Below are 56,279 nucleotides of genomic sequence, written 5' to 3'. Positions count from 1 at the left end.
ATCTGCCTGTGGAAAACGGCTCCTGACCTGGTGCTTTGTCGGTGGGCCCTGAGATACTTCACTCATGGCCACCACCGCGGCGCACCCCATCAACGGGGCGCTCGCGCGCATGCACTCGCTGCTTGACGAGCTCGCCGAGGTGTCGACCTGGTCGATGAGCCAGGCAGCGACGGCGGAGGCGTTGGTCGACTTCTCGCAGCTCGAGGCGAGGGTGGTCGAGCTGAAGTCGCGGACCCTCGCCCACGCCGAGACGGTGGCGGTGGCGGAGACGAACGCGTCGCCGTCGGTGGCGGTGTGGCACTCCAACGCGACACGGTCGACGAAGCGGGAGTCGTTCCGCCAGGTCCGCCTGGCTGAGGGGCTCGTCCGCTACGACGTGGTGCGGGAAGCGCTCGGTCGTGGCGAGGTGGTCGCGGAGCAGGCGTCGGTGATCTGCACGGCGCTCGATGAGCTGCCCGACGACCTCGACCCGTCGGTCTTGGAGCAGGCGACGAAGGCGCTGGTCGCGTTCGCGGAGGTCCACGACGCGAAGGCGCTGCGGGTGCTGGGCCGTCGGATCCTCGAGGTGGTCGCACCGGAGGTGGCGGAGGCGTGGGAGGCCGAACAGCTCGACCGCGAGGAGCGCGAGGCGGAGAAGTCGGCGGTGTTCCGGATGCGCGAGGACGGCCACGGCCGGATCAAGGGATCGTTCACGGTGCCGCTGCTGGCCGGCCAGATGTTGGAGCGGGCGCTGCTCGCGTTCGCCGCACCCAAGCACCAGATCGCGAACCGCGCCGCTGCAGATGAAGGCGAGCACGATGAGCAGGCACCGGTGCCGGTACGCCGCCCGACGGCGCAGCGGTTGGGTGCGGCGTTCGTGGAGCTCGTCGAGCGCCTCGACCCCCACGACTTGCCGAAGGCCGGTGGGGTGAACGCCACGGTTGTGGTGACGATGACCCTCGACTCGCTCAAGGACGGCCTGGTGGCCGCCACCCTCGACACCGGTGACCGGATCAGCGCCGCCACCGCGAGGCGGCTGGCCTGTGAGGCCGGTGTCGTGCCGGTGGTGCTGGGTGGGAAGAGCCAGCCGCTCGATGTGGGCCGTGCGAAGCGGTACTTCACCCCGGCCCAGCGGGTCGCGATGGGTATCCGTGACGGCGGCTGCACCACGAAGGGCTGTGACGCCCCGCCGGCGATGTGCCATGCCCACCACGACGACCCGTGGTCGTGCCACGGCCACACCGACCTCGACCGCGGACGACTCCTGTGTCCGTTCCACCACCGCCGCATCCATGACCCGGAGTACGAGGCCGACGTCGGGGCTGACAACCAGGTCACCTTCCACCGACGAACCTAGGAGCACTCCGCTCCCGGCCCCGCTGCTCGATCACCGGCGCTGCCGCGCGCCCGTTGGTTGAGGAGGTTGCGCAGCAACCGTCTGATACGGAAGTACGACACTCCTGAGACGCCGTTGGCCTGGAGTGACCGATGTGTCGACTTCCCCGCGCCATGGCGCGGCCCGGGGTTGGCCGCTGGGTTGCTCGAAACCCGGCGAGCCCACGGCGTACGGCGAGTGGGCACCTCACGGGGTCTCGGCGTCGCTCGTCGCTGGCGCTCCTCGCTGCTCGACCAACGGCGGTCCTCGCCGCCGTTGGCGCTCCTACCTGCTCGACCAACGGCGCGATTCAGGCGGCGACGCCGCGGCGGCGTACGAGGCCGACGAGCACCTGCTGCTGCTCGGGGGCGAAGCGGCGCACCAGGAGCAGCCAGGCGCCGAGGTAGACCACCGCACCGGCGACCAGCTCGACCAGCACCGGCAGGTGCAGCAGCACCAGCAGCGCGACCAGCACCACCGACGCGGCGCCCGAGCTCAGCAGCGGGCTCAGCACCCGCGGCCGCTCCCCCACCCGCTGCAGGAAGCCCAGCACCACCACCGCCTGCACCAGGTAGGACAGAGTCGTGGCCAGGGCTGCGCCGGTCGCTCCGAGGACCGGGATCAGGATCAGGTTGAGCGCCACGTTGACGCCCAGCGCCGCGCTGGAGGAGGCCAGCAGCGCACGGTGGCGGCCCAGCACGTGCAGCAGCGAGTCGCTGAAGCTGGCCAGCGCCAGCAGCATCGCGGCGGGTGCGAGCCAGGCCAGCACCGGCGCGGCGGAGGCGGCGTACGTCGCCCCGAAGAGCAGGTCGATGACGTCGCGGCCCTCGGTGAGCGAGACGGCGACGAAGGGCAGGTAGACGAAGCCGCCGACGGCGATCGCGCGCTCGCAGCCCAGCAGGCGCGTCTCGCGGCTGCGGGTGGCGCTGAGCACCGGCAGCACGGCCGCGTTGATCGCGTAGGTCACGAAGAGCACGGTCTCGAGCAGCCGGTAGGCCACCGTGTAGACGGCCACCGACCCGGCTCCCTCGAGGTGGCCCAGGATCAGCACGTCGACGCGGAAGAGCAGCATCAGCACCAGCCCGCTGACACCCACCAGGACCGTCTCGCGCACCGCGGCGGCCAGGTCGGCGCGCTCGAGCTCGCGCAGCGGCTGGCGCACGTCGAGACGGCGGGCGGCGAGCACGTGGGCCAGCCACCCCACGACGGTGCCGGCCAGGAACCCGGCTGCGACCCCCTCGGACCCCGTGCCGGCACCGAGCGCCGCCAGCACCGCGGCGGCGGTGGCCACCCGCTGCACCACCAGGGCCGTCGACACCCCGGCGGAGACCTGCCGGCAGGCCGCGGCCGTGCGGATCGTCTGGCTCCACAGCTCGGGGAGCCCGGCGGCCAGCATCAGCGCCAGCACCGTCCACGACCCGACGGCCGGCACCCCGGCCAGCAGCAGCCCCGCGGCCACCAGGAGCGGCACCGACAGCGCCGACTTCCACACCTGGGTGGCGCGGAAGAGCCGCGGCAGCGACTCGGGCACGGCGCTGCCGCGACGGGTCAGCCCGCTGTCGAAGCCCCACGCGGCCAGCGAGGTCAGCACCAGCATGATCGTGAGCGCGTAGAAGACCGCGCCGAAGTCGTCGGCCGGCAGCATCCGGGCGGCGGCGACGGTCCACGCCAGGGTGGCGACCTTGCCGAGCACCTCGGCGACCGCGCGCACCACGGCGTTGCGGGCAGCCCGCTGGGTGGTGTCGCTGATGACCTGCTCAGCCACCGGCGTCCCCGGTCGCGCGCCCCAGCAGCCCCCGCAGGCAGCCGGCGGCCTTGGCGACGTCCTTGAGGGCGACCACCACCGGCACCCGCACCCAGGTGCCGGGCACGACGTCGACGTCGCGGGCGCGCAGCGCCGGCAGCGCGAGGTAGCCGGCGGCCCCGGCGAGCACTGCGGCGCGGGTGCGAGCCCCGCCGGTCGCGAGCAGCAGCGGCCCCACGGCGTACGCCGAGGCGCGCACCAGGTCGCGGCTCACCAGCTGCCAGGAGCCGGCGCGGCCACCCCACTCGCCGTACTTGGCGTACATCCGCGCCATGTCGGCCAGGTCGCCGGTCTGCGCCCAGGTGACCCGGGCGTCGAGGGCCAGCGCGCTGCGGGCACCGGTGGCCAGCACGGCGTCGCCGAAGACGGCGTCCTCCGAGCTGCGCAGCCGCGCGTCGAAGCCGCCGGCGGCCTCCCAGGCCGGCACCGCGCAGGCCATGGAGCGTCCGTCGAGGCGGCGCGCCGAGAAGCTGCGCCCGCTCACCCGACCGGCCAGCCGGGTCAGGGCGCCGGGGCGCCGGGCCTCCTCGATCGAGGGGAAGAGCGCGACGCGGGCGGCGTCGCGCACCGGGTCGCCGCCGTCGACGTCGTAGACCCCGACGACCAGGTCGACGGGGTCGGGCTCGGCGAAGGCGGCGCGCAGACCGGTGAGCCACTGCGGCCCGGGCGCGCAGCCGGCGTCGGTGCAGGCCACCCGCGGGTGCCGGGCCTCGGCGAAGCCGGTGTTGCGCGCGACCGACAGGTTGACCCCGGGACCCTCCAGCAGCCGGATGCGGTCGTCGCGGGCCGCCCAGGCCGCCAGCTCGGCGCCCGTCGCGTCGGTGGAGCGGTCGTCGAGCAGCAGGTACTCGTCGTCGGGACCGAGCTGCGCCACGACCGCGCCGACGACCTCGTCGACGTGGCCCGTCTCGTTGCGGAAGCAGGTCAGCACGCTCATCGGGGGTCCGACCAGGCCGGCCCCGGGCCGGCGGGCCACGTGGGCCAGCAGCTGCACGGCGCGCTCGGCGCAGGCGCTCGCGTCGGGGTGGTCGGCGAGCACCGCCCGCCCGGCGCGACCGCACGCCTCGCGGGCCTCGGGATCCTGGAGGTCGGCCAGCGCGTGCGCGACCGCCCGGGGGTCGCTCACGGGCACGACACGACCGGCGGCGCGCGCCATCCGCTCGACCTCCGGGTTGCCGGTCGCACCGACCAGCGGCACCCCGGCGCCCAGCGCCTCGAGCGCGACCAGGGAGTAGCCCTCGCGCCCGAAGCGGTCGCCGTCGCCACGGGTCAGCACGGCCACGGCGTCGAAGGCCGCCAGGTGCCGGCCCGCGTCGGGCACCGGCCCGCTCAGCTGCACCCGGTCGGCCACGCCGTGCCGGAGGGCGAGCGCCTCGAGCCGGGTGCGCTCCCCCGGCTCCGACGGGTCGTCGGGGCCGACCACGACCAGGCGCCACGCCCGCGCGGCGTCGTCGGCCAGCGCCTCGATCGCGGTGTCGACGTCCTTGTAGCCGACCAGCCGGCCGAGCACGGCCAGCACCGGGCCCTCGCTGCTCGCCACCCCGTGATCCACCCCGTGCTCCGCCCAGTACGCCGCCGCCTCGGCGCGCGACGCCGGCGCGGGCGGGCGCGGGGGCGGCACGATCGTGGCGTCGGAGCGACGGGTGGCGGCGGCGACCGAGGCGGAGGTGGCCAGCACCGCGTCGCTCATCCGCCCCAGCCGGGGTGCGAGCTCGCGGTCCCAGGAGAAGTCGTGCTTGGCCCAGACCACCGGCACCCCGACCGCGCGGGCGGCGGGCACCACGGCGGCCGCGGCCTTGACCCCGTTGGCCAGCAGCACCTCGGCGTCGCTGTCGTGCAGGCGGTGGCCCAGGTCGAGGTTGCGCAGCGCCAGGTCGCGGGCGCGCGGCCCGGTCGGCAGCACCGTGACCGGCACGCCGTCGGCCTCCAGCGCCGCCCGCAGGGGGCCGTCCTCGAGCATCCAGACCTCGGGGCGCAGCCGTGCCCGGCTGGTGCGCAGCAGGTCGAGCAGCCAGGTCTCCGACCCGCCCAGGGTGCCGGTGGGGGTGACCACCAGGGCCCGCAGCGGGGCCAGTCGCTCCGGACCGTCCGGGGCACCGGCGCGGTCGTCGGTGGTGCTGGAGGTCAACGGGTCTCCTGGGTCGGGGTGGGGGCCGTCGCGCGAGCATGCTCGCACGCGGCCACGAGGGCAGCCAGCACCAGCCACACCGTGGTGAGCACGACAGGGTTGCGCAGGGGGTAGTCGAGCATGCCGTGCGCCAGCACCGGCACCAGCGCGGCTGCGAGCACGCCCGGCAGCAGGCGCACCTCGGCGGCGGGCGGCAGCGTGGCCGTGGCCCGGCGCGCCCGGAGGAGGCCCGCCCCCAGGCCGGCGACCAGGACCAGCAGCGCGCCGAGCCCGACGAGGCCGAACTCGACCGCGGTGTTGAGCAGCAGGTGGTGGGCGTGCTCGACCTCGAGGACCACGCCGGAGCGCAGGGAGTCGCTGGCGGCCTCGAGGAAGTAGCCGCCGGGGCCGTGGCCCAGCAGCGGCGCCTCGGCGACCAGGCGCAGGCCCTCGGCCCAGATCAGCGGCCGCTGGTCGTAGGGGTTGGCGCCGGCCTCACCGACCGAGGCGACCCGGTCGAGCACCTGGCCCAGCGGACCGACCCCGAGCAGGCCCAGGGCGCCGACCACGACGACGAGCCCAGCCCCCAGGCGCAGCAGCGAGCGCCGGGTCGGCGCCACCAGGACGGCCAGCGCGACCACGCCGGCGAGCGCGCCGAACCAGGCACCGCGCGACAGCGAGACACCGAGCGCGGCGACCAGCAGGCCGGCGGCGACCAGCCCGGTCGCGCGCAGGCGCGGTGACGCCGAGCCCAGCCCCACGCCCAGGGCCAGCACGAGCAGCACCGCGCTGAAGAGCCCGAGCTCGTTGGGCTGGGAGAAGACACCGACGGCGCGGCCGGTGACGACGCCACCGCCGTAGAAGCTCTCGGTGGGCCCCGACGCCACCAGCGCCCACGCCGACGAGGCGGCGCCGGCCACCAGCAGCCCCACCACGACCCGCGTGAGCTGAGTAGTGGTGCGCACCCCCGTCAGCACGGCCACGACCAGCAGCACGAGCAGCAGCAGCTGCACGTCGAGGCGGAAGGCCAGGTCGGCGTCGCGGGCACGGGGCGTGGCGAGCGCGGCGACGACGAGGAAGAGACCCAGGGGCACGGCAACCGGCCAGGGGGGCAGCCGCCAGTCGAGCCGGGCCGCCGCCGGCGCCAGCACCGCCACGGCACCGAGCGCCGTCACGAGCTGCACCAGGTCGACCGGGCCTGCGCCGACGTGGCCCAGCGGCAGGGTGAGCGCGACGATGGGCACCACCAGGTCGCTGCGCCGCCAGGCCAGCACGACCAGCACCGGGGCCAGCACGAGCAGCAGCGGGGCGAGCGGACCGGCGACGAGGCCAGCACCCGCCAGCAGGAGCCCCAGCCCCGAGCCGGCCAGCGCCAGCCCGGCCAGCCCGGCGGCCAGCCCGGCGACCCGCCGGGCGCGGGCACCCGTGCGGGCGGGCGGCCGGGCACCGTGCGGCGTACGACGCGGGCGGCGGCGGGGCACGTCGCCCCAGGCCCGCGCCCGGGGGCGGGGCGGGGTCACCGTGGGTGCGCTCACCGACCGCCTCGCTGCCCGCCGAGGGAGGTCAGCGCGGCGCGCACGGTGCGACGCACCACCGGTGCCCGGTCGAGCGCCGCCCACCACTGCCGGTAGCCGGGCAGCTGTGTCTTGAGCCGGAAGGAGGCCAGGGTGTCGGTGGCGTTGACGTCGACCCGGCTGACCGCGTGGGGACCGGCGTCGTCGAAGACCGAGAACGCGACGTCGAAGCCCTCGGCGGCGACCGCCTGTCGCGCGGCCGCGTCGTGGGCGCCGAAGGGGTAGGCGAAGGAGCGCAGCGGGTCGCCGACCAGCTCGGCGAGGCGCCCGTGCGCGCGACGGACCTGGTGGTCGAGGACGTCGGCGCCGAGCCCGCGCAGGTCGAGGTGGTCGGCGCCGTGGACGCCGAGCTCGAGCCACGGCAGCGCATGCAGGTGGCGCAGCTCGTCGGGGTCGAGCAGCGGCTCGTCGGCGGGCCGCGGCAGCCAGGTGGCCGTGCTGCCGGCCAGGTCGGAGGGCACGTAGAGCAGGGCCGGGACACCGAGCCGTTCGAGCACCGGCACGGCCAGCTCCAGCACCGAGGTGAAGCCGTCGTCGATGGTCACCACGAAGGAGCGCCGGGGCCGGTGGGCCCGGTCGGCTCGCGCGGCCAGGTAGCCGTCGAGGTCGAGGGCCTGCCACCCCTGGTCGAGGAGCCAGCGCAGCTGCTGCTCGAAGCGCTCGACCTCGACGAAGAGGTTCTCGGGGTCGTCGTCGCGCCGGTGCGTGCAGAACCCGTGGTACATCAGCACCACGGGCGGTCGACCGCGCGACGCCGGACGCCCGGCGCCGGGCCCCGGCTCAGCCACCGCGCCCGGTCTCGCGCAGGCCGGGTGCCTCCGCCTGGGCCCGGGTGGCGTGGTTGAGCACCACGCCGCGCACCGGGACGCCCAGGCGCTGCAGCCGGGTCGCGGTGCGCGCGACGGCCGCCGTCGACGTGCCCGCACGCACCACCACGACCGCCGAGGCGGCGTGCCCGGCGACGACCTCGCTCAGCTCGCCGGCGCCCAGGGGCGCGCTGTCGCAGAGCACGACGTCGTAGCGGTCGGCGCTGCGCTTGAGCAGGTCGGGCAGGCGGCGGTCGACGAGGTCGTCGACGCCGCTGAGCGGCTCGGTGGTCAGCACCGCCACGGCCCCCTCGCGGTGGACCGTCTCGGCGAGCGGGGCGCTCTCGGTGAGCGCGTCGTGCAGGGCGAAGCGGCTGGGGGTGCCCATCGTGGCGCTCAGACCGGCGTGGTCCAGATCGAGGTCGACCACCAGGGTGGACTGCCCCCGGTCCGCCAGCGTGCGCGCGAGCAGGAAGGACACGGTGCTGGCGCCGGCGCCGGCCTCGGCGCCCACCACCACGACCGGGCCGTCGGGGACGCTGGAGGCGGAGGCCAGGAACCCCGAGCGCAGGGAGCGCGCCGAGGCCAGGATCTCGCTGTCGGGGGCGACCGCGCGCCGCGGCCAGGCGGAGGTGAAGGCGGGCAGGCTGCCGAGCACCGGGCCGCCGGCCGCGCCGGCCGCGTCGCCGCCGGTGCGGGTGCGCGGACGCACCGCCTCGAGGGCGTAGGCGACCACCAGCGCGGCGAGGAGCGCGGCGAGCACCAGCAGCGCCTGCAGCGCCCGGGTGGACGAGAGCAGGCCGGGGGCCTCGGTGCGGGCGCCGGAGAGCACCGTCGCGTCGGCGAGGGGATCCTCCTCGCCCAGCGTCACGGTCTGCTCGGCCACGGCCCGGGCCACCAGCAGCGCGTCGTCGGTGCTGGGCAGGGTGGCTCGCACGGCCAGGTTGCCGGCCTCCTGCGAGGCGGTGACGTCGACGGCGGCGTCGAGCACGTCGACGGAGATGCCGGTCTCGGAGGCGACCTCGCGCAGCACCTCCGGGGAGGTCAGGACCACCGAGTAGCGGCCCAGGGCCAGCTGCACCGCGTCGGTGCTGAGCACGTCGGCCGACTCGGGGGCCACGCCCACCACCGCGACCGCGGTGGTGTCGTCGGCGCGCGTCTCGACGGCCAGGACCCCGACGGCCGCGGCGGGGACCAGCACCGCGAGCAGCACCGCCCAGCGGAAGCGCAGCGCCCTGGCCAGCACGCCCAGGAACGGTGCCCCGGTCACCGGGTCACCCCGTAGAGGTCGCGGAAGGCCTGCCAGACCGGGCGTGGGCGGCGCTCCTCGTCGAGCATGGCGTAGCCCTCCTGGTGCTCGTCGGTGCTCTCGTCGTTGGCCGCGTCCTTGTACCAGAACGCTGCGCCGACGTAGGGGAAGTCCTCGGCGAGCAGCGTCAGGGCCTCCGCGGCGTAGCGGGCCTGGGTGGCCTCGTCGACCCCACGTCGCCACGGCTCGGTCTCGGCATCGTTGTCGTGCACGCTCCAGCCGAACTCGGTGATCCACACCGGGAGCCGGTCGCCGTTCTCGATCATCGTCTCGCGCACCTCGTCGAGGTTGCGCAGGTTCCAGACCTCTCCGTCGTCCTCGACGCTGGGCGCCGAGTCGGCCGGGGCCTGGTAGGAGTGCACCGACATCACGTCGAAGCAGCCGCCCGCCCCGGCGTCGTAGGCGCGCTGGAGCCAGTCGTCGTCGTTGTACATCAGCCCGCCGAAGACCACCCGTGACCCGGGGTCCTCACGGCGCACGACGGGGTACGCCGCGCAGAGCAGCTCGGCGTACGTCTCGGGGTCGGTGCCGTGGTAGAAGACCTCGAGGTTGGGCTCGTTCCAGATCTCGTAGGCGTCGACGACGTCGCCCCAGCGCTGTGCCACCTCGCCCAGCGCGTCGGCGTAGTCGCCGGCGTCGTCGGGACTGGTGTACTGCGCGGTGAAGTCGTCGGGCTCCGACGAGGCCCACGACGGGGTCAGCCAGAACATCACGAGGACCTTGAGGTCGCGCTCGCGCAGCTGGTCCATCACCTCGTCGACCAGGGGCACCGCCCAGCCCTCGTCGAAGCCGCCGGGCCGCGGCTGGAGCATCGCCCAGCCGACGTCGAGGCGCACCCACGAGGCGCCGGACGCCTCGATGCGGTCGAGCACCTCGTCGCGCTCCGCGGCGTCGTAGTGGGTCCAGGTGCCGTGGAACTGCAGGCCCAGGGACGGCAGGGTGGAGGGGTCGGGCGGGTCCTCGACCGTCGCCGCCTGCGTCGTGGCCGTGTCGGAAACCTGGGAGCTCGAGGGGTCGAGCGCCTCGGACCCGCCGGCGCCGTCCTCGGCGCGCAGCAGCAGCACACCGCTGAGGGCCACCGCGGTCGAGACCGCGGCGGCTACGAGCACAGCGAAACGGCCCCCCATGTCGACGAGGCTACCCGGTGCGGCCCGCGCCGAAACACTCGTGCACTGGTGAGGCCGCCCACTCGGGGCGGCGCTGCACCGGCGTCAGTAGGTCGTGACGTGCACGTGGTCGTAGTGGTTGGCGGTGGTCGAACCACGGTCCGACATGCCCCGCCAGCCCTCGCTGCCGCGCTCGACCGACCAGATGCTCTGCGAGTAGATCGCGTAGGAGACACCGAGGCTGCCGGCGTTGGCGCGCACGAACTCCGCGACCTGCCAGCCGCGCGAGCCGCTGACCATGATGTCGACCGCGATGCCCTGGGCGTGCTCGCCGTCGCCGCGGAAGGTGCCGTAGGTGGTGATCTCGGGGAAGGCCGCGCAGACCGCCCGGTGCACCTTGACGATGTTGGGGCTGACGCCGGACGGGACCGACGTGCCGTTGCTGCAGGTGGCGTTCGAGGAGGCAGCCGCGGCAGCCGGCTCGGACTCCTGCTCGTCGACCGGCTTCTCGTCGCTCAGGTAGCCGGCGCTGACCCAGCGCGACGTGCCGCCGACCACGACCTCGTCGCGGCCGTAGAGCGAGCGCCCGGTGACCAGCACCTTCTTCTCGGCACCCAGGACACCGTCCTTGCCGGCCTTCTTCGCCGGGGAGACCCACAGGTTGAGGTCGGCGGTGGTCCACAGCTTGGCGTCGGCGCCGGCGACGGCGGCCTGGACCGCCGCGGGGGCCATCATCTTGTCGAGGGCGGACTTCTTCTCCAGCCGCACGCCCTGGCGCACCGGTGCGGTCGCCAGCGAGCGGTCGGAGGAGCGCGAGACCACGGATCCGCGGTCGTCGAGCTCGGCGGCGGTGATGCCGGCGCTCAGCTCGGAGACCGAGGCGGCGACGGGCACCTCGGTGGCCGTGGGCTCGGAGGAGGCGATGCCGACGGTGACCGCAGAGGCGGTCGCCAGCACGGCGAGGGTCCCGGCCACGACGGTGGCGCGAGGGCGGAGGCGGGCATTGGCGTCCCGCTTGTGGCGTAGGTCTGCCACAGCGCTGATCCTTTGCTGTTGATGACACAGGCGACGCCGGTCCGCTGTGGCGGGCCGGCGAAGTTCCCTACTGAAGCACACCGCAGCGCCGCATCCGGCATCATCGCGGGCAAAATCGTGCGTGTGCTCGCTCACCAGCGCTCAGCCGCCGGTGGTCTCCACGGCGTCCTCGGGGGTGGCCTGCCCGCGCCCGTCGGTGTCGTCGAGCCAGCCCTCGGGCAGCGCGACCCTCGCCCGTGGCGAGCCCTGGCGACCGCGCGGCGCACCCAGCGCGGCCGTCGGGAACTGCTCGTCGGGGTCGAGGTCGGCGAGCAGCGCGTCGAGGTCGGCGAGCGAGGAGACCAGGCCGAGCGAGCGGCGCGCGTCGCTGCCGGCGGCGAAGCCCTTGAGGTACCACGAGACGTGCTTGCGGAACTCCTTGCAGCCGCGCTCCTCGCCCATGTGGCGGCACAGCAGCTCGGCGTGGCGGCGCATCATGTCGCGCACCTCGCCGAGCGTCGGCAGGGTCGCCACCTGCTCCCCGGCGAAGGCAGCGGCCAGGTCGCGGAAGAGCCACGGCCGCCCGAGGCAGCCGCGGCCCACGACGACGCCGGCGGCCCCGGTCTGCTCGACCATCCGCACCGCGTCGGCGGCCTCCCAGATGTCCCCGTTGCCGAGCACCGGGATGTCGACGTGGGCCACCAGCTCGCCGATCGCCTCCCAGTCGGCGCGGCCCGAGTAGGCCTGCGAGACGGTGCGCCCGTGCAGGGCGATCGCAGCGCAACCGGCCTCCTGGGCGATGCGCCCGGCGTCGAGGTAGGTCAGGTGGTCGTCGTCGATGCCCTTGCGGGTCTTCATCGTCACCGGCACCCCGTGGCGCGACGCCGCGCCGACGGCGGCCTCGAGGATCTCGCCCAGCAGCCCGCGCTTCCAGGGCAGCGCGCCTCCCCCGCCCTTGCGGGTCACCTTGGGCACCGGGCACCCGAAGTTGAGGTCGATGTGGTCGACGCCGTGCTCGGTGCACAGGATCTCGGCGGCCTTGCCGACGTGCACCGGGTCGCTGCCGTAGAGCTGCACCGACCGCGTGGTCTCGGCCTCGTCGAAGACGAGCATGTCGAGGGTGTGCTTGTCGCCCTCGACCAGGCCGCGGCTGGTGATCATCTCGCAGACGTAGAGGCCGGCACCCTGCTCGGCACACAGGCGGCGGTACGCCGCGTTGGTGATGCCGGCCATCGGCGCGAGCACCACCGGCGTCGCCACCTCGAGGTCGCCCAGGCGCAGGCCGGGGAAGACGGCGGACGGGGCGGGGCTGGGCATGGGCTCATTCTCGCGGGCCGCCCGGCCCCGCCCAAATCAGGTGGGGAGGCCGACTAACCGTTGCCGTTGCCGTCGCCGTTGTTGTTCTTCTTCTTGCCCTGCTGCTTCTTCTCCTTGGCGGCCTGCTTCTGCTCGGCCGTCTTCTCGCCGATCTTGAGGACCTCGCCGGTCCAGGTGATCGGGTTGAACTCCTGGGCCGGGCGGAAGCTGATCGCCTCGAGGTCGCCCTTGGCGGGCGCCAGGTAGACCAGGCAGGTGGTGACCTTCTTGCCCGGGCCGAACTTCTTGGGCAGCGCCTTCGACGGGCAGGGCTTGAAGGTGCTCACGAACGTGGAGGACTCCACGAGCGTGTTCTCCCCGTCCACGAGGTAGAGCGGCACCCGCTTGCCCCCGAGGTTGTCCTCGCCGACGTTCTTGACCTTCGCGCGCACGAAGTAGGGCTGCGACTTCTTGACGTTCTTGTCGAGCTTCCAGCCCTGGAAGGACTCCTTGAAGGAGGTCTTGCGCAGGTCGGTGACGGTGATGTCGAGGACACCCACGTCCTTCTGGTTGGGCTGGTAGGCCACCGTCGCGGAGTCGCCGACCTCGAGGGCGCTGCCCTGCTCGGTCAGCTCGACCCCGTCGGGCACCGGCAGGTAGGGCGTCTCCTCGGCACCGGCGGTGGGGTCGATCGTGGTGTCCTCACCCGGGGTCGGGCTCGACGACGACGACGCCTCGTCGGCGTCGTCGCCCGAGCAGGCGCCCAGGGCGCCGACCGTGAGGACCAGGGCGGCCAGGGGCGCGACCACGCGGGTGGCGCTCCCCCGGAGGGGGTGGCTGCTCAGCATCCGACCATTGTGCATGCGGCGCCTCACGCACCGAGGAACTTCTCGGCGAAGTACGCCGAGATCCGGTCCAGGCCGATGCGCTCCTGGGCCATCGTGTCGCGCTCGCGCACGGTCACGGCGTGGTCGTCGAGGGTGTCGAAGTCGACGGTGACGCAGAACGGGGTGCCGATCTCGTCCTGGCGGCGGTAGCGCTTGCCGATCGCGCCGGCGTCGTCGAAGTCGACGTACCAGTTGCGGCGCAGCTCGGTGGCCAGGTCGCGGGCCTTGGGCGAGAGGTCGGCGTTGCGGCTCAGCGGGAGCACCGCCACCTTGACCGGCGCCAGGCGCGGGTCGAGGCGCAGCACGGTGCGCTTGTCGACGCCGCCCTTGGTGTTGGGCGCCTCGTCCTCGGAGTAGGCGTCGACGAGGAAGGTCATCAGCGAGCGCGACAGACCGGCCGCGGGCTCGATGACGTAGGGCGTGTAGCGCTCCCCGGCGGCCTGGTCGTAGTACGACAGGTCCTTGCCGGAGTGCTTGGCGTGCGTCGAGAGGTCGAAGTCGGTGCGGTTGGCGATGCCCTCGAGCTCGCCCCACTCCGAGCCCGCGAAGCGGAAGCGGTACTCGATGTCGACGGTGCGCTTGGAGTAGTGCGACAGCTTCTCCTGCGCGTGCTCGTAGTGGCGCAGGTTGTCGGGGTCGATGCCCAGCTCGACGTACCACTTGGTGCGCTCGTCGATCCAGTGCTGGTGCCACTCCTCGTCCTCGCCGGGCTTGACGAAGAACTCCATCTCCATCTGCTCGAACTCGCGGGTGCGGAAGATGAAGTTGCCGGGCGTGATCTCGTTGCGGAACGACTTGCCGATCTGGGCGATGCCGAAGGGCGGCTTCATCCGCTGGCTGGTCACCACGTTGGCGAAGTTGAGGAAGATGCCCTGCGCGGTCTCGGGGCGCAGGTAGTGCAGGCCCGACTCGTCGTCGTGGACGCCGAGGTAGGTCTTGAGCAGGCCGGAGAACTGGCGCGGCTCGGTCCAGGCGCCGCGGGTGCCGCAGTTGGGGCAGGCCAGGTCGTCGAAGACGACGGTGTCGGGGTCGTCGATCCCCTTCTTCTCGGCCACCGCCTCCTGGAGGTGGTCGGCGCGGAAGCGCTTGTGGCACGACTGGCACTCGGTCAGCGGGTCGCTGAAGGTGTCGACGTGGCCGCTGGCCTCCCAGGTGCGGGTCGGCAGGATGACGCTGGAGTCGAGCCCCACGACGTCGTCGCGCATCTGCACCATGGACTTCCACCACTGGCGCTTGATGTTGTCCTTGAGCTCCACGCCGAGCGGGCCGTAGTCCCATGCCGAGCGGGTGCCGCCGTAGATCTCGCCGCAGGGGTAGACGAAGCCCCGGCGCTTGGCGAGGGAGACGACGCTGTCGACGACGGAGGGAGGCGGCTTGGCCACGGAGGGGCTCACTTTCGCGTGCAGGCGCACCGGCTGGCTGCCGGCGGGCGGGAGGACGTGCGGGAAGAGCTCAGCCTAACGACCGGGCGGCCGCCACGTTGAGGTCGGTCCCGGGCTCGACGAGCTCGTAGGCGCTGGCCTCGTCGATCGCCCTCGCGAGCAGGCGCACCGCGCCCATCTTGACGTCGTACGACGACAGCGCGCGGCGGTAGGCGCCCACGTGCTCCCAGCGCGTGGTCAGCACCCACAGCGTGGGCTCGTCGAGGTTGCGCCCCACGGTGCCGTCGACGTAGCCGGGTCGGGCGGCGAGCACCGCGTGCGCGCTCTCGAGGTCGGCGCGGAACTGCACCGCCTCGTCCTCGGGGACGCGGAACCTGTTGACGACGAGCACGAGCCGACCCTAGCCCGGGAGCTCCAGGTAAAGGATATGGTCACCGCGTGCGGCAGCGCCTTCTCGAGACGGTGAGCTGGCGCGCGACGTCGGTCCACCTCCCCGGGGCTACCCCGGGGGCCACCGGTACGTCCGGGCACCGCACCGCGCGCGAGACGCTGCGCTCCGCTGCAGGTCCTCGCGCGCACGACGGGACAGGTCGGGCAGCGCTGCCGCACACCAGGCTCGAGGCTCCCGGACCGCTCGGGTGCCCGGAGGGGGCACGGTGAGGGACGACCTCGCGCACGCGCTGGCCGCGGGACTCCTCGCCGGGAGCTGGACGCAGCGCGGCCTGGTGGCCAGCGGCGCGGAGGTCCTGGGCAGTCGACGCCGGTGGCTGGACCGGCTGGCCCGGCACACGCTCGAGCTGTACCCGCGACCGCCGCTGGACCGCCCGCGGGAGCTGGCGCGCATCGTCGCCGCCTTCGTCGACGCCGACGCCGCGGCGCGACCCGCGACCCGACCGGTCGTGGGCACCCGGATGCTCACCAACCGGTGGGGGCTGCCGACCCTGCACGACCTCAACGACCTCGCGGGGTGGCTCGGTCTCACCAGCAGCGAGCTGGAGTGGTACGCCGATCCGCGGCGCCTGGCCCGCACGACGAGCCAGGGGCGCCTGCAGCACTACCGCGTCAGCCACCGCGTCGCGTCGAGCGGGGCGATCCGGGTGCTGGAGGCCCCCAAGCTCGAGCTGAAAGGCATCCAGCGCCGCCTGCTCGACGAGGTGCTGTCCTCGGTCCCGCCGCACGAGGCGGCGCGGGGCTTCCGGCCGGGTGGCTCGGTGCGGACCTACGCGCTGCCGCACGCCGGGCGGCCGGTGGTGCTGCGCCTGGACCTGGAGTCGTTCTTCGCCAGCGTCACCGTCGCCCGCGTGTACGGGATCTGGCGCAGCGCCGGCTACCCAGAGCCGGTGGCGCACCGCCTGTCGGGGCTGGTGACCAGCGTCCTGCCCCTGTCGCTGTGGCGCAGCGTGCCCAGGCCCGCCGACGACGCCCTCCTCGATGCGCACTGGCGGCTCGGGCGCCGGCTCGCCGCACCCCACCTGCCCCAGGGCGCCCCCACCTCGCCGGCCCTGGCCAACCTCGCCGCCTTCCGGCTCGACGTGCGACTGAGCGCCCTGGCCGCGTCGTGGGGCGGGCGCTACACGCGCTACGCCGACGACCTCGCCTTCTCCGGAGGCCGGTCCTGGGGCACGGGCACCTCGCGGCTGCTCGACGCGATCGAGGGGGTCGTGCGCGACGAGGGCTTCCGCCTCAACCAGCGCAAGACCGGCGTGATGCCGCGCGGAGGGCGCCAGGTCCTCGGGGGTCTCGTGGTCAACGAGCGGCCCCGGGTCTCCCGCGCCGAGGTCGACCGGCTGCGGGCGATCCTGCACAACTGCCTCACCCACGGCCCCAGCACCCAGAACCGCGAGCGGCACCCGGCCTTCGCCCAGCACCTGCGGGGCAGGATCACGTGGGTCGCCCAGCACGACCCCGTGCGGGGCGCCCGGCTGCTGGCCCAGCACGACGCCGTCGACTGGAGCCGCTGACCAGCGCCGTCCGCACCCCTCCACCTCGAGTTGACAACGATTCTCAACTGGCTGAGAATCGTTCTCATGAACCCCCGTCGCGCCCTGCTGCCCGCCACCGCCGCACTGGCTCTCGCCCTGAGCGGGTGCGGCGCCCTGACCTCGGACAGCACGTCCGGGTCGGAGGGCTCCGAGACGGTGGTGGCCGGCCTCTACCCGCTGCAGTACGTCGCGCAGCGCGTGGCCGGTGACGCCTTCGAGGTCGAGAACCTCACCCAGCCCGGCGGCGAGCCGCACGACCTCGAGCTCGGCATCGGCCAGACCGCCGCCCTCTCCGACGCCGCCCTGCTGGTCTACGTCGACTCCCTGCAGCCGGCCGTGGACGAGGCGGCCGAGGAGGTCAGCGGGACCGAGGTGCTCGACGCCGCGACCGTCGTCGACCTGATCCCCTTCGAGGACGAGCACTCCGACGAGGAGCACGAGGGCGAGGAGCACGAGGGCGAGGAGCACGAGGGCGAGGACGAGGACGACCACAGCGGCCACGACCACGGCGAGCTCGACCCGCACTTCTGGCTCGACCCGCTGCGGATGGCCGACCTCGGCGACGCGGTGGCCGAGCGGCTCGCCGAGATCGACCCCGACGAGGCGGACTCGTTCGAGGAGCGCGCCGCCGAGCTGCGCAGCGACCTCGAGACGCTGGACGGCGAGTACACCGAGGGCCTGGCGGGCTGCGAGATCCGCACCGTGGTGACCAACCACGACGCCTTCGGCTACCTCGAGGGCTACGACCTCGAGCTGGCCTCGATCAACGGCTTCTCCCCCGACGCCGAGCCGACGCCCGCCGCGCTCGCCGAGCTGCAGGACCTCATCGAGGACACCGGCATCACCACGGTCTTCTCCGAGAGCCTGGTCAGCCCCCAGGCCGCCGAGGTCCTGGCCGCCGACGCTGGCGTCGACACCGCGGTCCTGGACACCATCGAGGGCCTGACCGACGACACGGCCGACGAGGACTACCTTTCCCTCATGCGCTCCAACCTCGCCGCCCTTGAGGAGGCGAACCGTTGCTGAACCCCGATGCGGACCCGGTGGTCGAGCTGCGCGACGGCGCGGTGGTGCTCGGCGGTCGCCCCGTCGTGCGCCAGGTCGACCTCACCGTCCGGGCCGGGGAGTTCGTGACCCTGCTGGGCCCCAACGGCTCGGGCAAGTCGACACTGGTGCGCGCGCTGACCGGGCTCCGACCGCTGGAGCGCGGCTCGTTGGAGCTGTTCGGCATCCCGATGGGCTCCTTCCGCGACTGGCACCGCCTCGGCTACGTCCCGCAGCGGGCGAGCGCGGCCAGCGGCGTACCGGTCTCGGTGCGTGAGGTGGTCGCCTCCGGGCGGCTCACCCGTCGACGCGTGCTGTCGCTGCCCAGCCGCGCCGACCGGGCGGCCGTCACCGAGGCGCTCGAGGTCGTCGGGCTCGCCGACCGCGCGAAGGACAGCGTCGCCACGCTGTCCGGCGGCCAGCAGCAGCGGGTGCTCATCGCCCGCGCGCTGGCCGGGGGTCCCGACCTGTTCTTCCTCGACGAGCCGACCGCCGGGGTCGACCTGCCCAACCAGGAGGCGCTGGCCGAGGCGCTGGCCACCCTCTCGCGCTCGGGCAGCACGATCGTGCTGGTGACCCACGAGCTGGGGCCGCTCGCGCCGCTCGTCGACCGCACCGTGGTGCTGCGCGACGGCCGCCTCGTCTACGACGGCCCGCCGCTCGACCTCAGCGACGCCCACGGGCACCACCACCACGACCTCGACGCGGGTCGCCACGACCACCACCCCGACGTGGTGGCCCCCTGGGACCGGGAGGACCACCGGCTGTGATCGATCTCCTCGGCTACGAGTTCATGCAGCGCGCGCTGCTCGCGGCGCTGGTCACCGGCCTGGCCGCCCCGGTCATCGGCACCTACCTGGTGCAGCGCCGGCTGGCGCTGCTCGGCGACGGGCTGGGCCACGTCGCGGTCACCGGCGTGGCGCTGGGCCTGCTCACCGGGATCGCCCCGACCTGGACGGCCGTCGTGGTCGCCATCCTGGGTGCGGTGGCCATCGAGGTGATCCGCGACCGCGGCCACACCAGCGGCGACCTGGCGCTGGCCCTGCTCTTCTACGGCGGCCTGGCCGGCGGCGTGATGATCACCGGGCTCGCCGGGCAGACCGGCGCCACGCTGCAGCAGTACCTCTTCGGGTCGATCACCTCGATCTCCCTGACCGACATCTGGTTCACCCTCGCCCTGGCCGTGGTGATCCTCGGTCTCGGCCTGGGCCTGATGCCCCAGCTGTTCACCGTCGCCCAGGACCAGGACTTCGCCAAGGTGGCCGGGCTCAACGTGCGCGCCTACAACCTGCTGGTCGCCGTCCTGGCCGCGGTCACGGTCACGGTGGCGATGCGCACCGTGGGGCTGCTGCTCGTCTCGGCGCTGATGATCGTGCCGGTCGCCACGTCGCAGCAGCTGGCGCGCTCGTTCCGGGCCACGGTCGCCGGGGCCGTGGTGGTCGGCGCGGGTGCCGGCGTCGGCGGCCTGCTCGCGTCGGCGTACCTCTCGCAGTCCTACGGCCTCACGGTGCCGCCCGGGCCCGCGATCGTGCTGCTCGCGCTGGCCTGCTTCGTCGCGACCTGGCCGCTGGGCGTGCTGCTGCGCCGCCGCCAGCGACGTCGGGCGCCGTTCCCCGACGTGGCACCCGACGAGCACGAGGTCACCGCCCACCACGACCACGAGCACGGCCCCGACTGCGGCCACCTCGCGGTCCCCCACGGCGACCACGTCGACTACGTCCACGACGGCCACCGGCACGCACCCCACGGGAAGCACTATGACGAGCACTGAGCGCCCCACACCGCCGTCGCCGGGCCTGCGTCCGACCCGCCAGCGGGTGGCGGTCGCCGAGGCGATGGCCAGCTTCGACGACTTCCGCTCGGCCCAGGAGATCCACGACCTGCTGGGCAGGCGGGGCGAGACCGTCGGGCTGGCCACGGTCTACCGCACCCTGCAGCGCCTGGCCGACGCGGGTGAGATCGACCGGCTGCTCACCGAGGGTGGCGAGGCCATCTACCGCGCCTGCTCGGCGACCCACCACCACCACCTGGTGTGCCGCTCCTGCGGACGCACGGTCGAGGTCGAGGGCCCGGCGGTGGAGAGCTGGACCCGGTCGATCGCGGCCGAGCACGGCTACGACGAGGTCAGCCACACCCTCGAGATCTTCGGCACCTGCCCCGCCTGCCGGGCCTGAGCACCCGGGCGTCGCCTAGGGTCGACGGCGTGCAGGTCGTGGTGATGGGTGTCTCCGCCACCGGCAAGTCGAGCGTCGCCGAGCGCGTGGCCGAGTCGCTGGGGTGGGGCTTCACCGAGGGTGACGACCTGCACCCGCGCGCCAACGTGGCCAAGATGGAGGCCGGCGACCCGCTCACCGACGCCGACCGGTGGCCCTGGCTGACCCGGGTGGGCGAGGCGATGGCCGCCAACGAGCGCGACGGCCACCACGGCGTCGTCACCTGCTCGGCGCTCAAGCGTACCTACCGCGACCGGCTGCGCGAGCACGTGCCCGACCTCTGGTTCCTGCACCTGCACGCGCCGACCGAGGTGCTGGCGGAGCGGATGGCCCAGCGCACCCGCCACTTCATGCCCACCTCCCTGCTCACCTCCCAGATCGACACCCTCGAGCCGCTCGGCGACGACGAGGCCGGCCGCGTCGTCGACGTCACCCCGCCCCTCGACGAGGTCGTGGCGGCCGCGCTCGACGCGCTCGCCGCGCACCGCGACGACGTACGCCGCTCCTAGGGCCGGCGCCGGTCGGCGGCACCCTGACACCCGACGAGCACCAGCTTCGCCCTCGGGGGCCGAGACGTCCCGCAGGGACGGTCCACAGGTGTCCCGAAACCCTTGACTCGAACACGTGTTCTAGTAGAATGGGTTCATGACCACCCAGGAGCTGGAGCGCTGCGACACCGCCGACGCGGTGCTCGCCTACGCCCGCTCCCAGCGCGCGGCCCGTGATGCCGCCGAGGTCGCGATGTACGAGGCGACCTGCACCTGGGCGGCGATGCACACCACCTTCGACCCGGCCCGCGCCGCGGTGCTGCCCGGCACCGACCTGCAGGTCAGCATCGCCGGGCCGGGTGCCCCGTCGGTCTCGGAGTTCGCGATCGTCGAGTACGGCACCGCCATCGGGCTCTCCGCCGACACCGCGGTGGGCTACGTCGCCCACGTGGTCGAGATCCGCTACCGCCTCCCCCACCTCCACGGCGCGGTCACCGCCGGCCGGGTGCCGGTGTGGCGGGCCCGTCGCATCGCCGAGGCCACCCTCGCCCTGCCCGCCGAGGCCGCCGAGTGGGTCGACCGGCACCTCGCCGGTGTCGCCGCCACCTGCTCCTACGCCGCCCTGGCCCGCCTCGTCGAGGAAGCCCTGTGCCGCTTCGACCCCGAGGCCGCCGAGGACAACCGCGCCAAGGCCGCAGAGCACCGCAGGCTCGACATCCACCTCGACACCGCCACCCGCGGCGGCGCCTGCATCGACGGCACCGCCGACATCACCGGCTGCCTCGACCTCGCCGACGCCCTCGACCTCGAGAACGCCGTGGCCCGCGAGGCCCGCAACCTCGCCCTAGCCGGCTCCGACCAACCACTCGACGTACGCCGCAGCCAGGCCCTCGGCGTCCTCGCCCGCACCCAGACCACCCTCGACCTCACCAGCACAGAGGCTCGAGACGGCGACGAAGACCCCGCGCCGCGGGTGCCAGCGCGGCAGGTCGTGCTCAACATCCACCTCACCGACACCGCCCTGGCCGGCACCGACCCCACCACCTGCCGGATGAGTGCAGACCCCTTCGCGCCCTCCGCCGGGCTGCACCTGGCCCGCATCGAGGAGACCCGCAGCTTCCTCACCACTGACCAGCTCTGCGAGTGGCTCCGCGTCCCCGGCACCCACGTCTCCTACCGCACCATCACCGGTGGCGGCCTCGACCCCGAGGCCTACGAGCACCCCTTCCGCGCCACCCAGCCGGGCAACACCGAGCACCTCAACACCAAGCCCACCGGTGAGGTCACCGCCGAGGACATCCGCCGCTTCGCCAGCGCACCCGACCTACGACCCCACCCCCGCCGGCCCCTCGACCTGGCCCAGGAGATCACCACCCCCGGCTACAGCCCCACCGACCGGCTCGCCGAGCAGACGCGGCAACGCCACCCCCGCTGTGTCTTCCCGCACTGCACCCGCCGCGCCCGACGCCGCCGACCCGACGAGGCCCACGCCGACCTCGACCACATCACCACCTACGACCCCGACGGCCCACCCGGCCAGACCACGACCGCGAACCTGGCCACCCTCTGCAGGCGCCACCACCGCGCCAAGACCCACACCGCCTGGACCTACCGCCCCACCCCCACCGGGTTCATCTGGACCAGCCCGCACCGCTACCAGTACCTCGTCGAACCACGAGGCACCACCGACCTCGGCCGACCACCACCACTCACCAGACCGCCGACCCGGCCCGTCTGACCAGCCGACTCGCCGCACCCCCGCCGCAGCAGCACCGCGACGGGGGGCGCCGGCGCGCCCGGACCGTTGATGCGTACGCGTGAGCCCAGGCCGCGGACTTGTCAGGGAAGTCCGGCGCTTGATGGGTGTTGCAACCCCTGACAAGCGCATGAGTCCCCGGCCGGCCGGGGACTCATGCGGCGCACCGGCCGGCTAGGCGTTCGGCAGCGCGCCGCCGTAGCGGCGGTCGCGGGAGGCATAGGTCTCGATGGCCGACCACAGCGCGCGGCGGTCGACGTCGGGCCAGAGCACGTCGGTGAAGACCATCTCGGCGTAGGCGGCCTGCCAGAGCATGAAGTTGGACAGCCGCTGCTCGCCGGAGGTGCGCCAGACCATGTCGGCGTCGGCGAGGTCGGGCAGGTAGAGGTGGCGCGCCAGCGTCTTCTCGGTGATCTTCTCGGGGTCCAGCCGGCCCGCCGCGACCTCGCGGCCGATCGCCCGGGCCGCGTCGGCCAGCTCGGCGCGACCGCCGTAGTTGACGCACATCGTCAGCGTCAGCACGTCGTTGTCGCGGGTCATCTCCTCGGCCGCCTGCAGCTCCTTGACCACCGAGCGCCACAGCCGCGGAGTGCGCCCGGCCCAGCGCACCCGCACCCCCAGCTCGTGCATCTCGTCGCGTCGGCGCCGGATGACGTCGCGGTTGAAGCCCATCAGGAAGCGCACCTCGTCGGGCGAGCGCGACCAGTTCTCGGTCGAGAACGCGTAGGCCGACACGGCCTTGACCCCGATCTCGATGGCGCCCTCGACCACGTCGAAGAGCGAGCTCTCCCCCATCTCGTGCCCGCGCGTGCGGGGCAGCCCCCGCTGCTTGGCCCACCGGCCGTTGCCGTCCATGACGATGGCCACGTGCTCGGGCACGAGCTCGCGCGGCAGCACGGGCGCGGTGGCGCCCGAGGGGTGCGGGGTGGGCGTTCGTACGGCGCGTCTCACGCCCCGGAGCCTACGGCGCCACCGCCGCGCGGCAGCAGCACCCGCGCCCGCAGGCCGCCGCCCGGGGCGTCGTCGAGCTCGATGCGCCCGTCGTGGGCGGCCACGATGTCGCGGGTGATCGCCAGGCCCAGCCCGACCCCGGGCAGCACCTGGTCGCGGGCCGCACGGGTGCGGAAGAACCGCCCGAAGACCTGGTCACGCTCGGCGGGGTCGATCCCGGGGCCGGTGTCGCTGACGCAGACCTCGAGCTCGTCGTCGCCGGGCACGAGCTCGACCCGCACCCGCCCACCGGCCGGGGTGTGCTTGAGCGCGTTGGAGAGCAGGTTGTCGACCACCTGCCGCACCCGCTGGGAGTCGACGTACGCCGCCACCTCCCCGGCGGCGCAGCCCACCAGCTCGACCTGCCGCGCGGCCGCGACGGGGCGGGCGGCCTCGACCTGCTCGCGCACCAGCGCCGCGAGGTCCACCGTCGCCCGCTGCACCGCGGTCGGGCTCGCGTCGGCCACGGCGGTCGAGAGGAGGTCGGCCACCAGCCGCTCGAGGCGGTGGGCGTTGCGCTCGGCGATCTCGAGGTGGCGCACCGCCTGCGCAGGCAGGTCCGCACGCTCGAGCAGCACGTCGAGGTAGCCCGCGATCGAGGTCAGCGGCGTGCGCAGCTCGTGGGAGACGGAGGCCACGAAGGCGTCCTTGACCTCCATCGCCTCCATGAAGTCGGTGACGTCCTTGTAGGCCAGCGCCGAACCCGTCTGTCGGCCGCTCTCGTCACGGATCGAGCGCGCCGAGACCGACAGCGCACGCCGCTCGGCCCCCTGCCCGACCCAGATCCGGATGTCGTCGAACTCCTCGCCGAGCCGAGCCCGGTGGGTCGGCATCTCGTCGCGGGCCATCGCGGTGACCGCGTCGGCGTGGCGCACCTGTCCCAGCTGTCCGGCGGTGCCGTCGTGGCCGTCGGGGAAGGCCAGCGCCATGAAGTCCTCGTGCCGCTTGTTGCGGCCCACGTAGCGACCCTGCTCGTCGAGCAGCAGCAGCCCCACGTCGACGGTGTCGAGGATCGCCTCGGCCGTGCGCCGCTGGTGCTCGATCGTGTCGAGCGCGGCGGCCAGGTCGTGCCCGCGCCTGGTGGCCTCGGCCCGCTCGAGCTGCGCACGACGCACCCCCGAGGCGATCACCAGACCCGCGGTCACCGCCACCGCCGGCGGCAGCACCGCCCGGGCCAGCCCCGCGCCGTCGACGCCGGCGTACGCGATGCCCGGCGCGGAGACGAGCAGCAGCGCGGCCGCGCCCCCCGCCCAGGCGCCGCGCCGGCCGAGGTGCCGGGCCAGCCAGAGCACCGGCAGCACCGAGAGGATCGCGGCGGCGCTGCCCTCGGGGGTCAGCCGGGTCAGGCCCACCACGGCCAGGTCGGCGCCCGCGACCCACACGTAGGGACCGGGCGTGCCCGGCCGGGGCGCGAGCACGGTCGCCAGCGTCACGACGACCAGCAGCGACAACCCGCTGGCGGGCCACGACGGCCAGGCGGGCAGGCCTGCCGGCACGCGCAGCGCGGTCTCGAGGAGCACCAGCAGCGCGAAGCCGCACTGCAGCAGCCGCGGGTCGTCCTGCACAGCGCCTCCTCTCGACGGAGGCTTTACCTTGGCAGACCGGCGGTCGCTCGGCGCGTCTTCGGCCATGCTCGTGGCGAGTCGTGCCACCTCAACGCTCGCCTCAGCGCACGGCTCAGCGCTCGACGTAGGCCAGCGACCTCAGCCCGCGCTCGACGTGCCAGGCCAGGTAGGCCGCCACCAGTCCGCTGGCCTCCTTGCGGGTGCGCTGGTCGGCCTGGGCCACGACGGGCCAGTCGCCGGCCAGCAGGGCGCCGAGCAGCTCGACGGTCGCCGCGGCCGGCCCGGCGGAGCCCGGCAGCCGGCAGGTGCTGCAGAGCATCCCGCCCATCGAGGGGTTGAACCACCGGTGCGGGCCCTCGACCCCGCAGCGTGCGCAGTGGTCGAAGGACGGCGCGTAGCCGGCCACCGACAGCGACCGCAGCAGGTAGGAGTCGAGCACCTGGCCGGGACCCTTGTCGCCGGCCATCATCGCGCGCAGCCCGCCGACCAGCAGCAGGAAGTGCTGGGTGGCCGGCTCCTTCTCCTCGGTGACCAGTCGCTCGGCGGTCTCGAGCATCACCGTGCCCGCGGTGTAGCGCTCGTAGTCGGCGCCCAGCCCGCTCGCGAAGGGTGTCAGCGTCTCGGCCTGCGTGATGGTGTCGAGGTTGCGCCCGTCGGCGAGCTGCAGGTCGACGTGGGTGAAGGGCTCCAGGCGCGAGCCGAACCGCGATGTCGTGCGTCGTACGCCGCGCGCGACGGCGCGCACCCGCCCGTGCTGGCGGGTCAGCAGGGTGATGATGCGGTCGGCCTCGCCCAGCTTGTGGGTGCGCAGCACGACCGCCTCGTCGCGGTAGAGAGGCACTCCCCCATTCTGCCTGGTGGGTGCCCGCGGGTGGGGCCACCCGCCGCTCAGGCGCGGCGCGAGCGCCTCGTGCTCGAGCGCCAGGTGGCCTGGCAGAAGTCGACCGCGACCTGGTCGAGGCGCTGCGGCGAGCGGCGCCACTCCACGATCGAGCGCGCCCGCACGAACTCGGCGGCCGGCATCTCCTCGGCCAGCAGGGCGGCGTCGGCGGCTGGGTGCACGGGGTCGCGGGGGTGGCCCACCACGAGGGTCGGCACGGTGATGGCGCGCCGCTCGGCGGCCGACGGGGCGACCCGTCCGAAGAAGAGCCCGTGCACCACCGCGGCCACGACGTCGGCGCGCTGGTCGAGGGTGTCGAGGCCGATCCCGGCCCAGAACGGCACCAGCCCGCGCGGCACCGGCCGGGTCAGGCGGCGCAGCGTGTTGATCGTGAACGGCGCGAAGCGCGCCGTCATCAGCAGCGGCCCGAAGGCCACGATCGCGGCCTCCAGCGCGTTGTCGAGCACCGGCATCTCGAGCAGCAGCCCGCGCACCCGCTCGGGCGCGGTGGCGGCGACCTCGAGCGAGACGTTCGCACCCAGCGACGTGCCGCCGACCACGGCCTGCGCGACGCCCAGGTGGTCGAGCAGGGCGACGACCTGGTCGGCGAAGGCGCTGACCGAGTAGGCCTGCGGGTCGGCGGGCCGGTCGGAGCGGCCGTGCCCGAGCAGGTCGAGGGTCACGACGTGGAAGCCGTCGGCGGCCAGGCGCCGCGCCAGGGGCTCGTGCATCCGCCGCGGCATCAGCTGGCCGTGCAGCAGCACCACCCACGAGTCGCCGCCGCCGTACTCGGTGAACTCGAGACGGTCGCGAGAACCCTCGGAGTCGAGGAAGAACTGACCGATGTGCTCGGAGACCAGCATGGGCCCAACCTAGGGCAAAGACTGCCGGCCGGCGCCGGTTGTCCGCCGCCACGCCGGGCGTTCGCCGGACCGCACCGCCCGCACGGGTGATGATGACGTCATGCCGACGACGCGCCGAGCGCACCTCAGCGCGCCCTGGAGCGCGGTGGTCCTCGTCGCGGTGTACGCCGTCGGGCTGGGCTCGGTGGTGCTGCGCCCCGACGACAACCCGGTCGCGGTGTGGTGGCCGGCCGCCGGCCTCTCGGTGGTCCTGGTGGCGCTGACCCGCCCCGGGCGCCGCGAGCTGCTGCTCGTGGCGCTCGCGCTCGTGGTGGCCACGGGCCTCTCCAACCTCACCGGAGGGCGGTCGTGGCAGGTCTCCGCGTTCTTCGGTGTCGCCAACACCGCCGAGGCGCTGGTGGCCGGGCTGCTGCTGCGCGCCAGCACCGCCGCCGGGGCCCCACGGGTCGGCGACCTGCGTGACCTGCTGCGCCTGGTGGTCGCCACCGTGCTCGGTGCCGCCACCATCGCCGTGATGCTCCTGGTCGCTGCCGGCCCCCTCGACCTCGGCGTGCCCGTCGAGGTGGCCCGCACCGTGTTCACCTCGCACGCCGCGGCCGTGCTGCTGGTCGTGCCCGCCGCGCTGGTGCCGCGACGCCCGCGGACCCGGCCCGGCTCCGCCGAGCAGACCGAGCCCCGCGGCGCCGCCCGTCTCGAGCTGCCGGCCCAGGTGGCTGCGACCGCCCTGGCCACCGCTGCCGTCTTCCTGCCCCAGGACGCGCTGCCCCTGACCTTCGTGCCGCTGGTGCCGCTGACCTGGGCCGCGCTGCGGCTGGGCCCGCGCGTGACCGCCCTCGAGCTCGTCGTCTTCGCCGGCACGGTCACGGTGCTGACCCAACGCGCCGAGGGCCCCTTCGCGGGCAACGGCCTGGGACCGGTGGCGGCCGCGGGGATCGCCCAGGCCTACCTGGCCTGCGCGGTGCTGCTGACGCTCCCGCTGGCCCTGCTGCTCGACGAGCGCAACCGGCTCTTCGACGCCATCCGGTCCGAGCGCCGGCTCTTCCGCGCCAACTTCACCGACTCGCTGGTCGGCCAGCTGCTGCTGCGCCAGACCGCGGCCGGGCTGGTCGTCGACGAGGCCAACCAGACCGCCGTGGACCTGCTGGGCCGCCCCCACGACGACCTGGTCGGGTGCGACGTGGACGAGGTGGTCGTGGTCGAGGGTGGCTCGGGGCTGGCCGCGCGCCTGCGCGGCACGGGTGCCGGCTGGCGCGGCCAGGGCAGCGTGGTGGGTCGCCGCGACGCCCGGCTCAGCATCTCGGTGAGCCGGATCTCGGCGGGCGCCGACAGCCCGGTCTGGTCGGTGCAGCTGCTCGACGTCACCGCCGAGCAGCTCGCGCACCGGCGCCTGATGGACGCCGAGAAGCTCACCAGCGCCACGCTCGACACCACCGCGTGCATCATCCTCGTCACCGACCTCGAGGCCCGGATCGTGCGGGTCAACGCCGCCACCACCGAGATGACGGGCTACACCGAGGCCGACCTGGTGGGCCGGCGCCTGTGGGAGACCACGCTGGCCCCCGACAGCGCCCACGACCTCGAGACGCTCTTCCTGTGGCCCAACCGCTCCGGGGCCCCGGTCGTGCGCGAGCACGACGCGGTGGCGCTGGGCGGCGAGCGGCGCCGCATCCTGTGGAGCAACAACATGGTCCGCGACGAGGAGGGCCTGCCGGCGTACGCCGTGCTGACCGGCATCGACGTGACCACCGAGCGAGCCAGCGCCGGCCTAGTCACCCACCTGATGCAGGCGGCCGTCTCGACCGCCATCGTCGGGCTCGACGCGCGGGGTCGCATCAGCGTGGTCAACTCGGGCGCCGAGCACCTGCTGCGCCGCGAGTCGGTCGACCTGGTGGGCCTCCCGTTCACGATGCTGCTCGACCCCGAGCAGCTGCAGGAGCGCCTGGGCTGCGCCGACCACGACGCGGTCTTCGCCGCGCTGACCGCCTCGCTCGGCGAGGAGGAGCAGCCCAGCCGCGACTGGTGGTGGGTCGACGGCGAGGGCGAGCGCCGCGTGGTGTCGATGTCGCTGTCGGCGACCGGCAGCGAGGTCAGCGCCCAGGTCGGGTTCCTGTGCGTGGGCCGCGACGTCACCGAGCAGCGCCGCACCCAGGACCTCGTGGTCGCCGCCCTCGAGAAGGAGCGCACCGCCGTCGAGCGGCTCCAGGCCATCGACGAGGCCAAGAACGAGTTCGTCTCGACCGTCTCGCACGAGCTGCGCACCCCGGTGACCAGCATCGTCGGCTACACCGAGCTGCTGCAGGACGGCACGCTGGTGGCGCCCGCCGACGACCAGCTGCCGCTGCTCGACAGCATCGCGCGCAACGGCCAGCGCCTCATCGTGCTGTGCAACGACCTGCTGCTGCTCTCGGGGCTCGACTCGGGCGAGGTGAGCTGGCAGGCCGAGGAGGTCGACCTCGCCGGCCTGCTCGAGGCGGTGCAGGAGGCCACCGCGGCGCTGCTGGTCGGACGCGACCTCGACGTCACGTGGCAGCGCCCGCCGCACCCCGTCGTGACGCTCGGCGACGGCGCGCAGCTCGAGCGGGTGATGCTCAACCTGGTCGCCAACGCGGTGAAGTTCACCGAGGACGTCGGGGTGGTGCGGGTGCGCCTGGAGACCACCGCGGGCGAGGCGGTCCTGGTCGTGAGCGACACCGGCATCGGCATCCCGATCGAGGAGCAGGACGGCCTCTTCGAGCGCTTCTTCCGCTCCTCCACCGCCCAGGAGCAGGCCATCCAGGGCACGGGGCTGGGGCTGTCGATCGTGGCCTCGGTGGTGCAGGCGCACGGCGGGTCGATCGCCGTGCGCTCCGCCCACCTCGAGGGCAGCACCTTCACGGTGCGACTGCCGCTGCAGGCCTGAGCCTCAGGCGCGGTTGACCGCGCTGATGACCGCCTTCAGCGAGGCGGTGACGATGTTGGCGTCAACCCCCACGCCCCAGAAGATCCGGTCGCGCACCGAGCACTCGACGTACGCCGCCGCGAGGGCGTCGCCACCGGAGGACAGCGCGTGCTCGTGGTAGTCGAGCACCCGCACGTCCCACTCCTGCGGCAGCTCGTTGAGCGCCCCCACGAACGCCGCGATCGGACCGTTGCCGGTGCCCTCGAGGGTGCGCATCTCGCCCTCGACCTCGACGTTGACGGTGAGCGCGTCCTTCTCGCCGGCCGCCGAGCTGGTGTGCACGGAGTCGAGGCTCAGGGGGCTCTCGCGGTCGAGGTACTCGGAGCGGAAGACGTCCCAGATCGCCTCGGGCGTCATCTCGCCGCCGTCGGCGTCGGTGCGCTGCTGGACCACCCGGCTGAACTCGATCTGCGCGCGGCGCGGCAGGTCGAGCTTGTGCTCGGCCTTGAGCACGTAGGCCACGCCGCCCTTGCCGGACTGGCTGTTGACCCGGATGACCGCCTCGTAGGTGCGCCCGACGTCCTTGGGGTCGATCGGCAGGTACGGCGCCTCCCAGGGCAGCGAGCCGACCGGCACGCCCTGCTCGGCGGCCTGGCGGTCGAGGTCCTCGAGCCCCTTCTTGATGGCGTCCTGGTGGGAGCCGGAGAAGGCGGTGTAGACGAGGTCGCCGGCGTAGGGGTGGCGCGGGTGGACCGGCAGCTGGGTGCAGTACTCGACCGTGCGGCGGATCTCGTCGATCCCGCCCTCGACGGCGAAGTCGATCATCGGGTCGACGCCCTGGCTGAAGAGGTTCATGCCCAGCGTCACCAGGCACACGTTGCCGGTGCGCTCGCCGTGGCCGAAGAGGCAGCCCTCGACCCGGTCGGCGCCGGCCATCATCGCCAGCTCGGTGGCGGCCACGGCGGTGCCGCGGTCGTTGTGCGGGTGCAGCGAGATCACCGTGTTCTCGCGCCGGGTGAGCTGGCGCGAGAACCACTCGATCTGGTCGGCGTAGACGTTGGGGGTGGAGACCTCGATCGTCGCGGGCAGGTTGAGGATGATCTCGCGCCCGTCCTCGGGCTGCCACACGTCGCTGACGGCCTCGCAGACCTCCAGCGAGAACGGCAGCTCGGTGGAGGTGAAGATCTCGGGGCTGTACTCGTAGCCGATCACGGTCATGTCGAGCACCTGCTCGCCGTGCTTCATCACCATCTCGGTGCCCCGCACCGCGATGTCCTTGACCTCGTCGCGGCTGGCCCCGAAGACCACGCGCCGGAACATCGGCGCCAGCGCGTTGTAGAGGTGGATGTTGGCGCGCGGCACCCCGACCAGCGACTGGACGCTGCGCTCGATGAGGTCCTCGCGGGCCTGGGTGAGCACCGAGATCGTGACGTCGTCGGGGATCCGGTCGCCCTCGATGAGCTGGCGCACGAAGGAGAAGTCGGTCTCGCTGGCCGACGGGAAGCCGACCTCGATCTCCTTGTAGCCCATCTGCACCAGCAGGTCGAACATGCGCATCTTGCGCGCCGGCGTCATCGGGTCGATGAGGGCCTGGTTGCCGTCGCGCAGGTCGGTCGAGAGCCAGCGGGGGGCCTGCTCGATCGTGCGGGAGGGCCAGGTGCGGTCGGGCAGGTCGATCGGCGGGAACGGGCGGTACCGCTCGACCGGCATCCCGCTGGGCTTCTGCGCCGAGCGGATGGTGGAGAAGGGGCTGACGATGTCACTCACGATGGTGGTCCTCGCTGGTGGTCCGGGGGTCTGGCACGGCGGCCGGCGCGCAGGACGAACACTCCGCAGCGAGGGGGTCCGGCTCTGGCTCAGACCTCGCTGCGGCAGCGAAGGAGGAGGTGCTGTCGCATCATGGTCACCCCAGACTAGCGCACCCCCGCCCGGGCCGGTCGCAGCCGTCCACGGCCCGAGCGCCCCGCCGTTCCGGGTCGAGAATCACCCGTAGAGGTGAGCCTCGACGCGCCTGCGCGACCGGTCGCGTTGACTACCTTGCCTTCTCGTGAACGAGCCGAGCGCCCTGACCGCCCCGCGCTCGCGCCGTCCGCTCCGGGTCCGGGTCGTCGACGAGCCCGAGCTGGTCACCCGGGGCATCGAGGCGATGCTGCGCCCGTACGCCGACCGCGCACGGGTGGCCGCCGACGGCACCCACGACGGGACGAACGACGGGACCCCGGGCCTCGACGTGGTGCTCTGCGACCCGTTCCCGGTGCCCCCGGCCGCCCGCGACGTCCTGGGCCGGCTCGCCGGCCACGCCCCGGCCCGGGTGCTGGTCTTCAGCTGGCACACGCACCCGGTGGGGGTGCGGCAGGCGCTCGACGCGGGCGCGCACGGCTACCTCGGCAAGACCGCCAGCGGGGCCGAGCTGCTCGCCGCGCTCGAGGCGGTGGCGCGCGGCGAGCGGCCGACCCCCGACCTGCACCCCCGGGGCCCCGGCGTCGACTTCCCGGGGCTGAGCACCCGCGAGTCGGAGGTGCTGGCGCTGATCTGCGAGGGGCTGAGCAACCAGGAGGTCGCCGAGAGGCTCTTCGTCAGCGTCAACTCGGTCAAGACCTACATCCGGCAGGTCTACGGCAAGACCGGGGTCACCCGGCGCACCCAGGCCGTGGCCTGGGCGCACCGGCACGGCTGGCTGGGCTGAGCCACGGTCCGGCCCGCCCGGCTACGGTGGCGCCATGGCCCGGCTCCTGGTGGTCCACCACTCCCCCACCCCGACGCTGCGCTCGCTCAGCGAGGCGGTCGTCGCCGGCACCCGTGACGAGTCGATCACCGGTGTCGAGGTGGTGGTGCGCGAGGCCCTCGAGGCCGGCGCCGACGACGTGCGTGCCGCCGACGGGTTCCTGCTCGGCACGCCCGCCAACTTCGGCTACATGTCCGGGGCGCTGAAGCACTTCTTCGACACGATCTTCCTGCAGTCCGGCGGCGACCTGGGCCAGGACGGCTCCGCCGGGCAGGGCGAGGCGAGCGGCAGCCGACGCCCCTACGGGCTGTGGGTCCACGGTCGCTACGACACCACGGGTGCGGTGCGCTCGGTGAGCAGCATCGTGCAGGCGCTGTCCTGGCGGCAGAGCGCCGAGGTGCTGGAGGTCCTCGGCGACGTCGACGAGACCGGGCTGGAGCGGGCCTACGAGCTCGGCGGCACCCTCGCGGCGCTGCTCAGCCAGGACTGAGCGCACCGACCACGGGGCGGCTAGGATCGCCCCGCCCGACGCCCGATCCTGGAGTCGGCCCCCGCAGCCCCGACCGACCCGCCACTGGAGACCACGTGCGCCACCCGAGCCGGACCACGGCGCTCGCCGGCGCCGCCACCGTGCTGGCCCTGGCGCTCTCGGGCTGCACCGGCTCGGCCGGCTCCGGCGACGCCCGCGGCGCGGGCGCCACCCAGGGCCGCAACCCCGACCCCGCCCTCGTCGACTCCACCGCGGTCCCCGAGCTGGGCCAGTGCCGCAACCTGCGCCCCGAGGACGTCGCGCTGCCGGCCAACGCCACCGCCGCGGTCGACTGCACCGAGGAGCACACCGCCCAGACCTACGCGGTGGGCACCCTGCCCGACAAGCTGCACGACGCGGCGTACGACTCCGAGGAGCTGGGGGCCTGGGCCTACAAGACGTGCTCGAAGGGGCTGATGGCCTTCCTCGGCGCCGACGAGTCGTCGGTGATGCGCACCATCGTGACCTGGTCGTGGTTCCGCCCCTCCGAGGCCGCCTGGGACGAGGGCGCGCGGTGGTACCGCTGCGACGTCATCGGCGGCGGCGGCGAGGGCGTCGACTACCGGCCGCTGCCCAAGACCGCCGAGGGCCTGCTGATCGGGCTGCCGCCCGACGAGTGGATGGTCTGCGCAAACGGCCCGGCCGTGGCCGGCTCGCCGAAGGTGCCCTGCTCGGAGAAGCACACCTGGCGCGCGGTCACCACGATCAAGGTGGGCGAGCCCGGCGACGACTACCCGGGCGACCGGGTCGTCGAGGTGACCAGCCGCGACTTCTGCTCCGACTCCGTGGCCGCCTGGCTCGGCTACCCGCTCGAGTACGACTTCGGCTTCACCTGGTTCAAGCAGGCCGAGTGGCAGGTCGGCAACCGCCGTTCGGTGTGCTGGGCGCGCACCTCGTCGTGAGACGGGGTCCACGCCACGGTGCCGCCACGCTGGTCGTGGCGGTGGCGTTGGCGCCCGTGCTGGCGGCCTGCACCGCCGACGATCCCGCCCCGGGCCCCGACGCCGCGAGCGCCTCCGGCACCGCCCCGTCCTCGTCCGCCGCCGCGCCGTCCGAGCGCGCCGCGCCGGCGGAGCAGGCGGAGCCGGTCGAGCCGCCACCCACCGCCACCTGCTACCGCCTGTCGTACGACGATGCCGTGGCGCCGACCTCGTCGGCACCGCCGGTGCGGTGCGCGAGCACCCACACGGCCGTGACCTTCGACGCCGGGCCCCTCGACACCGTGGTCGACGGGCACCTGCTGGCCGTGGACTCGGAGGCGGTGCAGGCCGGGGTCGCCGAGCGCTGCCCGGCCGCGCTGGGCGACTTCCTCGGCGGCGGGCCCGACGCGCTGCGGCTGAGCATGCTGCGCAGCGTGTGGTTCACCCCCAGCCTCGAGGAGGCCGACGAGGGCGCGTCGTGGTACCGCTGCGACGTGGTGGCCCTGGCCGGCGCCGAGCGCCTGGCCGAGCTCACGCCCCCCATGCGAGGAGTGCTCGGCACCGAGGCCGGGCGGGAGCGCTACGGGATGTGCGGCACCGCCGAGCCCGGCACCCCCGACTTCACCCGGGTGCTGTGCTCGACCGACCACACGTGGCGAGCCGTGCAGGTCGTCGACCTCGCCGCTGGGCAGGGCTCCCAGGACTACCCCGGCGAGGACGCCGCCCGCGCCCGCGGCCAGGAGCCCTGCGAGGCGGCCGGCCGCGAGGCCGCCGAGGACCCCCTCGACTTCAGCTGGGGCTACGAGTGGCCAGATGCCGAGCAGTGGGCGGCCGGTCGGCGCCACGGCCTCTGCTGGGTCCCCGACTGACCCGGCCTGAATATCACCCTGACCCGGCGCAAACTTCGCACCCAGTCGGCCCGAATCGGCCGCAGGAGACATGGGCCGGGTGGGCGGGAAGTTTGGGCCGGGTGGGCGGGAAGTTTGGGCCGGGTGGGGGGGAAGTTTGCGCCGGGTCGGCGGGGTGGGACGGGTGGCTAGAAGCCGAGCTTGCGCAGCTGGCGGGGGTCGCGCTGCCAGTCCTTGGCGATCTTGACGCGCAGGTCGAGGTAGACGGGGGTGCCCAGCAGGGCCTCGATCTGCACCCGGGCGTCGGTGCCGACCTTGCGCAGGCGCGAGCCCTTCTTGCCGATCATGATCCCCTTCTGGGAGTCGCGCTCGACGTAGACGACGGCATAGATGTCGAGCAGCGGCTTGTCCTCGTCGCGGCCCTCGCGCAGGCCCATCTCGTCGACGACGACGGCGATGGAGTGCGGCAGCTCGTCGCGCACGCCCTCGAGCGCGGCCTCGCGCACCAGCTCGGCGACGATCGCCTCCTCGGGAGCGTCGCTCAGCTCGCCGTCGGGGTAGAGCTGGGGGCCCTCGGGCAGCAGCCCCACGAGGAGGTCCTCGAGCAGCGAGACCTGGTCACCGGCCTGCGCCGAGACGGGCACGATCTCGGCCCACTCGATGCCGAGGTCGGCGCCGAGGGCCTGGATGTCGAGCAGGTGCTGACCGATCTGCTCGGGGGTGGCCAGGTCGGTCTTGGTGGCGATGGCGACCTTGGTGGTGCGCTTGATCTTGGCCATCTCCGAGACGATGAACCGGTCGCCGGGCCCGACCTTCTCGTTGGCCGGGAAGCAGACCGCGACCACGTCGACCTCGGCCAGCGTGGTCTTGACCAGGTCGTTGAGCCGTTCGCCGAGCAGGGTGCGGGGGCGGTGCAGGCCGGGGGTGTCGACCAGGATCAGCTGGGCGTCGGGGCGGTGCACGATGCCGCGCACGACGGTGCGCGTGGTCTGCGGCTTCGAGGAGGTGATGACCACCTTCGAGCCGACCAGCGCGTTGGTCAGGGTGGACTTGCCGGCGTTCGGGCGCCCGACGAACGAGGCGAACCCGCTCCTGTGCTCCGGTGTGCTGCTCATTGTTCCCTCGCTGCGTCGTAGTCGGCCCAGATCTCCTCGTCGGACTTGCCGGCGGCCTTGCCGGCGCGCCAGATGGGCCCCGGGTCGACCGCCCTGGGCTGGCGCTGCGCCCCGCCGCGCCAGTAGCCCATGACGTCGTACGCCGTGCTGGGCAGCCGGCGCTCGCGCATCAGGTGCTTGCGGATCGCCCGCATCTGCGCCGACTCCCCCGCCATCCAGAAGTAGCCCTCACCCTCGGGCCAGACCAGGTCGCCGACCACCTCGGCCAGCGACGACTGCCCGTCGCCGGGCTGCGCCAGCCAGGTCACGTCGCCGCCCTCGGGCAGGTAGCCGGGCACCCGCTCGGGCACCTCGGCCCACACCCGCGTCGGCAGGTCGACCTCCTCGCTGATGCGCGCCATGGCCGGCATCGCGGTCAGGTCGCCGACGAGCATCAGCCAGCGCGCGCCGTCGGGAAGCGTGAAGGAGCCCTTCGGCTCGGTGACCACGACCCGCTGGCCCACCACGTCGGGCAGCTGGGCCCACTCGGTGACCAGGCCGACGTCGTGGACGACCACGTCGAGCACCAGCTCGCCGCCGGCGAAGGAGCGCACCGTGTAGTAGCGGCTCTGGAACTGCCCGGGCACCACGAGGCCGACCCACTCGTCGGGCACCCCGGTGCTGGCGAAGCCGCTCAGGCCCTCGCCGCCGAGCCGCAGGCGCAGCAGGTGGTCGGTGATCCGTTCGCGGCCCAGCACCTGGGCCTCGAAGGTCATCGCTCGCGTGCTCACCCGCCGAGGCTACTCACCACGACGGACGCAGCGGCAATCCGTCGTCGCCGTCAGGGCCGGTGTGCACGGCCAGCACCTGGTGCAGCTGGATCTCGTTGCGCTCGAAGCCCAGCCGCGACCCGGCCATGTAGAGGCCCCACACGCGCGCGGTGCCCTCGCCGACCTCGGCCACGCACTCGTCCCAGTGCTCGACCAGGTTGGCGCACCAGTCGCGCAGGGTCATCGCGTAGTGGCGGCGCAGGTTCTCCTCGTGCACCACCTCGAGCCCGGCGTCCTGGGCGCGGGTGATGATCGTGCCCGAGCCCGTGAGCTCGCCGTCGGGGAAGACGTAGCGGTCGATGAAGGCACCGGTCTCGCGCGGGGCGTTGTCGGGACGGGTGATGCAGTGGTTGAGCAGCCGCCCGCCCTCGCGCAGGTGCACGCGCACGAACCCGAAGTAGGCCGGGTAGTTCTTGACCCCCACGTGCTCCATCAGCCCGATCGAGCTGATCGCGTCGAAGCCGGTCTCGCGCACCGCGCGATAGTCGCTGTGGCGGACCTCGGCCAGGTGCCCGAGCCCGTCGGCCTCGATCGCCTCGCGCGCGTACGACGCCTGCTCGCGGCTCAGGGTCACGCCCAGCGCGTGCACCCCGTAGTGCTGCGCCGCGTGCCGCACCATCCCGCCCCAGCCGCAGCCGAGGTCGAGCAGGCGCATCCCGGGTCGCAGGCCGAGCTTGCGGCAGACCAGGTCGAACTTCTCGGCCTGGGCCTCCTCCAGGGTGGCGCCGGCGTCGGGGTAGACCGCGCAGGTGTAGGCCATGGAGGGGCCCAGCACGTGGCGGTAGAAGGCGTTGGAGACGTCGTAGTGGTGCGAGATCACCTCGGCGTCGCGGTCGAGCGAGTGCCGCACCCCCTCGACGACGCGCCGCCAGCGCGGCAGGTGCTCCTGCGGCGGCGGCGGCGGGGGCTTGAGGTTGGCCAGCCCGAGGCCGCGCAGCAGGGTCACGGCCTCGCCGATCGAGGGGGTGCGGAAGCGCAGCCTGCTCTGCAGCAGCGTCATCGCGTCGTAGGGGTCGCCGGGGTGCACGCCCTCGATGCGCAGGTCGCCGCTGACGTAGGCCCGGGCCATGCCCAGGTCGCCGGGGGCGGTGAGCAGGTAGGCCAGGCCGCGCCGGTCGAGCAGGCGCAGGGTGATGTCGGCGTCCGCGGGGCCCGCGACGGAGCCGTCGTACGCCTCGAACCGCACGGGCATCCCCTCACGCATCAGGGAGGCCACCGCGTCACCGATGGGGATCGTGGAGGTCACTGTCGTCGCACCGCCTTGTCGTAGAGCGAGGTGAGCCGGTCGTCGGGGTCGTGGAGGCTCTTGACGGCGCCCAGGCGGTCGCCGCGGTAGAGCCGGTCGAAGGTCTCGCGGTCGTAGAAGGCCTCGGAGTAGAGCGACTTGTGCCCGCCCAGGGCGTGCACCTGCTCCTCGATGGCCCGGTTGGTCGGCCCGTCGGGCGCGTCGGGACCGACGTGGACGGTGCCCCAGAAGCCGACGTTGACGTAGACCTCGTGCGGGGCCAGCGGGTAGGTCGGCCAGTCCCGGTGGGCGACCAGGGGGCACAGCCACACCGGGCGCATCCCCACGTGCTCGTCGAACCAGGCCAGGAACTCGGGCAGCCGCGCCAGCGGCACCTCGACGTCCTGGACCACCCGCTCGCGCTGCGGGCGGCCCGCGCGACGGTCGAGCCGGTCGACGAGCCCGAGCCGGGCGTCGAGCCCGACGAGGCGGTGGTAGACGTCGGAGCGGCGCCAGCGCCGCGGCCACACGCGGCGCACCAGCGGGTGCTGGGCCCCGAAGGCGGCCGAGCACCAGAACCAGTCGGTGTCCCAGCGCCAGAGGTAGTCCTCCATGGTGAGCAGGTCGGCGCCACGCTCCCTGATCGAGCGGTAGTAGACCTGCTGCCCGGTGTAGTCGCTGGTCGGGCCGGGGTCGTCGGTCCAGGTGGCAAGGCTCAGGTACAGCTCGCCGGGCTCGAAGGCGACCCCGTCGAGGCCGTCGACCCGGGCGCCGTCCCACTCCCGCGTCGCGGTGACCTGCGCGATCGCCTCGACCAGACGGGCCGGGTCGTCGAACCGCACGTGGCGCAGCGCGACCCGCCCCGGCACCGGTTCGAGCTCGATGCGCAGCCGGGTCGCGTAGCCCAGCGAGCCGTAGGAGTTGGGGAAGGCGTCGAAGAGCGCGTCCCCGGGACGGGTGGTGACGACCTCGCCCGCGCCGGTCAGCACGTCCATCTCGAGCACCGACTCGTGCGGCAGCCCGCTGCGGAAGCTCGTCGACTCCACGCCCAGGCCGGTCACGGCGCCGCCGAGGGTGATCGTGCGCAGCTGCGGCACCACCAGCGGCACCAGCGAGTGCGCCAGCGTGGCCGCGACGAGGTCCTCGTAGGTGCACATGCCCTGCACCTCGGCGGTGCCGGCGGCGGGGTCGACCTCGATGACGCCCGTCAGCCCGCTGACGTCGAGGCCGGGGCCGGTGGTCGCGGCCCGGGGCCGGAAGAGGTTCGAGGTGCGCTTGGCCAGCCGGACGGGCGCGCCGTCCGGGATCGCGTCGTACGACGACCGCAGCCGTGCCACGGCCCGCTCGTGCTCGTCCCAGCCGATGCTCCCCACCCCCTCCAAGTTACTCCTGCCGCAGCCGCCGTGCCGCACGGCTCGGCCGTGCGGGTGGGGCAGCGTGACCCGGGGCACGGTAGACAGGGCCCGTGACGTGGCGAGGCATGAGCGCCCTGCTCGGGTCGGCCCACCTGGGCCCGACCCTGGCCGTGACCGCGCTCGCGGGCCTGCTGACCGTGCCGGCGGGCCTCGACGGCCCGCGCGCCGCGCTCGTGGTGGCCGCGGTGCTGACCGGCCAGCTCACCATCGGCTGGAGCAACGACCTCGTCGACGTACGCCGCGACCGCGCGGTCGGCCGCACCGACAAGCCGCTGGCCACCGGGGAGCTCTCGGAGCGCCTCGTGCGTGGGTGCTGCGCCGCGGCGCTGGTGGCCACGGCGGCGCTCTCGCTGGCGCTCGGCCCCGCGGCGGGGCTGCTCCACCTGCTGCTGGTCGCCGCCGGCTGGGCCTACAACCTGGGCCTCAAGGCGACGGCGCTGTCGTGGCTGCCCTACGCCGTGGCCTTCGGCGCGCTGCCGGGCGTCGTGTGGCTCGCCGGGCCCGACAGTCCGCCGGCGTGGGGAGTCGCGGCCGGCGCCCTGCTGGGTGTCGGCGCGCACCTGGCCAACGTGCTGCCCGACCTCGGTGACGACGCGGCCACCGGGGTGCGCGGGCTGCCGCACCGGCTCGGCCCGCGGCTGCTGCCGGTGGCGGCGGTGGCGGTGCTGGTGGCGGCCAGCGCGGTGATCGCGCTCGGCGCCCCGGGCCTGCCCGGCTGGGCGCTGGCGGTCGGGGCCGTGCTCGTCGTGGCGCTGGCCGGCCTGGCGCTCGTGCGACGGGGCCGCGACTCCTTCCGGGCCGCGGTCGGCATCGCCCTGGTCGACGTCGCCCTGCTGGTGGTGGCCGGATGAGCGCCTCCCACGACCTGGTCGTCGTCGGCGCCGGACCCGCGGGCTCGGCCGCCGCCATGGCGGCCCTGGCGCACTCCCCCGACCTGCGGGTGCTGCTCGTCGAGCGTGCCGAGCTCCCCCGCGACAAGTGCTGCGGCGACGGCATCGCCCCGCACGTCCTCGACGTGCTGCGGCCGCTGGGCGCCGCCGACGTCGTCGAGGGCTGGCGTCCGTTGCGCCACCTCACGCTCAGCCGCGGCTCGCGCGAGGTCGCGGGCCGGATGCGCCGCGAGGTGCACGTCATCCCGCGCGAGGTCTTCGACGCCCGCCTCGCCGAGCGGGCCGTCGAGCGCGGCGCCGAGCTGGTGCGCCACCGGGTGCGCGAGGTGCGAGCCGGGTCTGCCGGGGTCGAGGTCGACCACCTGCGCGCGGGGGTCGTCGTCGGCGCCGACGGGGCGCACTCCGTGGTGCGCACCGGGGCCGGGCTGGGCCCGACCGCTCCCCGGGCCCTGGCCCTGCGCGGCTACGCGCCCACCCCGCGAGGGCGCCGGGGCCTGCAGGTGATCCGCTACGGCGAGCGCCGCCAGCCCTCCTACGCCTGGTCCTTCGACCGCGGCGACGGACTGGCCAACGTCGGGTACGGCGAGCTGGTCGGTGGCACCGACCCGCCCACCCGCGCCCTGCTGCTCGAGCAGCTCGAGGAGCTGCTGCCCGGCGCGACCGAGGGCGGCACCGCCTGGCGCGGGCACCACCTGCCGCTCTCAGGACTGGGCTGGCGCCACCCCGACGGCCCGGTGCTGCTCGCCGGCGACGCGGCCGGGCTGGTCAACCCGATGACCGGCGAGGGCATCTACTACGCGGTCGCCACCGGCGCGCTGGCCGGGCGGGCCGCGGCCCGCGCCCTGGCCGCGGACGAGCCGGGGGCCGCGGGGGCGGCGTACGGGCGGGAGGTGCGGGCGCTGCTCGGGCGCCACCTGCGCCACACCTGGGCCGCCTCCCGGCTCTCGCGGCACCCCCGGGTCGTCGACGCCGGCATCGGCGCCGCGGCCCGCGACCAGCGCGTCTTCGACGACCTCGTCGAGATCGGCCTGGGCGGCGGCCGCATCGGCCCACGCCTGGGTGTCGGTCTGCTGGCCCACCTGGCCCGGCCCGCACCTGACCACCACCTGACCACCACCTGACCACCACCTGACTGGGGACCCACCATGCAGATCCTCGCTGTCCGCGGCACGCTGCCCGAGCACACGCACACCCAGGACGAGATCACGGCCGCCTTCGCCGACGTCATCGCGCAGGGCCGGCTCGACGAGCGGGTGCTGCGCCGCTTCCACCGCAACGCCGGGGTCAGCCAGCGCCACCTCGCGCTGCCGCTGGCGGCGTACGGCGAGCTCGGCGGCTTCACCGAGGCCAACGACCACTTCATCACCGAGGCGGTCGCGCTCGGCTCGCGCGCGGTCGAGGAGGCGCTCAAGGCGGCCGACCTGACACCCAGCGACGTCGACCTGGTGGTCTCGGCGACGGTGACCGGGCTGGCGATCCCCTCGCTGGACGCACGCATCGCGAGCGCCACCGGCATGCGGCCCGACGTGAAGCGGGTGCCGATCGTGGGCCTGGGCTGCGTGGCGGGGGCCGCGGGCGTGGCGCGGCTGCACGACTACCTGGTGGGCCACCCCGGCCAGGTGGCGGTGCTGGTCGCGGTCGAGCTGTGCTCGCTGACGGTGCAGCGCGACGACGTGTCGGTGCCCAACCTGGTGGCCAGCGGGCTCTTCGGCGACGGTGCCGCGGCCGTGGTGGCCCGCGGCGAGGCGGGCGAGCCGGGCGCCGCGCGGGTGCTCGACACCCGCAGCCGGCTCTACCCCGACTCCGAGCGCACCATGGGCTTCGACGTCACCAGCGGTGGGCTGCGGATCGTGCTCGACGCCGCGGTGCCCCAGATCGTCGGGCGCTACATCCGCGAGGACGTCGACGGGTTCCTGGCCTCCCACGACCTGACCCGCGCCGACGTCGAGTGGTGGGTCTGCCACCCCGGCGGGCCCAAGGTGATCGAGGCGCTGCAGGAGGCGCTCGAGCTCGAGCACGAGGACGTGCGGCTGACCTGGGAGTCGCTCGACCGGGTCGGCAACCTGTCCTCGGCCTCGGTGCTGCACGTGCTCGAGGACACCCTGCGCGACAAGCCGCCGCGCCCGGGCTCCTACGGCCTGATGATGGCGATGGGCCCCGGCTTCTGCTCCGAGCTGGTGCTGCTGCGCGCCGAGGGCGGTGCCGCGTGACCTCGCTGACCTTCTTCACCGTCGTCGTCGCCCTGGTCGCGCTCGAGCGGCTCGCCGAGCTCGTCGTGTCCAAGCGCAACGCCGCCTGGTCCTTCGCCCGCGGCGGCGTCGAGACCGGCCGGGGCCACTACCCCGTCATGGTGGTGCTGCACTCGGGGCTGCTGGTCGCGATGCTCGTCGAGGCCTACGTCGTGCGCCCCGACGTGCCGCTCGCGCTGGCCGCCTCGATGCTGGTGCTGGTCGTGGCCTCCCAGGCGCTGCGCTGGTGGTGCATCGTCGCCCTCGGGCCGCGCTGGAACACCCGGGTTATCATCGTGCCGGGGCTGCCCCCGGTCACGGGCGGGCCCTACCGGTTCTTCTCCCACCCCAACTACGTCGCCGTCGTCGTCGAGGGCGCCGCGCTGCCGCTGCTGCACCTGTCGTGGGTCACCGCGCTGGTCTTCACCGTGGCCAACGCGGCGCTGCTGACGGTGCGGCTGCGGGTCGAGGACGCCGCGCTGGCCACGCTGCCGCCGGCTCCCGCGGGACCGCTCCAGCCCGGGGCGCGCCGTGCATGACCTCGTGGTCGCCGGCGGCGGGCCGGTGGGCCTGGCCGCCGCGCTGCACGCCCACCGCGCCGGGCTCGACGTGGTGGTGGTGGAGCCCCGCGCCGGGGTCGTCGACAAGGCCTGCGGCGAGGGGCTGATGCCCGGGGCGCTGACGCACCTGGCCGACCTGGGCGTCGAGGTCGAGGGCGTCGACCTGGCCGGCATCCGCTACCGCGACGAGCGGCGCAGCGTCGACGCGCGCTTCCGGGCCGGGCCGGGCCGCGGCGTGCGGCGTACGACGCTGCACGCGGGGTTGTCGCGCCGCCTCGCCGACGCGGGGGTCGAGGTGCGGCACGAGGCCGTGCGCTCGGTGGTCGACCGGGGCTCGCACCTGCTCGTCGACGGCCGGCCGACCCGCTACCTGGTCGCCGCGGACGGGCTGCACTCCCCCGTGCGCCGGCTGCTCGGCCTCGATGCGCCGGTGCGCAGCGCCCGGCGCTACGGCCAGCGCTGCCACCTGCGCGTCGCGCCGTGGAGCGACTTCGTCGAGGTGCACTGGGCACCCCACGCCGAGGCCTACGTGACCCCGGTCGCCCCCGACCTCGTCGGTCTGGCGCTGCTCAGCGGGCGCCGCGCGCCGTTCGCCACGCTGCTCGAGGGCTTCACGGGCCTGCGCGACCGGGTGGCGGGCGTCGAGCGGACCCGCGTCATGGGCGCCGGGCCGCTGCGCCAGCAGGCGCGCGCCCGGGTCGCCGGGCGGGTGCTGCTCGTCGGCGACGCCGCGGGCTACGTCGACGCGCTCACCGGCGAGGGCATCGCGCTCGGGCTGGCCGAGGCCGCCGCGGCGGTCGCGGCCGTGGTCGCCGACGCCCCCGAGGGGTACGACGCCACCTCACGCCGGCTGCGGCGCCGTCACGAGCTGCTGACCCTGGGCCTGGTCACCGCCACCCGGCACCAGGTGGTGCGCCGGCGCCTAGTGGCCGCGGCCGACCGGGTGCCCTGGGTCTTCGGCGCGGCGGTCAACCAGCTCGCGAGGCCGGCATGAGCGGGCCGGTGGCCCAGCCCGCGCGCGAGCAGGTGGTGCTGCTCGACGAGACCGGGCACGCAGTCGGGGTCGCCGACAAGGCCGGCGTGCACCACGCCGACACCCCCCTGCACCTGGCGTTCTCCTGCTACGTCTTCGACCACGACGGCCGGATCCTGCTGAGCAGGCGGGCGCTGAGCAAGCGCACCTTCCCCGGGCTGTGGACCAACTCCGCCTGCGGCCACCCGGCCCCCGGCGAGGCGTTCCTCGACGGCGTGCGCCGGCGGGTGCACCAGGAGCTCGGCCTCGAGCTCGACGACCTGCGGGTGCTGCTGCCCGGCTTCGGCTACCGCGCCGAGATGCAGGGCGTCGTCGAGCACGAGCTGTGCCCGGTGCTGGTGGCCACCACCTCCACCGAGCCCCACCTCGACCCGGCCGAGGTCGAGGAGGTGGTCTGGGAGTCGTGGGCCGACTTCCGCGCCGGCGTCCTCGACGGCAGCCGCGACGTCAGCCCCTGGTGCCGCCTGCAGGTCGAGGCGCTGCCCGAGGACCCGCTCCGCGCGCCGGGCCGCCCCCTCGACGAGCTCCCACCCGCCGCCCGCCCGAGCTGACCCGGCCCAAATGTCCCGCTGACCCGGCCCGAACTTCCCGCCCAGTCGGCCTGACCTGCCTGCCGGGCCACCGAGTCACGTCCAGGGCGCCCCGTGGACGACGCGCTGCCACAGCGGGCGGGGTGCGCAGCCGCGTCGTACGGCGTCGAGGTCGTGGGCGATCGCCTCGCTCTCCGCGCGTTGTTCCGCACGTGTCTCGCCGGTGCTCCTGCCGTCCCAGCTGCCCGACCACCCCTCCCGCCCTCCGGTCGCGGTGCGTCCCGGCGCTTCGAGGTGGACGAGCTCGCCGCCGACCACGTCGAGCCAGGCGCGGTCGTGGACCTCGAGGAGGTCGGCGGAACCGGAGTCGCAGGCGTCGCAGTGGCAGTCCGTCTCCAGCACGCCCACCGGCGGCTCACCGGCTCGCAGGTCGACGTCGACCAGCAGGTCGTCGACTGACGCATCGCCGACGACGCGCAGCGGCAACGCCCCGGCCGCTCGCGGGACCACCCGCCAGCCCCGTCGGCCCGGGACCGCGATGTCGCTCGGGGCGACCCCCTCGCGCGAGGCCACGCCGAGCTCGGTGAGGGCGAGGGTCCAGGCCAGGGCCCGAGCACCCTCGATGCGCCACTTGGCCGGGTCGGAGACCCGCGAGTACTCCTCGTCGAGCGGCTCCCGGTCGGGGTGCGGGCTGGCCCAGCCCGGCGTGCTGGCCGCCGTCACCGCGAAGTGTGCCTCGACCTCCTGCAGCAGCCGTGTCTCGTCCATGCGCGGCAGCCTAGAGCGCCGCTGCGGCCGGGGTCACCGGGTTTGCCCGGGCCGGCTCGAGGCGAAGCTCAGGCCGGGTCGGGGCGAGATTTGCGCCGGGTCGGGGCGAGATATGGGCCGGGTCAGGTGCGGGTGGTGCCGGCGAGGGCGCCCTTGGCGTCCCCGCGATGCACCGGTACGCCGCTGCCGGCGAGGTCGCGCAGCGCGTCGAGGTCGCGCGACGTCACCGCGTCGGCGTGGGTCAGCACGACGGCGGCCTCGAGCCCCGTGGCGCCCGAGGCGACGGCCATCGCGACGCAGACCCCGAGCGCCGAGACCTGCAGGGAGGGCAGGTCGACGGTGGCGGCGGCGTAGGTGCGCCCGTCGGCGTCGCGGACCGCGGCCCCCTCGGCGGCGCGGGTGCGGGCCCGGGTGGAGCGCGCGAGGGTCACCAGCTTCTTGTCCTCGGCGGCCAGCGCCTCGGGGGCGGGGTCCTCGGCGGGGGCGGGGGTGCTCACTGGTCCTCGTCGTCCTCTCGGTGGTCGCGGCTGTCGTCGCGACGGTTGTCGGGGCGGTCCTCTTCGTCGTCGCTGTCGTGCACCGGCTCGAGCCGCGAGATGAGCACGGTGACGATCTTGTTGCGGCGCCCGGCGCTGTCCTCGGCGACGAAGCGCAGCCCGTGGGCCTCGACCGAGGAGCCGGGGATCGGCACCAGGCCGAGGTGCTTGGCCATCAGCCCGCCGACGGAGTCGACGTCCTCCTCCTCGACGTCGTCGCCGAAGATCTCCTCGAGGTCGTCGACGGGGAAGCGCGAGGAGACCCGCACGACGCCCTCGGCGAGGTGCTCGACCTCGATCTCGTCCTCGTCGTACTCGTCGGTGATCTCGCCGACGATCTCCTCGAGGATGTCCTCGATGGTGACCAGGCCGGCGGTGCCGCCGTACTCGTCGACGACGACCGCGATGTGCTGGCGACGCGCCTGCATCTCCTTGAGCAGCCCGTCGACCGCCTTCGACTCGGGCACCCAGTGCACCGGGCGCATCACCGACTCGATCCGCTCGGTGAACTCGGCGTCGGGCGCCTCGAAGTCGCGCCGCACGATGTCCTTGAGGTAGGCCATCCCGACGATGTCGTCGAGGTTCTCGTCGACGACCGGCAGCCGCGAGTAGCCGCTGCGCAGGAAGAGCGACAGGCTCTGGCGCAGGTTCTTGTGCTTCTCGACGTAGACCACGTCGTTGCGGGGCACCATCACCTCACGGGCGGTGGTGTCGCCGAGCTCGAAGACCGAGTGGATCATCCGGCGCTCCTCGCTCTCGATGAGCGAGGAGGCCTCGGCCAGGTCGACGAGCTCGCGCAGCTCGGACTCGGTCGAGAACGGGCCCTCCCGGAAGCCCTTGCCGGGCGTCAGCGCGTTGCCCAGCGCGATCAGCACCTGCGGGATCGGGCCCAGGACCCGCGTGACCAGGCTCAGCGGGGCCGCCGAGAGCAGCGCGACGGTCTCGGCGTGCTGGCGGCCCATCGTGCGCGGCGCCACGCCGACGACCACGAAGGAGACCAGCAGCATCACGGCGATGGCGGTCAGCACGCTGGCCCACCACGCCCCGTGCATCAACTCGTCGACCTGCAGCGCGACCAGCACGATCGCGGAGACCTCGCAGGCCATCCGCAGCAGCAGCGCGGTGTTGAGGTAGCGGGGCAGGTCGTCGAGGAGCCCGATCAGCCGCTTCGCGCCGGCGCGTCCCTCGGCGAGCAGCTCACCGGCCCGGGCGTGGGAGAAGGAGGCCAGCGCGGCGTCGGCGGCCGAGAAGATGCCCGCGAGCACGACCAGGGCGGCCGCCGTCACCAGCAGCCCGACGTCACCGCCGCTCATGCGTCGTCAGTGGCGCGCCACGCGGCCAGCAGCTCGTCCTGCAGGCCGAACATCTCGCGGTGCTCCTCCGGCTCGGCGTGGTCGTAGCCGAGCAGGTGCAGGATGCCGTGCACGGTGAGCAGCTCGATCTCGGCCACGGTGCCGTGACCGGCGCTCTCGCCCTGGCGGCGCGCGATCTCGGGGCACAGCACCAGGTCGCCGAGCACGCCCTCCTCGGGCTCCTCGTCGACCAGGCCCGGGCGCAGCTCGTCCATCGGGAAGGCCAGCACGTCGGTGGGGCCCTCCTTGTCCATCCACTGCTCGTTGAGCTCGGCGATGGTGGCCTCGTCGACGGCCTTGATGCACAGCTCGGCCTGCGGGTGCACGTGCATCCGGTCCATCACGAAGCGGCTGAGCGTGGAGAGACGGCGTACGTCGACCTGCTGGCCGGACTCGTCGAGGACCTCGATGCTCATGGTCGGTTCCCCTGCACGGGTCGGGCGCGCTCGGCGCGGGCGTCGAAGTCGTCGTACGCCGCCACGATGCGGCCCACGAGCCGGTGCCGCACGACGTCGCTGCTGGTCAGGCGGTTGAAGCCGATGTCCTCGACGCCGTCGAGGATCTCCTCCACGACGCGCAGGCCCGAGCGGGTCCCGCCGGGCAGGTCGGTCTGGGTGATGTCGCCGGTGACGACGATCTTGGACCCGAAGCCCAGCCGGGTCAGGAACATCTTCATCTGCTCGGGCGTGGTGTTCTGCGCCTCGTCGAGGATGATGAAGGAGTCGTTGAGCGAGCGGCCGCGCATGTAGGCCAGCGGGGCGACCTCGATGGTGCCGGCGGCCAGCAGCTTGGGGATCGTCTCGGGGTCGATCATGTCGTGCAGCGCGTCGTAGAGCGGGCGCAGGTAGGGGTCGATCTTCTCGCTCAGGGTGCCGGGCAGGAAGCCCAGGCGCTCGCCGGCCTCGACGGCCGGGCGGGTCAGGATGATCCGGTTGACCTGCTTGGACTGCAGCGCCTGCACGGCCTTGGCCATGCCGAGGTAGGTCTTGCCGGTGCCGGCCGGGCCGATGCCGAAGGTGATCGTGTGCTTGTCGATCGACTCGACGTACTTCTTCTGGTTCAGCGTCTTGGGGCGGATCGAGCGGCCCCGGTTGGAGAGGATGTTGAGGCTCAGCACGTCGGCGGGGCGCTCGGTCGTCTCGGTGCGCAGCATCGTCAGCACCCGCTCGACGGTCTCGGTGCTGATGCCCTGACCGGTGCGGATGATGGTGACGAGCTCGTCGAGCAGCCGCTGGGCCAGCGCGATCTCCCCCGGGTCGCCCTCGAGCGTGATCCGGTTGCCGCGCACGTGCACGGCGGCGTCGAAGGCCTTCTCGATCAGGGCGAGGTGCTCGTCACCGGGACCCAGCAGGCTGACCATGTCGATGCTGTTGGGCACCACGACCGTGTGGTGGCTGCGTGCTCCGCTGGTGGGGCTCTCGGCGGGGGTGCTGCGGTCATCGGAGTGGGACATGGATGCCCGGAGGGCGCCTCTCTGTCGTGGGGACGGTGGGTCGAGCGCCTCCCATGCTACGGCGTGGCCCCGAGCAGCACCCACTCAGTAAAGGGGCCCCGACGTAGGCTGGGGCCATGGCCGGGGGCGAGCACGACCTGCGCGAGTGGGACGACGAGGACCCCGACTCCCACGACGACGACTCCGCGCCCTACTGGTTCCCCGGCGAGACGATGCCGCCGCACGCACGGGCGATGGGCCTGACCCACCACACGCCCGAGGGCGCGCTGCTCGACTTCGGCGGCAGGCTGGACCCCACGAAGCGCGTGCACTACTGGACCGCGTGGGCGCTGCTGGTGGTCTTCGGGCTGCCGGTGGTCTTCGCCGTGATGCGGCTCGCCTACCTGTTCTGACGACCCTGACGACCCGGGCGACGGGCGACCCGGGCGATCGGGGCTACTGCCAGGCCGATGACGGCGCGACCGTCAGCACGACCGTGCCGCCCTCCTCGACGGGACTGCCCGGGCCGGGCTCGATGCCCAGCAGGGCCCCGCGGGGCAGGACCACGCGCGAGGTCGTGTCGCCGGCGTCGGCCGGTGGGGCCGGCACGACCCGCACCCGGAACCCCTCGCGCCGCAGGAGAGCGGCGTACGACCGGGTGGTCGCGGGCCGGTCCCCCCACACCGGGGTGCGCCCCGAGCCCAGGGCCAGGGGGACCGTGGTCCGGGCGTCGGGCTGCAGCCGCAGCGAGCCGCGCAGGACGGCGAGGTCCACGTCACCGGGGTCGGAGACGTGCACGACGAAGGCGACCCCACGCGACGGGACGGCGAGCACGCTGCGGCACACGCGCGGCGCGAGCCATCCGCACTCCCGACCGCTCAGCACCGGCTCGCCCCCGACCTCCCCGTCCACCGAGAGGTCCTCGAGGAGCCGCGAGCCGTGCGCCGAGCCGGTGTCGACCACGGCCAGCGACGACACCTCGGTGGGGGTCGTGGGCGGGACGGTGAAGGCGCAGTCGGTCATGGCGCCGGTCTCGACGTAGACCGTGTCCTCGACCGGGAGCAGGCACTCGGTGTCGCCGGTGGTCCACCAGTCCGGGACGGCCACCACCACGCCCCCGGCACCGACCCACCGGTGCCCCTCGGGCGCCGGGGCCCCGGCCCTGGGCGGAGCAGGCACCGAGGCGCCCTCGCCGGAGCAGGAGACCACGAGCAGGCAGGCGACCAGCCCGACCGCGAGCCGCACGAGCCTGGACAGTGACATGGCGGTACGACGCGCGCGCCCGGCGGAGGGTTCCGCCGGGCCGGCTCAGAACCGTCCGACCGGCTCGCCGTCGTAGGCGACCTGGAGGGTGCCCAGGCACATCTCGTCGGTGGAGCCCTCGCCCCACAGCACGTACTTCTCCTCCTGGCCGGCGAAGGCGGGCAGCTTGTCGCGCAGCCACTGCTGGTGGGTGCAGGTCACCGTCAGGGTCTCCCCCGCCTCGAGGCGCAGCGGCTCGACCGGCTTGGAGCCCTGGTCGTCGAAGTCCCACTGGTCGATGTCGAGCAGCGTGCGCTCCTCGGGCGTGCCGGCGTTGGCCACCACCGAGATCTCGCGGCCCAGCAGGTGCATGTGGCCGGCGGCGCCGAGCACCGTCATCGGCTGGCTGACCCGGCGGGTGCAGGTGGTCGTCTCGGAGGGGCCCTGCCCCTCGCCGCACAGCAGGTGCAGCACGTCGGCGGTCGAGGCGGCCGCGCCGAAGCGGCGGCGCAGGTCGACCATCGCCGCGTCGCGCTCGCAGAGCGGGCCGTCGGAGCGCGCGGCCCGGCAGGGCAGCTCGACCGGGGCCGGCATCAGGTAGGTGTGCAGCGGGGTCAGGTCGCGGCTGCCGGGCATCCAGCGCAACCGGGTCGCCGACCGGTCGGCCGACTGGCCGCGCAGCAGGTTGTAGTGCACCTGCATGACCACCTGGGTGCCGGCCTCGAGGCGGATGCCGTGGCCGTCGCGCAGCTGGGTCTCGTCGCCGCCGGGCGCCCACGCCGCCAGCCAGCTGGCGTCGGAGATGTTGGCCGCGGCCCCCTCGACGCCGCTGCCGCCGAAGCAGGTCCAGCCGGGGTCGACGGTCTTGTGGTCGAGCGCACGCGCCGCCTCGACCTGGTCGGGCTCGACGCGGAAGAGGATCACGTGGTGCACGACCTCGGGGTTGCCGGGCACCACCTGGCTGCCGGTCAGCCACACGTCCTCGTCGAGGCCGGGGTCGAGCAGGAAGCAGCGGTAGTCGTCGGTGCCGTCACCGCTGGGGGCCGAGGGCGTGTACTCCTCGGTCATCTCCAGGCTCATCCGCTTCTCGCCGCGGCGCAGCGGCAGCTCCTTGCCCGGCGGCAGCGACGAGAGCTGCTCGGCCACGACCTCGGGCGGGTCGACCGGCGAGAGCACGCTGGCCGGGTCGCCGTCGCGCCGGTCGTCGGTGCCGAGCACGGCCACGCCGGCCACGACCCCGGCCACGGCGAGCAGGCAGGTCAGGGCGAGCACGACCAGGCGGCGTACGCCGGGCCGACCGGTGGTCGCGCCGCTCATCCGGGCGGCCACGTCATCGGACGGCCGGCCAGCACGTGCAGGTGGGTGTGGAAGACCGACTGGCCCGCCCCCTCACCGGTGTTGAGCACCAGCCGGTAGTCGTCGTGCCCCTCCGCGGCGGCCACCGCCGCGGCCGCGGTGACGAGCTCGCTCATCACCGCGGGGTCGCCGGCGGCCAGCTCGGCGGCGTTCGCGTAGTGCGTGCGCGGCACCACCAGCACGTGCGTCGGCGCCTGCGGCGCGACGTCGCGGAACGCGACGGTCCCCTCGGTGACGTGCACGACGTCGCCGGGGACCTCCCCCGCGACGATCCTGCAGAACAGACAGTCGCTCACTTGTTGCCTCCCGCGACGCATCGTCCCACAAATCCGCTGCCGCGCCGCGGTAAACCCCCAGGGCCCCTCGGGCGTCGCACTAGCGTGACCACCCATGCGAGCGCTCCCCCACGACGCCCCGGCACCCTGGGCACCGTGAGCGACGAGCCCGCGCGCTGGAGCGCCGACGAGGCGCTCGAGCAGCTGTACGCCGCGCACTGGCGCGAGCTGGTGCGGCTCGCGGTCCTCCTGCTGCGCGACGTGGGAGCCGCGGAGGAGGTCGTGCAGGACGCCTTCGTGGCCGTGCACGGGCGCTGGGACCGCATCCGCGACCCGGCCAGGGCGCTGGCCTACCTGCGCCAGAGCGTGGTCAACCGCGCCCGCTCGGCCCTGCGCCACCGTGCCGTCGTCCAGCGCCACCTCGCCGCCGCGCCCCCGCCGGCCACCGCGGCCCCGGCCGACGAGCGCAGCCTGGTCGCCGACCGCCGCGCGGCCGTCCTCGACGCCATGCGGGCGCTGCCCGAGCGGCAGCGCGAGGTGCTCGCGCTGCGGCACTACCTGGACCTGTCCGAGGCCGAGATCGCCGACGCGCTGGGCATCAGCCGCGGCGCCGTGAAGAGCCACGCCTCCCGCGGCTCCGCCCGCCTGCGCGAGCTGCTCGCGTCGTACCTCGAGGAGTCCTCATGAGCACCCACGACCGCGACGCCGAGCTGGCCCGCCTGCTGGGCGAGGCGGTCGACGACGTCGAGCCCACCGACCGGCTCGACGAGATCCGGGCCCGCACGGCCAGCCCGGGGCCGCAGCGCCGCTGGGTGTACGCCGGCGGCGCGGCGCTGGCCGCGGCCGCGGCCGTGACCGCCGTCGCGGTGCTCGGCCCCGGGTCCACCCCGACCTCGGCGCCCGACCCGGCCGACCGGCCCTCCGCGACCCCCACGCCGAGCACCGACCCGCCGCCCACCAGCACGACCGCCCCGACCACCCCGCCGGTGGCCGAGAGCGTCACCGCCGCCGTCTACTACCTGGGCGACACCCCGCGCGGCCCCCGGCTCTACCGGGAGTTCCAGGCCGTGCCCGGCGACGGCTTCGTGCCGCTGGCCCCCGCGGTCCGCGCGGCGGTGGAGGGCGACCCCGACGACCCCGACTACCGCTCCCCCTGGGCCGGCACCGGCGCGACCCTCACCGGGGCCACCGGGGACGCCGAGCTCGTCACGGTCGACCTCGCCGGCGACCTGCGTCTGCGGCCGGTCGGGCTCGACCCGGCCGAGGCCGCGCTGGCCGTGGAGCAGGTGGTGCGCACCGCGCAGGCCGCCGTGGGCTCGGCGGCCCCGGTGCAGCTCCTGCTCGACGGCGAGCGCACCGACCAGCTCCTCGGCGTACCCGTCGCGGAGCCGCTGGCCCAGGGCGAGGACCTCGACGTGCTGGCCCTGGTCAGCATCAGCGACCCCGCCGAGGGGCAGCAGGTCGAGGGCACCTTCACCGCTCGGGGGCGTGCCTCGTCGTTCGAGGCGACCGTGCCGTGGGAGGTGCGCGACGCCACCGGTGCCGTGGTGCTCGACGGCTTCAGCACCGCCGAGGGGTGGATGGAGCGCCTCTACCCGTGGGAGGCGCGGATCGACGTCTCGGGCCTCGAGCCGGGCCGTTACACGTTCGTGGCCATGACCAGTGACCCCTCCGACGGCGAGTCGGGCGGGCCGATGACCGACACACGGACCATCGTGGTCCCGTGAGCACGAGGGAGAGCACCATGACCAGCCAGCAGACCAGCCAGCAGACCAGCCGCAGCCGCCGCGGCCCGCTGCACCGCACCCTGGCCGGGGCAGCCGTCACGGCCCTGGCGCTGGGCGTGCTCGCGGGGTGCGGCGACGACGGCGGCGACCGTGCCGACGACCCGGCCCCCGCGGGCAGCACCAGCAGCCCCGGCAGCACCGAGCCGAGCGAGCCCACGACCAGCGCCGAGCCCACCGACACCGCCAGCCCGAGCGTCACCGCCGAGCCCGATCCCGGCGAGACGAGCACCGTGCCGGTCTACTACGTCGGCGACAGCCCGATGGGCCCGCGTCTCTACCGCGAGTTCCGCAAGGTCAGCGGCGACCCGGCGCTGGGTGCCGCCGACATGGTCGCCGCCGGGGTCCCCGCCGACCCCGACTACCGGGCCGCCTTCCCGGTCGACGGCAGCTTCTCCTCGGTCCGCCTCGACGAGCAGGCCGGGCTGGTCATCGCCCAGGTGCCAGACGACCGCTGGGCCGACCGGCCGGCCGACATGTCGCGCAAGCAGGCCCGGCTGGCCGTGCAGGCGCTGGTCTACACGGTGCAGGGCGCGCTGCAGAGCCGCGCGCCGGTGCAGGTGGTCGGCGAGGCCGGTGGTCCGGCGGTGCCGATGTTCGGCATCGACACCGACGGCGGGGTGGCCAACGCCGACCAGCTCGACGTGCTCTCCCTGGTCAGCGTCACCAGCCCCGAGTCCGGCGCCGAGGTGTCGGGCACCTTCACCGCGAGCGGCGTCGCGTCCTCCTTCGAGGCCACCGTTCCGTGGGAGGTCCGCGACGCCTCCGGCACCGTCGTGCTCGACGGCTTCAGCACCGCCGAGGGCTGGATGGACCGCCTCTACCCCTGGCAGAGCGAGGTCGACGTCTCCGGGCTCGCGCCCGGCGAGTACACCTTCGCCGCCATGACCGACGACCCGTCCGGCGGCGAGGGCCCCGGGCCGTTCGAGGACACCAAGGTCATCCGCGTCGGCTGAGCTCGGCAGCGAGTTGACACCACGGGTGGGACGGCGGCTCAGATCGGTATCGGGAAGCGAGCAGGGGCGAGTGTGGAACGATGCGTTCTGTCCGCGGAGCTTCTGACGGCCAGAGAGTTGATGACCCATGGGCGTGCACGGAGGACGGTTCACCGCCGAGATCGAGGGCGACTTCGTCGTGTTCCTGATCGGGATGCGCTTCAACAAACCGTGGAAGGTTTCGAAGTGGTGGCCGGTGGCAACGGCCATGCCCAGGATGCTGCGGGCGATCGACGAGCACCCGGAGCTCGGTTGCCTCGGCTACCAGCAGTGGATCGGGCGGACGACGATCCTGGTCCAGTACTGGCGGAGCTTCGAGGACCTCGACCGCTTCGCGCGCGACTCCGACCTACCGCACCTGGCGCCGTGGCGACACTTCAACAAAGTGGTTCGTGACTCGGGCGATGTCGGGATCTGGCACGAGACATTCAAGGTGCGAGCCGGGGAGTACGAAGCCGTGTACGGCAACATGCCTGCGTTCGGACTCGCAGCTGCGGCCGGCCATGCGCCGGTCGGGCACCGCAAGAACTCTGCGGCAGCCCGTATCGGTGCGAGCGACGCAGATGAGCCGGTCGTCGATCCCTACTGAGCAATCCGGTCCAGGGATGGCGCATGCCTCCGAAGTGCCGGTCAGGGACACCAGGTGATGCCGGACCTGCGGCGGGTCCGCACGTCGGATGGGCGAGCGTGGCTGTGCAGGAGATCGCCCCAGCTCGGTGCGGGCGGGGCCGCCGCGACTACAGGTCGCGGTGGACCTCGCGCGTCGTCGGGGTCTCGGCCGACCTGGTGAGGTTGAGGATCGCCAGGGCGAGCCCGCCCCAGATCACCAGCATCGCCACGACCATCATCACGATCGCCGTCGTGCTCATCGCTGCACCTCCTCGCTCGCGTCGGTGTCGTAGGTCGCGCCGTCCAGCGCCGTCGCCGAGCGCCAGCGCAGCCGCGCGAGCACGAAGCCGATGACGACCACGGCGGCGGCCGACCCCCAGCCGAAGACGGCCAGCATCCAGGTCGGGTAGCCCTCGTAGGGCGTCTGCACGTCGGTGACGAACGCGTCGACGAGCACGTAGGCCAGGGCGAGCGGCGTCACCACGCCCAACAGCGCGCGCCACCACAGCCCGATGCGCACCGAGCTGTGGTCGTTGAGGTGGGCGGCCAGCTGGGGCAGCGCCCGAAGGCCCCACACGACGACGACCATCGAGACCACGGCGACCAGCAGGATGCCGAACTGGTTGATGAAGTGGTCGACGATGTCGAGCACGTACAGCCCGCTGGTGGTGCCGAGGAAGAGCACGCTCACGATGGCCATCGGCAGCGCCACCAGCAGGGTGGCCGCCACCCGGCCGAGCTCGAACTTGTCGCGCACCGCGGAGATGACGACCTCGGTGATGGAGATCAGCGAGGTGATGCCGGCCAGCACCAGCGAGACGAAGAAGAGCACGCCGATCAGGGCGCCGGCCGGGGCCTCGTTGATGATCGCCGGGAAGGCGATGAACGCGAGCCCCACGCCACCGTCTCCTGCGACCTCGCCGACGGCCTCGCCGCTGTCCTGGGCCATGAACCCGAGGGCGGCGAAGACGCCGATGCCGGCCAGCAGCTCGAAGCCGGAGTTGGAGAAGCCGACGACCAGCCCGGAGCCGGGCATGTCGGTGTGGCGGTGCACGTAGGAGGCGTAGGTGATCATGATGCCGAAGCCGATCGACAGCGAGAAGAAGATCTGGCCGAACGCCGCCGCCCACACGGTGGGCTCGGCCAGGGCGCTCCAGCTGGGCGTGAACAGCGCGTCGAGGCCGCTGCCGGCGCCCGGCAGGAAGAGCGAGGCGACCACCAGGGCGCCGAAGCTCAGCACCAGCACCGGGATGAAGACCATCGCGGTGGCGCCGACACCCTTCTGCACGCCCAGCGCCAGCAGGCCGATGACCAGCGCCCACATCACCACGAGCGGCACCAGCACGCCCGCCACGGGGTCAGCGGTCACGCCCGGATCGCTGACCTGCAGGAAGTCGACCAGGAAGAAGGTCTCGGGATCGGCGCCCCAGGCCTTGGTGAAGGAGAAGAACGCGTAGCGCACCGCCCAGGCCAGCACAGCGGCGTAGTAGATCGCGATGACTGCGCAGATGCCGACCTGCCACCACCCCAGCCCCTCGGCGCCGCGGCGCATCCGCGCGAACGACAGCGGCGGCGAGCCGCGGAACTTGTGGCCGATGCCGTAGTCGAGCAGCAGGAACGGCACGCCCGCGGTCAGCAGCGCGACCAGGTAGGGGATGACGAAGGCCCCGCCGCCGTTCTCGTAGGCGACGTAGGGGAAGCGCCAGATGTTGCCCAGCCCGACGGCCGAGCCGATGGCGGCCAGGATGAAGACCCGGCGCGACGAGAAGGCGCCGCGGCGCTTCTCCTCCTCGACGGCGGTGGAC

General features: G+C 74.1%; 54 protein-coding genes (1 of these 54 only partly in view). 24 read left to right on the top strand and 30 right to left on the bottom strand.

Annotation, left to right across the window (positions count from 1 at the left end):
• Positions 1-64 precede the first annotated feature (64 nt).
• Positions 65-1,336, top strand: coding sequence for an HNH endonuclease signature motif containing protein (locus JOE61_RS19215; protein WP_193667353.1), 1,272 nt, complete (start codon positions 65-67; stop codon positions 1,334-1,336).
• Positions 1,337-1,664: 328 nt separating this feature from the next.
• On the opposite strand, the gene JOE61_RS19210 is transcribed toward JOE61_RS19215, so the two are convergent.
• From JOE61_RS19210 to JOE61_RS19160, 11 genes are all read right to left on the bottom strand, one after another.
• A complete protein-coding gene (locus tag JOE61_RS19210; protein WP_193667354.1) occupies positions 1,665-3,119 on the bottom strand; it encodes an oligosaccharide flippase family protein in 1,455 nt (484 codons plus the stop codon).
• On the bottom strand, positions 3,112-5,286 hold the full coding sequence (locus JOE61_RS19205; RefSeq protein ID WP_193667355.1) for a glycosyltransferase: 2,175 nt from the start codon (positions 5,284-5,286) through the stop codon (positions 3,112-3,114). Before JOE61_RS19205 ends, JOE61_RS19210 begins: the two co-directional genes overlap by 8 nt.
• Complete coding sequence (locus JOE61_RS22645) at positions 5,283-6,800, bottom strand: O-antigen ligase family protein (RefSeq protein ID WP_193667356.1); 1,518 nt, start codon at positions 6,798-6,800, stop codon at positions 5,283-5,285. Before JOE61_RS22645 ends, JOE61_RS19205 begins: the two co-directional genes overlap by 4 nt.
• On the bottom strand, positions 6,797-7,627 hold the full coding sequence (locus JOE61_RS19195) for a polysaccharide deacetylase family protein (protein ID WP_193667357.1): 831 nt from the start codon (positions 7,625-7,627) through the stop codon (positions 6,797-6,799). The genes JOE61_RS22645 and JOE61_RS19195 overlap by 4 nt, the downstream gene beginning before the upstream one ends.
• The gene (locus JOE61_RS22640) at positions 7,620-8,915 is read right to left on the bottom strand and encodes a P-loop NTPase family protein (protein WP_193667358.1); all 1,296 of its coding nucleotides are present in this window, start codon (positions 8,913-8,915) and stop codon (positions 7,620-7,622) included. Before JOE61_RS22640 ends, JOE61_RS19195 begins: the two co-directional genes overlap by 8 nt.
• The gene (locus JOE61_RS19185) at positions 8,912-10,081 is read right to left on the bottom strand and encodes a cellulase family glycosylhydrolase (RefSeq protein ID WP_193667359.1); all 1,170 of its coding nucleotides are present in this window, start codon (positions 10,079-10,081) and stop codon (positions 8,912-8,914) included. Before JOE61_RS19185 ends, JOE61_RS22640 begins: the two co-directional genes overlap by 4 nt.
• Before the next feature lie 84 nt (positions 10,082-10,165).
• On the bottom strand, positions 10,166-11,095 hold the full coding sequence (locus JOE61_RS19180) for a VldE C-terminal domain-containing protein (protein WP_193667360.1): 930 nt from the start codon (positions 11,093-11,095) through the stop codon (positions 10,166-10,168).
• 141 nt (positions 11,096-11,236) lie between these two features.
• Positions 11,237-12,391 carry a tRNA dihydrouridine synthase DusB gene (dusB, locus tag JOE61_RS19175; RefSeq protein ID WP_193667361.1) on the bottom strand — a complete coding sequence of 385 codons (1,155 nt, stop codon included), beginning with the start codon at positions 12,389-12,391 and terminating at the stop codon, positions 11,237-11,239.
• Positions 12,392-12,444: 53 nt separating this feature from the next.
• Positions 12,445-13,218: a hypothetical protein gene (locus JOE61_RS19170; protein ID WP_193667362.1), complete on the bottom strand. Its 774-nt coding sequence runs from the start codon at positions 13,216-13,218 to the stop codon at positions 12,445-12,447.
• 23 nt (positions 13,219-13,241) lie between these two features.
• A complete protein-coding gene (locus tag JOE61_RS19165) occupies positions 13,242-14,639 on the bottom strand; it encodes a glycine--tRNA ligase (protein ID WP_193667668.1) in 1,398 nt (465 codons plus the stop codon).
• Between the two features lie 70 nt (positions 14,640-14,709).
• Positions 14,710-15,030: an antibiotic biosynthesis monooxygenase family protein gene (locus JOE61_RS19160; protein WP_193667363.1), complete on the bottom strand. Its 321-nt coding sequence runs from the start codon at positions 15,028-15,030 to the stop codon at positions 14,710-14,712.
• 265 nt (positions 15,031-15,295) lie between these two features.
• Between JOE61_RS19160 and JOE61_RS19155 the strand changes: the two genes are divergently transcribed.
• From JOE61_RS19155 to JOE61_RS19125, 7 genes are all read left to right on the top strand, one after another.
• Positions 15,296-16,600, top strand: a complete 1,305-nt coding sequence (locus tag JOE61_RS19155) for a reverse transcriptase family protein (protein WP_193667364.1) — start codon at positions 15,296-15,298, stop codon at positions 16,598-16,600.
• Between the two features lie 66 nt (positions 16,601-16,666).
• On the top strand, positions 16,667-17,647 hold the full coding sequence (locus JOE61_RS19150) for a metal ABC transporter substrate-binding protein (RefSeq protein WP_193667365.1): 981 nt from the start codon (positions 16,667-16,669) through the stop codon (positions 17,645-17,647).
• Complete coding sequence (locus tag JOE61_RS19145; protein WP_193667366.1) at positions 17,641-18,435, top strand: metal ABC transporter ATP-binding protein; 795 nt, start codon at positions 17,641-17,643, stop codon at positions 18,433-18,435. Before JOE61_RS19150 ends, JOE61_RS19145 begins: the two co-directional genes overlap by 7 nt.
• A complete protein-coding gene (locus JOE61_RS19140) occupies positions 18,432-19,436 on the top strand; it encodes a metal ABC transporter permease (protein ID WP_307823108.1) in 1,005 nt (334 codons plus the stop codon). Before JOE61_RS19145 ends, JOE61_RS19140 begins: the two co-directional genes overlap by 4 nt.
• A complete protein-coding gene (locus JOE61_RS19135; protein WP_193667367.1) occupies positions 19,423-19,839 on the top strand; it encodes a Fur family transcriptional regulator in 417 nt (138 codons plus the stop codon). Before JOE61_RS19140 ends, JOE61_RS19135 begins: the two co-directional genes overlap by 14 nt.
• A 29-nt stretch (positions 19,840-19,868) precedes the next feature.
• Positions 19,869-20,387 carry a gluconokinase gene (locus tag JOE61_RS19130; RefSeq protein ID WP_307823107.1) on the top strand — a complete coding sequence of 173 codons (519 nt, stop codon included), beginning with the start codon at positions 19,869-19,871 and terminating at the stop codon, positions 20,385-20,387.
• A gap of 136 nt (positions 20,388-20,523) precedes the next feature.
• The gene (locus JOE61_RS19125) at positions 20,524-22,104 is read left to right on the top strand and encodes an HNH endonuclease signature motif containing protein (RefSeq protein ID WP_193667368.1); all 1,581 of its coding nucleotides are present in this window, start codon (positions 20,524-20,526) and stop codon (positions 22,102-22,104) included.
• A 192-nt stretch (positions 22,105-22,296) separates the two neighbouring features.
• On the opposite strand, the gene JOE61_RS19120 is transcribed toward JOE61_RS19125, so the two are convergent.
• From JOE61_RS19120 to JOE61_RS19105, 4 genes are all read right to left on the bottom strand, one after another.
• Complete coding sequence (locus JOE61_RS19120) at positions 22,297-23,073, bottom strand: isoprenyl transferase (RefSeq protein ID WP_193667369.1); 777 nt, start codon at positions 23,071-23,073, stop codon at positions 22,297-22,299.
• A complete protein-coding gene (locus JOE61_RS22635) occupies positions 23,070-24,677 on the bottom strand; it encodes a sensor histidine kinase (protein WP_193667370.1) in 1,608 nt (535 codons plus the stop codon). Before JOE61_RS22635 ends, JOE61_RS19120 begins: the two co-directional genes overlap by 4 nt.
• Positions 24,678-24,789: 112 nt before the next feature.
• Positions 24,790-25,518 carry a DNA repair protein RecO gene (recO, locus tag JOE61_RS19110; protein ID WP_193667371.1) on the bottom strand — a complete coding sequence of 243 codons (729 nt, stop codon included), beginning with the start codon at positions 25,516-25,518 and terminating at the stop codon, positions 24,790-24,792.
• A 47-nt stretch (positions 25,519-25,565) separates the two neighbouring features.
• The gene (locus JOE61_RS19105) at positions 25,566-26,420 is read right to left on the bottom strand and encodes an alpha/beta fold hydrolase (RefSeq protein WP_193667372.1); all 855 of its coding nucleotides are present in this window, start codon (positions 26,418-26,420) and stop codon (positions 25,566-25,568) included.
• A 100-nt stretch (positions 26,421-26,520) separates the two neighbouring features.
• On the opposite strand from JOE61_RS19105, the gene JOE61_RS19100 reads away from it, so the two are divergent.
• Entirely contained in the window at positions 26,521-29,319 is a 2,799-nt protein-coding gene (locus tag JOE61_RS19100; RefSeq protein WP_193667373.1) for an ATP-binding protein, read from the top strand.
• 3 nt (positions 29,320-29,322) lie between these two features.
• Here JOE61_RS19100 and leuA read toward each other — a convergent pair whose 3' ends face one another.
• Positions 29,323-31,008, bottom strand: coding sequence for a 2-isopropylmalate synthase (gene leuA / locus JOE61_RS19095; RefSeq protein ID WP_193667671.1), 1,686 nt, complete (start codon positions 31,006-31,008; stop codon positions 29,323-29,325).
• Between the two features lie 337 nt (positions 31,009-31,345).
• On the opposite strand from leuA, the gene JOE61_RS19090 reads away from it, so the two are divergent.
• From JOE61_RS19090 to JOE61_RS22315, 4 genes are all read left to right on the top strand, one after another.
• Positions 31,346-31,984: a response regulator transcription factor gene (locus JOE61_RS19090; RefSeq protein ID WP_193667374.1), complete on the top strand. Its 639-nt coding sequence runs from the start codon at positions 31,346-31,348 to the stop codon at positions 31,982-31,984.
• A 34-nt stretch (positions 31,985-32,018) separates the two neighbouring features.
• Complete coding sequence (locus JOE61_RS19085; RefSeq protein WP_193667375.1) at positions 32,019-32,513, top strand: flavodoxin family protein; 495 nt, start codon at positions 32,019-32,021, stop codon at positions 32,511-32,513.
• Positions 32,514-32,608: 95 nt separating this feature from the next.
• Complete coding sequence (locus JOE61_RS19080; protein WP_307823106.1) at positions 32,609-33,454, top strand: septum formation family protein; 846 nt, start codon at positions 32,609-32,611, stop codon at positions 33,452-33,454.
• A gap of 41 nt (positions 33,455-33,495) precedes the next feature.
• A complete protein-coding gene (locus JOE61_RS22315; RefSeq protein WP_307823105.1) occupies positions 33,496-34,341 on the top strand; it encodes a septum formation family protein in 846 nt (281 codons plus the stop codon).
• A gap of 167 nt (positions 34,342-34,508) precedes the next feature.
• Here the strand turns inward: JOE61_RS22315 and era are convergent, their stop codons facing one another.
• The 4 genes from era to JOE61_RS19055 are packed head-to-tail and all read right to left on the bottom strand — an operon-like array spanning position 34,509 to position 38,842.
• The gene (gene era, locus JOE61_RS19070; protein WP_193667376.1) at positions 34,509-35,435 is read right to left on the bottom strand and encodes a GTPase Era; all 927 of its coding nucleotides are present in this window, start codon (positions 35,433-35,435) and stop codon (positions 34,509-34,511) included.
• Positions 35,432-36,205 carry a siderophore-interacting protein gene (locus JOE61_RS19065; RefSeq protein WP_193667377.1) on the bottom strand — a complete coding sequence of 258 codons (774 nt, stop codon included), beginning with the start codon at positions 36,203-36,205 and terminating at the stop codon, positions 35,432-35,434. Before JOE61_RS19065 ends, era begins: the two co-directional genes overlap by 4 nt.
• A gap of 13 nt (positions 36,206-36,218) precedes the next feature.
• Positions 36,219-37,490, bottom strand: coding sequence for a class I SAM-dependent methyltransferase (locus tag JOE61_RS19060; protein WP_307823104.1), 1,272 nt, complete (start codon positions 37,488-37,490; stop codon positions 36,219-36,221).
• The gene (locus JOE61_RS19055) at positions 37,487-38,842 is read right to left on the bottom strand and encodes an FAD-binding oxidoreductase (protein WP_204797317.1); all 1,356 of its coding nucleotides are present in this window, start codon (positions 38,840-38,842) and stop codon (positions 37,487-37,489) included. The genes JOE61_RS19060 and JOE61_RS19055 overlap by 4 nt, the downstream gene beginning before the upstream one ends.
• Positions 38,843-38,949: 107 nt before the next feature.
• Here JOE61_RS19055 and JOE61_RS19050 point away from each other — a divergent pair, with 107 nt between their 5' ends.
• The 6 genes from JOE61_RS19050 to idi are packed head-to-tail and all read left to right on the top strand — an operon-like array spanning position 38,950 to position 44,146.
• Positions 38,950-39,735 carry a UbiA family prenyltransferase gene (locus JOE61_RS19050; RefSeq protein ID WP_193667378.1) on the top strand — a complete coding sequence of 262 codons (786 nt, stop codon included), beginning with the start codon at positions 38,950-38,952 and terminating at the stop codon, positions 39,733-39,735.
• Entirely contained in the window at positions 39,732-40,895 is a 1,164-nt protein-coding gene (locus JOE61_RS19045) for an NAD(P)/FAD-dependent oxidoreductase (protein WP_193667379.1), read from the top strand. Before JOE61_RS19050 ends, JOE61_RS19045 begins: the two co-directional genes overlap by 4 nt.
• 24 nt (positions 40,896-40,919) lie before the next feature.
• Positions 40,920-41,984 (top strand): type III polyketide synthase, encoded by a 1,065-nt coding sequence (locus JOE61_RS19040; protein ID WP_193667380.1) that lies wholly within the window; start codon positions 40,920-40,922, stop codon positions 41,982-41,984.
• Complete coding sequence (locus tag JOE61_RS19035) at positions 41,981-42,541, top strand: isoprenylcysteine carboxyl methyltransferase family protein (RefSeq protein WP_193667381.1); 561 nt, start codon at positions 41,981-41,983, stop codon at positions 42,539-42,541. Before JOE61_RS19040 ends, JOE61_RS19035 begins: the two co-directional genes overlap by 4 nt.
• Positions 42,534-43,556: an FAD-dependent monooxygenase gene (locus tag JOE61_RS19030; RefSeq protein WP_193667382.1), complete on the top strand. Its 1,023-nt coding sequence runs from the start codon at positions 42,534-42,536 to the stop codon at positions 43,554-43,556. Before JOE61_RS19035 ends, JOE61_RS19030 begins: the two co-directional genes overlap by 8 nt.
• Entirely contained in the window at positions 43,553-44,146 is a 594-nt protein-coding gene (gene idi, locus JOE61_RS19025; RefSeq protein WP_193667383.1) for an isopentenyl-diphosphate Delta-isomerase, read from the top strand. The genes JOE61_RS19030 and idi overlap by 4 nt, the downstream gene beginning before the upstream one ends.
• 75 nt (positions 44,147-44,221) lie before the next feature.
• Here idi and JOE61_RS19020 read toward each other — a convergent pair whose 3' ends face one another.
• The 5 genes from JOE61_RS19020 to JOE61_RS19000 form a co-directional block, all read right to left on the bottom strand.
• Entirely contained in the window at positions 44,222-44,893 is a 672-nt protein-coding gene (locus JOE61_RS19020) for a DUF6226 family protein (RefSeq protein WP_193667384.1), read from the bottom strand.
• 122 nt (positions 44,894-45,015) lie between these two features.
• Complete coding sequence (locus JOE61_RS19015; protein WP_193667385.1) at positions 45,016-45,390, bottom strand: cytidine deaminase-like protein; 375 nt, start codon at positions 45,388-45,390, stop codon at positions 45,016-45,018.
• Positions 45,387-46,742, bottom strand: coding sequence for a hemolysin family protein (locus JOE61_RS19010; protein WP_193667386.1), 1,356 nt, complete (start codon positions 46,740-46,742; stop codon positions 45,387-45,389). Before JOE61_RS19010 ends, JOE61_RS19015 begins: the two co-directional genes overlap by 4 nt.
• Positions 46,739-47,197 (bottom strand): rRNA maturation RNase YbeY, encoded by a 459-nt coding sequence (ybeY, locus tag JOE61_RS19005; protein ID WP_193667387.1) that lies wholly within the window; start codon positions 47,195-47,197, stop codon positions 46,739-46,741. The genes JOE61_RS19010 and ybeY overlap by 4 nt, the downstream gene beginning before the upstream one ends.
• On the bottom strand, positions 47,194-48,234 hold the full coding sequence (locus tag JOE61_RS19000) for a PhoH family protein (protein ID WP_193667388.1): 1,041 nt from the start codon (positions 48,232-48,234) through the stop codon (positions 47,194-47,196). Before JOE61_RS19000 ends, ybeY begins: the two co-directional genes overlap by 4 nt.
• 116 nt (positions 48,235-48,350) lie before the next feature.
• Here JOE61_RS19000 and JOE61_RS18995 point away from each other — a divergent pair, with 116 nt between their 5' ends.
• Positions 48,351-48,626, top strand: coding sequence for a hypothetical protein (locus tag JOE61_RS18995; protein ID WP_193667389.1), 276 nt, complete (start codon positions 48,351-48,353; stop codon positions 48,624-48,626).
• 43 nt (positions 48,627-48,669) lie between these two features.
• On the opposite strand, the gene JOE61_RS18990 is transcribed toward JOE61_RS18995, so the two are convergent.
• Genes JOE61_RS18990 through JOE61_RS18980 form a run of 3 tightly spaced genes read right to left on the bottom strand, consistent with a single transcriptional unit; the run spans position 48,670 to position 51,107 of the window.
• On the bottom strand, positions 48,670-49,476 hold the full coding sequence (locus JOE61_RS18990; RefSeq protein ID WP_193667390.1) for a hypothetical protein: 807 nt from the start codon (positions 49,474-49,476) through the stop codon (positions 48,670-48,672).
• A gap of 45 nt (positions 49,477-49,521) precedes the next feature.
• Positions 49,522-50,772, bottom strand: a complete 1,251-nt coding sequence (locus JOE61_RS18985; RefSeq protein ID WP_193667391.1) for a monooxygenase — start codon at positions 50,770-50,772, stop codon at positions 49,522-49,524.
• Positions 50,769-51,107: a histidine triad nucleotide-binding protein gene (locus tag JOE61_RS18980; RefSeq protein WP_307823103.1), complete on the bottom strand. Its 339-nt coding sequence runs from the start codon at positions 51,105-51,107 to the stop codon at positions 50,769-50,771. Before JOE61_RS18980 ends, JOE61_RS18985 begins: the two co-directional genes overlap by 4 nt.
• Positions 51,108-51,242: 135 nt before the next feature.
• On the opposite strand from JOE61_RS18980, the gene JOE61_RS18975 reads away from it, so the two are divergent.
• From JOE61_RS18975 to JOE61_RS18960, 4 genes are all read left to right on the top strand, one after another.
• Entirely contained in the window at positions 51,243-51,773 is a 531-nt protein-coding gene (locus tag JOE61_RS18975; protein ID WP_204797316.1) for a SigE family RNA polymerase sigma factor, read from the top strand.
• Complete coding sequence (locus JOE61_RS18970) at positions 51,770-52,813, top strand: Gmad2 immunoglobulin-like domain-containing protein (protein WP_193667393.1); 1,044 nt, start codon at positions 51,770-51,772, stop codon at positions 52,811-52,813. The genes JOE61_RS18975 and JOE61_RS18970 overlap by 4 nt, the downstream gene beginning before the upstream one ends.
• Entirely contained in the window at positions 52,810-53,826 is a 1,017-nt protein-coding gene (locus JOE61_RS22630; protein ID WP_193667394.1) for a Gmad2 immunoglobulin-like domain-containing protein, read from the top strand. Before JOE61_RS18970 ends, JOE61_RS22630 begins: the two co-directional genes overlap by 4 nt.
• 127 nt (positions 53,827-53,953) lie before the next feature.
• Positions 53,954-54,454 (top strand): DUF4188 domain-containing protein, encoded by a 501-nt coding sequence (locus tag JOE61_RS18960; RefSeq protein ID WP_193667395.1) that lies wholly within the window; start codon positions 53,954-53,956, stop codon positions 54,452-54,454.
• 148 nt (positions 54,455-54,602) lie between these two features.
• On the opposite strand, the gene JOE61_RS18955 is transcribed toward JOE61_RS18960, so the two are convergent.
• Together JOE61_RS18955 and JOE61_RS18950 are read right to left on the bottom strand one after the other, a co-directional pair.
• Positions 54,603-54,734: a methionine/alanine import family NSS transporter small subunit gene (locus tag JOE61_RS18955; RefSeq protein WP_193667396.1), complete on the bottom strand. Its 132-nt coding sequence runs from the start codon at positions 54,732-54,734 to the stop codon at positions 54,603-54,605.
• A protein-coding gene (locus JOE61_RS18950; protein ID WP_193667397.1) for a sodium-dependent transporter crosses the window boundary here: on the bottom strand, positions 54,731-56,279 show its 3' portion. It continues 8 nt past the right edge of the window; 1,549 of the gene's 1,557 nt are visible here — the last part of the coding sequence; its start codon lies off the right edge, out of view; it ends in the stop codon at positions 54,731-54,733. Before JOE61_RS18950 ends, JOE61_RS18955 begins: the two co-directional genes overlap by 4 nt.

Origin of the sequence: Nocardioides salarius, assembly GCF_016907435.1 — a bacterium.
Lineage (GTDB): Bacteria > Actinomycetota > Actinomycetes > Propionibacteriales > Nocardioidaceae > Nocardioides > Nocardioides salarius.
This window is presented reverse-complemented; position numbering and strand designations above follow the sequence as displayed.

Bases quoted from the DNA above. Each gene is read 5' to 3' on its own strand.
- JOE61_RS19215 (WP_193667353.1), top strand. From the start codon at position 65: ATGGCCACCACCGCGGCGCACCCCATCAACGGGGCGCTCGCGCGCATG.
- JOE61_RS19185 (WP_193667359.1), bottom strand. From the start codon at position 10,081: ATGGGGGGCCGTTTCGCTGTGCTCGTAGCCGCCGCGGTCTCGACCGCG.
- dusB (WP_193667361.1), bottom strand. From the start codon at position 12,391: ATGCCCAGCCCCGCCCCGTCCGCCGTCTTCCCCGGCCTGCGCCTGGGC.
- JOE61_RS19170 (WP_193667362.1), bottom strand. From the start codon at position 13,218: ATGCTGAGCAGCCACCCCCTCCGGGGGAGCGCCACCCGCGTGGTCGCG.
- JOE61_RS19150 (WP_193667365.1), top strand. From the start codon at position 16,667: ATGAACCCCCGTCGCGCCCTGCTGCCCGCCACCGCCGCACTGGCTCTC.
- JOE61_RS19135 (WP_193667367.1), top strand. From the start codon at position 19,423: ATGACGAGCACTGAGCGCCCCACACCGCCGTCGCCGGGCCTGCGTCCG.
- JOE61_RS19125 (WP_193667368.1), top strand. From the start codon at position 20,524: ATGACCACCCAGGAGCTGGAGCGCTGCGACACCGCCGACGCGGTGCTC.
- JOE61_RS19105 (WP_193667372.1), bottom strand. From the start codon at position 26,420: ATGCTGGTCTCCGAGCACATCGGTCAGTTCTTCCTCGACTCCGAGGGT.
- JOE61_RS19100 (WP_193667373.1), top strand. From the start codon at position 26,521: ATGCCGACGACGCGCCGAGCGCACCTCAGCGCGCCCTGGAGCGCGGTG.
- leuA (WP_193667671.1), bottom strand. From the start codon at position 31,008: ATGCCGGTCGAGCGGTACCGCCCGTTCCCGCCGATCGACCTGCCCGAC.
- JOE61_RS19085 (WP_193667375.1), top strand. From the start codon at position 32,019: ATGGCCCGGCTCCTGGTGGTCCACCACTCCCCCACCCCGACGCTGCGC.
- era (WP_193667376.1), bottom strand. From the start codon at position 35,435: ATGAGCAGCACACCGGAGCACAGGAGCGGGTTCGCCTCGTTCGTCGGG.
- JOE61_RS19050 (WP_193667378.1), top strand. From the start codon at position 38,950: ATGAGCGCCCTGCTCGGGTCGGCCCACCTGGGCCCGACCCTGGCCGTG.
- JOE61_RS19045 (WP_193667379.1), top strand. From the start codon at position 39,732: ATGAGCGCCTCCCACGACCTGGTCGTCGTCGGCGCCGGACCCGCGGGC.
- JOE61_RS19040 (WP_193667380.1), top strand. From the start codon at position 40,920: ATGCAGATCCTCGCTGTCCGCGGCACGCTGCCCGAGCACACGCACACC.
- idi (WP_193667383.1), top strand. From the start codon at position 43,553: ATGAGCGGGCCGGTGGCCCAGCCCGCGCGCGAGCAGGTGGTGCTGCTC.
- JOE61_RS19020 (WP_193667384.1), bottom strand. From the start codon at position 44,893: ATGGACGAGACACGGCTGCTGCAGGAGGTCGAGGCACACTTCGCGGTG.
- JOE61_RS19010 (WP_193667386.1), bottom strand. From the start codon at position 46,742: ATGAGCGGCGGTGACGTCGGGCTGCTGGTGACGGCGGCCGCCCTGGTC.
- ybeY (WP_193667387.1), bottom strand. From the start codon at position 47,197: ATGAGCATCGAGGTCCTCGACGAGTCCGGCCAGCAGGTCGACGTACGC.
- JOE61_RS19000 (WP_193667388.1), bottom strand. From the start codon at position 48,234: ATGTCCCACTCCGATGACCGCAGCACCCCCGCCGAGAGCCCCACCAGC.
- JOE61_RS18995 (WP_193667389.1), top strand. From the start codon at position 48,351: ATGGCCGGGGGCGAGCACGACCTGCGCGAGTGGGACGACGAGGACCCC.
- JOE61_RS18990 (WP_193667390.1), bottom strand. From the start codon at position 49,476: ATGTCACTGTCCAGGCTCGTGCGGCTCGCGGTCGGGCTGGTCGCCTGC.
- JOE61_RS18985 (WP_193667391.1), bottom strand. From the start codon at position 50,772: ATGAGCGGCGCGACCACCGGTCGGCCCGGCGTACGCCGCCTGGTCGTG.
- JOE61_RS18970 (WP_193667393.1), top strand. From the start codon at position 51,770: ATGAGCACCCACGACCGCGACGCCGAGCTGGCCCGCCTGCTGGGCGAG.
- JOE61_RS18960 (WP_193667395.1), top strand. From the start codon at position 53,954: ATGGGCGTGCACGGAGGACGGTTCACCGCCGAGATCGAGGGCGACTTC.
- JOE61_RS18955 (WP_193667396.1), bottom strand. From the start codon at position 54,734: ATGAGCACGACGGCGATCGTGATGATGGTCGTGGCGATGCTGGTGATC.